The organism is Caballeronia sp. ATUFL_F2_KS9A (genome assembly GCF_023630765.1).
Taxonomy (GTDB): Bacteria; Pseudomonadota; Gammaproteobacteria; order Burkholderiales; family Burkholderiaceae; genus Caballeronia; species Caballeronia zhejiangensis.
In genome coordinates this window covers 1-51,402 of sequence record NZ_JALQEK010000015.1, presented here as the reverse complement: position 1 = coordinate 51,402, position 51,402 = coordinate 1, and the positions used below count along the sequence as shown (strand labels likewise).

General features: G+C 62.9%; 53 protein-coding genes. 20 read left to right on the top strand and 33 right to left on the bottom strand.

Features of this window, described 5'->3' with window-relative positions:
- From NCS67_RS11440 to NCS67_RS11430, 3 genes are all read left to right on the top strand, one after another.
- The coding region (locus tag NCS67_RS11440) for a hypothetical protein (RefSeq protein WP_250435246.1) at positions 1-230 on the top strand (230 nt) is incomplete at its 5' end.
- A complete protein-coding gene (locus tag NCS67_RS11435; RefSeq protein ID WP_250435243.1) occupies positions 218-1,852 on the top strand; it encodes an NAD(P)/FAD-dependent oxidoreductase in 1,635 nt (544 codons plus the stop codon). The genes NCS67_RS11440 and NCS67_RS11435, both read left to right, overlap by 13 nt.
- A gap of 29 nt (positions 1,853-1,881) precedes the next feature.
- On the top strand, positions 1,882-2,262 hold the full coding sequence (locus NCS67_RS11430) for a hypothetical protein (RefSeq protein ID WP_250435242.1): 381 nt from the start codon (positions 1,882-1,884) through the stop codon (positions 2,260-2,262).
- A 53-nt stretch (positions 2,263-2,315) separates the two neighbouring features.
- Here the strand turns inward: NCS67_RS11430 and NCS67_RS11425 are convergent, their stop codons facing one another.
- The 3 genes from NCS67_RS11425 to NCS67_RS11415 form a co-directional block, all read right to left on the bottom strand.
- A complete protein-coding gene (locus NCS67_RS11425; RefSeq protein WP_008344367.1) occupies positions 2,316-3,857 on the bottom strand; it encodes a UxaA family hydrolase in 1,542 nt (513 codons plus the stop codon).
- A 16-nt stretch (positions 3,858-3,873) separates the two neighbouring features.
- Positions 3,874-5,160 (bottom strand): MFS transporter, encoded by a 1,287-nt coding sequence (locus NCS67_RS11420; RefSeq protein WP_008344369.1) that lies wholly within the window; start codon positions 5,158-5,160, stop codon positions 3,874-3,876.
- 97 nt (positions 5,161-5,257) lie between these two features.
- Positions 5,258-6,382: a mannitol dehydrogenase family protein gene (locus NCS67_RS11415; protein ID WP_250435241.1), complete on the bottom strand. Its 1,125-nt coding sequence runs from the start codon at positions 6,380-6,382 to the stop codon at positions 5,258-5,260.
- 224 nt (positions 6,383-6,606) lie between these two features.
- Between NCS67_RS11415 and NCS67_RS11410 the strand changes: the two genes are divergently transcribed.
- Complete coding sequence (locus NCS67_RS11410; protein ID WP_175983099.1) at positions 6,607-7,305, top strand: FadR/GntR family transcriptional regulator; 699 nt, start codon at positions 6,607-6,609, stop codon at positions 7,303-7,305.
- A 48-nt stretch (positions 7,306-7,353) separates the two neighbouring features.
- Here the strand turns inward: NCS67_RS11410 and NCS67_RS11405 are convergent, their stop codons facing one another.
- On the bottom strand, positions 7,354-7,674 hold the full coding sequence (locus NCS67_RS11405; RefSeq protein ID WP_008344375.1) for a hypothetical protein: 321 nt from the start codon (positions 7,672-7,674) through the stop codon (positions 7,354-7,356).
- A gap of 376 nt (positions 7,675-8,050) precedes the next feature.
- On the opposite strand from NCS67_RS11405, the gene NCS67_RS11400 reads away from it, so the two are divergent.
- Positions 8,051-8,926 (top strand): class I SAM-dependent methyltransferase, encoded by an 876-nt coding sequence (locus NCS67_RS11400; protein WP_008344377.1) that lies wholly within the window; start codon positions 8,051-8,053, stop codon positions 8,924-8,926.
- Here NCS67_RS11400 and NCS67_RS11395 read toward each other — a convergent pair whose 3' ends face one another.
- A complete protein-coding gene (locus NCS67_RS11395) occupies positions 8,927-9,484 on the bottom strand; it encodes a DUF1415 domain-containing protein (protein ID WP_250435239.1) in 558 nt (185 codons plus the stop codon).
- Positions 9,481-10,128, bottom strand: coding sequence for a TetR/AcrR family transcriptional regulator (locus NCS67_RS11390; RefSeq protein WP_250435238.1), 648 nt, complete (start codon positions 10,126-10,128; stop codon positions 9,481-9,483). Before NCS67_RS11390 ends, NCS67_RS11395 begins: the two co-directional genes overlap by 4 nt.
- A 131-nt stretch (positions 10,129-10,259) precedes the next feature.
- Between NCS67_RS11390 and NCS67_RS11385 the strand changes: the two genes are divergently transcribed.
- Entirely contained in the window at positions 10,260-11,543 is a 1,284-nt protein-coding gene (locus tag NCS67_RS11385; protein WP_033536108.1) for an MFS transporter, read from the top strand.
- A gap of 104 nt (positions 11,544-11,647) precedes the next feature.
- Positions 11,648-12,244, top strand: a complete 597-nt coding sequence (locus NCS67_RS11380; protein WP_175983102.1) for a nitroreductase family protein — start codon at positions 11,648-11,650, stop codon at positions 12,242-12,244.
- Between the two features lie 6 nt (positions 12,245-12,250).
- On the opposite strand, the gene NCS67_RS11375 is transcribed toward NCS67_RS11380, so the two are convergent.
- Positions 12,251-13,738 (bottom strand): MFS transporter, encoded by a 1,488-nt coding sequence (locus tag NCS67_RS11375; protein ID WP_051078918.1) that lies wholly within the window; start codon positions 13,736-13,738, stop codon positions 12,251-12,253.
- A gap of 183 nt (positions 13,739-13,921) precedes the next feature.
- Here NCS67_RS11375 and NCS67_RS11370 point away from each other — a divergent pair, with 183 nt between their 5' ends.
- Positions 13,922-15,172, top strand: a complete 1,251-nt coding sequence (locus NCS67_RS11370; RefSeq protein WP_250435249.1) for an Hsp70 family protein — start codon at positions 13,922-13,924, stop codon at positions 15,170-15,172.
- A gap of 74 nt (positions 15,173-15,246) precedes the next feature.
- Here the strand turns inward: NCS67_RS11370 and NCS67_RS11365 are convergent, their stop codons facing one another.
- Positions 15,247-15,450, bottom strand: coding sequence for a cold-shock protein (locus NCS67_RS11365; protein WP_007000074.1), 204 nt, complete (start codon positions 15,448-15,450; stop codon positions 15,247-15,249).
- Positions 15,451-15,941: 491 nt separating this feature from the next.
- Here NCS67_RS11365 and NCS67_RS11360 point away from each other — a divergent pair, with 491 nt between their 5' ends.
- Positions 15,942-17,492: an APC family permease gene (locus tag NCS67_RS11360; RefSeq protein WP_075583595.1), complete on the top strand. Its 1,551-nt coding sequence runs from the start codon at positions 15,942-15,944 to the stop codon at positions 17,490-17,492.
- Positions 17,493-17,548: 56 nt separating this feature from the next.
- Here NCS67_RS11360 and NCS67_RS11355 read toward each other — a convergent pair whose 3' ends face one another.
- From NCS67_RS11355 to NCS67_RS11325, 7 genes are all read right to left on the bottom strand, one after another.
- A complete protein-coding gene (locus NCS67_RS11355; RefSeq protein ID WP_250435237.1) occupies positions 17,549-18,334 on the bottom strand; it encodes a DODA-type extradiol aromatic ring-opening family dioxygenase in 786 nt (261 codons plus the stop codon).
- Positions 18,335-18,428: 94 nt separating this feature from the next.
- Positions 18,429-19,031 carry a UbiX family flavin prenyltransferase gene (locus NCS67_RS11350; RefSeq protein WP_250435236.1) on the bottom strand — a complete coding sequence of 201 codons (603 nt, stop codon included), beginning with the start codon at positions 19,029-19,031 and terminating at the stop codon, positions 18,429-18,431.
- Between the two features lie 11 nt (positions 19,032-19,042).
- Entirely contained in the window at positions 19,043-19,354 is a 312-nt protein-coding gene (grxD, locus tag NCS67_RS11345) for a Grx4 family monothiol glutaredoxin (protein ID WP_008344391.1), read from the bottom strand.
- A 73-nt stretch (positions 19,355-19,427) separates the two neighbouring features.
- Complete coding sequence (prmC, locus tag NCS67_RS11340; protein WP_250435235.1) at positions 19,428-20,252, bottom strand: peptide chain release factor N(5)-glutamine methyltransferase; 825 nt, start codon at positions 20,250-20,252, stop codon at positions 19,428-19,430.
- Positions 20,249-21,331, bottom strand: coding sequence for a peptide chain release factor 1 (prfA, locus tag NCS67_RS11335; protein WP_034473922.1), 1,083 nt, complete (start codon positions 21,329-21,331; stop codon positions 20,249-20,251). The genes prmC and prfA overlap by 4 nt, the downstream gene beginning before the upstream one ends.
- 97 nt (positions 21,332-21,428) lie before the next feature.
- Positions 21,429-22,724 carry a glutamyl-tRNA reductase gene (gene hemA / locus NCS67_RS11330; protein ID WP_250435234.1) on the bottom strand — a complete coding sequence of 432 codons (1,296 nt, stop codon included), beginning with the start codon at positions 22,722-22,724 and terminating at the stop codon, positions 21,429-21,431.
- 188 nt (positions 22,725-22,912) lie between these two features.
- Entirely contained in the window at positions 22,913-23,692 is a 780-nt protein-coding gene (locus tag NCS67_RS11325) for a glycosyltransferase family 2 protein (protein WP_250435233.1), read from the bottom strand.
- Positions 23,693-24,100: 408 nt separating this feature from the next.
- Between NCS67_RS11325 and NCS67_RS11320 the strand changes: the two genes are divergently transcribed.
- The 3 genes from NCS67_RS11320 to NCS67_RS11310 all read left to right on the top strand — a co-directional run bounded on the left by NCS67_RS11320 (position 24,101) and on the right by NCS67_RS11310 (position 26,929).
- Positions 24,101-24,373: a hypothetical protein gene (locus NCS67_RS11320; RefSeq protein ID WP_034473925.1), complete on the top strand. Its 273-nt coding sequence runs from the start codon at positions 24,101-24,103 to the stop codon at positions 24,371-24,373.
- 126 nt (positions 24,374-24,499) lie between these two features.
- Positions 24,500-26,287, top strand: coding sequence for an aminopeptidase P family protein (locus NCS67_RS11315; RefSeq protein WP_502801853.1), 1,788 nt, complete (start codon positions 24,500-24,502; stop codon positions 26,285-26,287).
- Positions 26,288-26,305: 18 nt separating this feature from the next.
- Entirely contained in the window at positions 26,306-26,929 is a 624-nt protein-coding gene (locus tag NCS67_RS11310; RefSeq protein ID WP_250435229.1) for an HAD family hydrolase, read from the top strand.
- 23 nt (positions 26,930-26,952) lie between these two features.
- Here the strand turns inward: NCS67_RS11310 and NCS67_RS11305 are convergent, their stop codons facing one another.
- From NCS67_RS11305 to ychF, 4 genes are all read right to left on the bottom strand, one after another.
- Entirely contained in the window at positions 26,953-28,080 is a 1,128-nt protein-coding gene (locus NCS67_RS11305; RefSeq protein ID WP_034473928.1) for a DUF748 domain-containing protein, read from the bottom strand.
- Positions 28,081-28,211: 131 nt separating this feature from the next.
- Positions 28,212-29,879, bottom strand: coding sequence for an energy-dependent translational throttle protein EttA (gene ettA / locus NCS67_RS11300; RefSeq protein WP_008344405.1), 1,668 nt, complete (start codon positions 29,877-29,879; stop codon positions 28,212-28,214).
- Between the two features lie 138 nt (positions 29,880-30,017).
- Positions 30,018-30,326, bottom strand: a complete 309-nt coding sequence (locus tag NCS67_RS11295; RefSeq protein ID WP_008344406.1) for a DUF3761 domain-containing protein — start codon at positions 30,324-30,326, stop codon at positions 30,018-30,020.
- 139 nt (positions 30,327-30,465) lie between these two features.
- A complete protein-coding gene (gene ychF, locus NCS67_RS11290; protein ID WP_008344409.1) occupies positions 30,466-31,560 on the bottom strand; it encodes a redox-regulated ATPase YchF in 1,095 nt (364 codons plus the stop codon).
- 200 nt (positions 31,561-31,760) lie between these two features.
- Here ychF and NCS67_RS11285 point away from each other — a divergent pair, with 200 nt between their 5' ends.
- The 4 genes from NCS67_RS11285 to NCS67_RS11270 all read left to right on the top strand — a co-directional run bounded on the left by NCS67_RS11285 (position 31,761) and on the right by NCS67_RS11270 (position 36,425).
- The gene (locus tag NCS67_RS11285; protein ID WP_008344411.1) at positions 31,761-32,933 is read left to right on the top strand and encodes a UbiH/UbiF family hydroxylase; all 1,173 of its coding nucleotides are present in this window, start codon (positions 31,761-31,763) and stop codon (positions 32,931-32,933) included.
- Positions 32,934-32,983: 50 nt separating this feature from the next.
- Entirely contained in the window at positions 32,984-33,715 is a 732-nt protein-coding gene (locus NCS67_RS11280; protein WP_034473936.1) for a DsbC family protein, read from the top strand.
- A 171-nt stretch (positions 33,716-33,886) separates the two neighbouring features.
- A complete protein-coding gene (locus tag NCS67_RS11275) occupies positions 33,887-35,686 on the top strand; it encodes a M61 family metallopeptidase (protein WP_250435248.1) in 1,800 nt (599 codons plus the stop codon).
- Between the two features lie 142 nt (positions 35,687-35,828).
- Positions 35,829-36,425, top strand: a complete 597-nt coding sequence (locus tag NCS67_RS11270; RefSeq protein WP_008344416.1) for an FMN-dependent NADH-azoreductase — start codon at positions 35,829-35,831, stop codon at positions 36,423-36,425.
- A 48-nt stretch (positions 36,426-36,473) separates the two neighbouring features.
- Here NCS67_RS11270 and NCS67_RS11265 read toward each other — a convergent pair whose 3' ends face one another.
- Genes NCS67_RS11265 through trpE form a run of 6 tightly spaced genes read right to left on the bottom strand, consistent with a single transcriptional unit; the run spans position 36,474 to position 41,861 of the window.
- Positions 36,474-37,256 carry a uracil-DNA glycosylase gene (locus NCS67_RS11265; RefSeq protein WP_008344418.1) on the bottom strand — a complete coding sequence of 261 codons (783 nt, stop codon included), beginning with the start codon at positions 37,254-37,256 and terminating at the stop codon, positions 36,474-36,476.
- Complete coding sequence (locus tag NCS67_RS11260) at positions 37,253-37,900, bottom strand: CYTH domain-containing protein (RefSeq protein WP_008344419.1); 648 nt, start codon at positions 37,898-37,900, stop codon at positions 37,253-37,255. Before NCS67_RS11260 ends, NCS67_RS11265 begins: the two co-directional genes overlap by 4 nt.
- Before the next feature lie 20 nt (positions 37,901-37,920).
- Positions 37,921-38,706 (bottom strand): indole-3-glycerol phosphate synthase TrpC, encoded by a 786-nt coding sequence (gene trpC, locus NCS67_RS11255; RefSeq protein ID WP_008344421.1) that lies wholly within the window; start codon positions 38,704-38,706, stop codon positions 37,921-37,923.
- Positions 38,707-38,728: 22 nt separating this feature from the next.
- Positions 38,729-39,763, bottom strand: coding sequence for an anthranilate phosphoribosyltransferase (gene trpD, locus NCS67_RS11250; RefSeq protein ID WP_250435228.1), 1,035 nt, complete (start codon positions 39,761-39,763; stop codon positions 38,729-38,731).
- Between the two features lie 4 nt (positions 39,764-39,767).
- Positions 39,768-40,352 carry an aminodeoxychorismate/anthranilate synthase component II gene (locus NCS67_RS11245; RefSeq protein WP_034473938.1) on the bottom strand — a complete coding sequence of 195 codons (585 nt, stop codon included), beginning with the start codon at positions 40,350-40,352 and terminating at the stop codon, positions 39,768-39,770.
- Between the two features lie 12 nt (positions 40,353-40,364).
- Positions 40,365-41,861, bottom strand: coding sequence for an anthranilate synthase component I (trpE, locus tag NCS67_RS11240; protein WP_250435227.1), 1,497 nt, complete (start codon positions 41,859-41,861; stop codon positions 40,365-40,367).
- On the opposite strand from trpE, the gene NCS67_RS11235 reads away from it, so the two are divergent.
- The gene (locus tag NCS67_RS11235; RefSeq protein ID WP_160172923.1) at positions 41,860-42,024 is read left to right on the top strand and encodes a hypothetical protein; all 165 of its coding nucleotides are present in this window, start codon (positions 41,860-41,862) and stop codon (positions 42,022-42,024) included. The two genes, trpE and NCS67_RS11235, sit on opposite strands and share 2 nt — an antisense overlap.
- A 201-nt stretch (positions 42,025-42,225) precedes the next feature.
- Here the strand turns inward: NCS67_RS11235 and NCS67_RS11230 are convergent, their stop codons facing one another.
- Positions 42,226-42,966 carry a phosphoglycolate phosphatase gene (locus NCS67_RS11230; RefSeq protein WP_008344428.1) on the bottom strand — a complete coding sequence of 247 codons (741 nt, stop codon included), beginning with the start codon at positions 42,964-42,966 and terminating at the stop codon, positions 42,226-42,228.
- Complete coding sequence (rpe, locus tag NCS67_RS11225) at positions 42,963-43,658, bottom strand: ribulose-phosphate 3-epimerase (RefSeq protein WP_008344430.1); 696 nt, start codon at positions 43,656-43,658, stop codon at positions 42,963-42,965. The genes NCS67_RS11230 and rpe overlap by 4 nt, the downstream gene beginning before the upstream one ends.
- 220 nt (positions 43,659-43,878) lie before the next feature.
- Here rpe and apaG point away from each other — a divergent pair, with 220 nt between their 5' ends.
- The gene (gene apaG, locus NCS67_RS11220) at positions 43,879-44,253 is read left to right on the top strand and encodes a Co2+/Mg2+ efflux facilitator ApaG/CorD (protein WP_008344432.1); all 375 of its coding nucleotides are present in this window, start codon (positions 43,879-43,881) and stop codon (positions 44,251-44,253) included.
- A 25-nt stretch (positions 44,254-44,278) separates the two neighbouring features.
- Here apaG and NCS67_RS32095 read toward each other — a convergent pair whose 3' ends face one another.
- The gene (locus NCS67_RS32095; RefSeq protein ID WP_033536109.1) at positions 44,279-44,428 is read right to left on the bottom strand and encodes a hypothetical protein; all 150 of its coding nucleotides are present in this window, start codon (positions 44,426-44,428) and stop codon (positions 44,279-44,281) included.
- Between NCS67_RS32095 and mltA the strand changes: the two genes are divergently transcribed.
- The gene (gene mltA / locus NCS67_RS11215; RefSeq protein WP_034473941.1) at positions 44,427-45,590 is read left to right on the top strand and encodes an MltA domain-containing protein; all 1,164 of its coding nucleotides are present in this window, start codon (positions 44,427-44,429) and stop codon (positions 45,588-45,590) included. The two genes, NCS67_RS32095 and mltA, sit on opposite strands and share 2 nt — an antisense overlap.
- Positions 45,591-45,655: 65 nt before the next feature.
- Here mltA and paaK read toward each other — a convergent pair whose 3' ends face one another.
- From paaK to paaN, 4 genes are all read right to left on the bottom strand, one after another.
- Complete coding sequence (paaK, locus tag NCS67_RS11210) at positions 45,656-46,960, bottom strand: phenylacetate--CoA ligase PaaK (protein ID WP_250435226.1); 1,305 nt, start codon at positions 46,958-46,960, stop codon at positions 45,656-45,658.
- 69 nt (positions 46,961-47,029) lie between these two features.
- On the bottom strand, positions 47,030-47,416 hold the full coding sequence (paaI, locus tag NCS67_RS11205; protein WP_235366211.1) for a hydroxyphenylacetyl-CoA thioesterase PaaI: 387 nt from the start codon (positions 47,414-47,416) through the stop codon (positions 47,030-47,032).
- 64 nt (positions 47,417-47,480) lie between these two features.
- A complete protein-coding gene (paaG, locus tag NCS67_RS11200) occupies positions 47,481-48,272 on the bottom strand; it encodes a 2-(1,2-epoxy-1,2-dihydrophenyl)acetyl-CoA isomerase PaaG (protein WP_008344440.1) in 792 nt (263 codons plus the stop codon).
- A 157-nt stretch (positions 48,273-48,429) separates the two neighbouring features.
- A complete protein-coding gene (gene paaN / locus NCS67_RS11195) occupies positions 48,430-50,139 on the bottom strand; it encodes a phenylacetic acid degradation protein PaaN (RefSeq protein WP_250435225.1) in 1,710 nt (569 codons plus the stop codon).
- 141 nt (positions 50,140-50,280) lie between these two features.
- On the opposite strand from paaN, the gene NCS67_RS11190 reads away from it, so the two are divergent.
- On the top strand, positions 50,281-51,057 hold the full coding sequence (locus NCS67_RS11190) for an enoyl-CoA hydratase (protein WP_008344444.1): 777 nt from the start codon (positions 50,281-50,283) through the stop codon (positions 51,055-51,057).
- A 3-nt stretch (positions 51,058-51,060) separates the two neighbouring features.
- On the opposite strand, the gene NCS67_RS11185 is transcribed toward NCS67_RS11190, so the two are convergent.
- Positions 51,061-51,402, bottom strand: a 342-nt coding sequence (locus NCS67_RS11185; protein WP_250435224.1) for a hypothetical protein, incomplete at its 5' end; no start/stop codon positions are given.

The following is a 51,402-nucleotide window of genomic DNA, read 5'->3' as shown; positions in this document are numbered from 1 at the left end:
GGACCGTGAAACGACTCCACGCCGATGATAGTGCGGATACCCGTGTGAAAGTAGGTAATCGTCAGGCTCCTCATGCTCCAAACAAAAACCCCACCCCAAAAGGTGGGGTTTTTGCGTTTGAAGCGCGGTATCTGCGAATCCGCGAAGTGCGCGTTGCGCAAGCGCTAGAATCTCTCTACAGCTTTTCAAAAAGTACGGCAGCGCCGTCGATTTCCCCATGCTACGTCTAAGCGAACTCAAGCTCTCGCTCGATCATCCCGAATCGGCTATCGAAACTGCGGTTCTCGCGCGTCTCGCGGAAATCGGCGTTGGCGCGAACGAACTCGTGAGCTTTCACGTATTTCGCCGCGCACACGATGCCCGCAAGCGCGCCGATATCAAGCTCACCTACATCATCGATGTCGAGTTGCGAGACGAAGCGTCGGTGTTGAAGCGACTGGAAGCGCATCCGCATCCGCACTGCGGCGTGACGCCCGACATGGCGTATCGTTTCGTCGCAAAAGCGCCGGCGCAATCGACGATGCTGCGTCCCGTCGTCATCGGCATGGGACCGTGCGGGCTTTTCGCCGGCTTGATCCTCGCGCAGATGGGCTTTCGGCCGATCATTCTCGAACGCGGCAAAGCGGTGCGCGAGCGGACGAAAGACACGTGGGGCCTCTGGCGTCGCAACGAGCTCAATCCGGAATCGAACGTGCAGTTCGGCGAAGGCGGCGCAGGCACGTTCTCGGACGGCAAGCTCTACAGCCAGATCAAAGATCCCAAACATTACGGCCGCAAGGTGCTCGACGAGTTCGTCAAAGCTGGCGCGCCGGAAGACATTCTGTATTTGAGCCGGCCGCACATCGGTACCTTCCGGCTGGTGAGCATGGTCGAGAAGATGCGCGCGCAAATCCATCAGCTTGGCGGGGAAGTGCGATTTCAGCACCGCGTTGAAGACATCGACATCGATAACGGCAAGGTGCGAGGGCTCAAGCTTTCGACGGGCGAAACGCTGCGCTGCGATCACGTCGTGCTCGCCGTCGGTCACAGCGCACGCGATACGTTCGAGATGCTGCACGAACGCGGCGTCTACATGGAGGCCAAGCCGTTCTCGCTCGGCTTCCGGATCGAGCATCCGCAAGGCGTGATCGACAGAAGCCGCTTCGGCAAATTCGCCGGCCACGAAAAGCTCGGCGCCGCCGACTACAAAGTGGTCCATCACTGCAGCAATGGACGCGCGGTCTATAGCTTCTGCATGTGCCCGGGCGGCACGGTCGTCGCGGCGACGTCCGAGCCGGGCCGCGTCGTGACGAACGGCATGAGCCAGTATTCGCGCGCCGAGCGTAACGCGAACGCGGGCATCGTCGTCGGCATTACGCCGGATGACTACCCGGGCGGCCCGCTGGCCGGCATCGCGTTTCAGCGCAAGTGGGAAGAGCGCGCGTTCGAACTCGGCGGCGGCGACTACTCCGCGCCGGGGCAACTCGTCGGCGATTTCATCGCGGGGCGCGCATCCACTTCGCTCGGTTCCGTGGCGCCGTCCTACAAGCCGGGCGTAAAGCCGACCGATCTGAGCACCGCGCTGCCCGATTACGTGATCGAAGCGATTCGCGAAGCGTTGCCCGAGCTCGACAAGAAGATCAAGGGATTCGCGATGCACGACGCAGTGTTGACCGGTGTCGAGACGCGCACGTCGTCGCCGATCCGCGTGCGTCGCAAGGACGACTATCAGAGCGTCAATGTGGAGGGGCTTTATCCGGCGGGAGAGGGCGCGGGCTACGCTGGGGGCATCTATTCGGCTGCGATCGACGGCATCGAAGTGGCGGAAGCCGTCGCGTTGCAGATGATGGCGCAACACGCCGAGACGGTCTGATCGTCCGCGCTCCCAACGAGGTCGCGAACATGCCATCCGATGCGCTTCTCATCACCAATCGAGCGGTTGCTGTCGTCTTGCCGAAGCAGCCGTTCGTCGATTGGATCAACCGCGCCGATCCGGCACCAGACCCGCAGCGTCCCGTTCTTTTCGACGAGGCGCGCGACGACCCAAACACGTTCCTGATTCCATGCGGAGGCGACGATGTTATTGAGTCCGCCGAGAAATGGATCAACCGAAACTGGCAGACGATTTTCGACCAGATGCTCGACGACTGGCACACGGACGACGCATTGTGGCCGCAGAGGCGATCGCTCAAACTCTTTCGCGAATGGTGCGAAGTGCGGCTTCACGGCACAGTGTTCGACTGTTCCGACGAGCCAATCCAAATCGACCTCGGACCGGCCTGATCAAAGAAAAACGCGCCGGAACACGGCGCGTTTTTTTCACCAAAATAGAAGCCTCAAGTCACCACACCCACCTGCCAAGGCACGAACTCACTCTGCCCATACCCGTGGAGTTCGCTCTTCGACGCCACGCCTGACGCACAGTCGAGCATCATCTGGAAGATTTCGTCGCCGAGTTGTTCGATGGTCGCGGAGCCGTCGATCACGCCGCCGCAATTGATATCCATGTCCTCTTCCTGGCGTTCCCACAGCGCGGTGTTCGTCGCCAGTTTGAGCGACGGCGACGGCGCGCATCCATAAGCCGAACCGCGTCCCGTCGTGAAGCAGATCAGATTTGCGCCCGATGCAACCTGGCCCGTCGCCGACATCGGATCGTAGCCGGGCGAATCCATGAACACGAAGCCTTTCGCGTCGATGCGCTGAGCGTACTCGTACACTTCGACGAGATTCGTTGTCCCGCCTTTCGCGACCGCGCCGAGCGATTTCTCGAGGATCGTCGTCAATCCGCCGACCTTGTTGCCTGCCGACGGATTGTTGTCCATCGCCGCGCCATTGCGCGCGCAGTATTCTTCCCACCACTTGATACGCGTGAGCAGTTTCTCTCCGACCTCGCGGCTCACCGCGCGGCGCGTCAGCAGATGCTCCGCGCCATACACTTCCGGCGTTTCGGAAAGAATCGCCGTGCCGCCATGCGCGACGAGCTTGTCGACCGCCGCGCCCAACGCGGGATTCGCCGAAATGCCCGAATAGCCATCCGACCCGCCGCACTGCAAACCGACGATCAGGTGCGACGCCGGCAGCGGCTCGCGCTGCACGCGATTGGCATCGGCGAGCATTTCCTTCACCAGCGCGATGCCGCGTTCGATCGTCTTGCGCGTGCCGCCGCTATCCTGAATCGTGAAGCTCTTCAGATGCGAACCGTCCTTCAGCCCGCTCGATTCGAGCACACCGGAAATCTGATTGGTCTCGCATCCCAGACCCACGAACAGCACCGAATGAAAATTCGGATGCACCGCGTAACCCGCAAGCGTGCGCCGCAAGATGCCGAGCCCTTCGCCCTGCATGTCGATGCCGCATCCGAGACCGTGCGTCAGCGCGATCACGCCGTCGACGTTCGGGTAATCCGCGAGCGCTTCCGGATGCACGTCGCGCCGGAAATGATCGGCGATCGCGCGGGCGACCGTCGCCGAGCAGTTCACGCTCGTCAGCACGCCGACGAAATTGCGCGTGGCGACGCGGCCGTCCTCGCGGCGGATGCCCATGAAAGTCGCGGGCTTGTCGACGAACGGCGTCGGATGCAGATCGACGCCGAACTCGTGCTCGCGCGCGAAATCGGCCATCGACAGATTGTGCGTGTGGACGTGCTGCCCGCGCGCGATCGCTTCCTTCGCCACGCCGATGATCTGGTTGTAGCGCTTCACGGGCGCGCCCGCCGCGATATCGCGCGTCGCGATCTTGTGGCCCGGCGGAATCAGCCCGGCGACGACGAGATCCTCCGACGCGATCCGCGCGCCGGAGAGCAACTGACGCGTCGCGATCACGACGTCGTCGTTGGGATGCAGCCGGATGACCGCATGGTCGGTGGATGTGGTGGACATGGTTTTGTTCTCAGACTCAGACCGTGGAAGGTGCGCGACCGTCGTCGCGCCGGGCTTGCTCTTCTTCGGCGCGATTGAGCGGTTCGATCTTGCCGACAATGAAAAGATAGCTGAACGCGCCGAGGAAGCAGAAGCCGCCCGCGACGCACAGCGGAATCACGAACGAGCCCTTGGTGATCGCGAGCATCACGCCGGTGAACGTGGTGATGACGATGCCCGCCAGATTCGACGCGAAATTCTGGATGCCGCCGATCGACGCGACGTGATCCGGCGTCGGCGCGACGTCGCTCGGGAGCGACCAGATCGATGCAGCGGCGAACGCGAGACTCGCGTAAGCGATGCCGAAGAACGCGAGCATCAGATAAATGTTTTCGACGAACGCGCACAGCGTGATGACGGACGACATCAGCATGCCGCCGACCATGCAGGTCTTGCGTGCGGCGGTCAGGCTCCAGCCGCGCTTGAAGAGCGAATCGGAGATGAAGCCGCCGAGCCAGCCGCCGGGAATCGACATCAGCGCGGGAATCGTGCCGAGCGTGCCGAGCGATTTCAGCGAGAAGCCGTGCGCCTGCACGAGATAGCTCGGGAACCAGGTGATGAAGAAGTAGATCACGAAGTTCAGGCAGAAGAAGCCGAGCATCATGCCCCACAGCGTGCGGTACTTGAACAGCGACGCCCACGACACCTTGTTCTTCGGCGCAACCGGCACCGGCGCGACATCGGTCTCGCCGGTGAGATCGCCCTTCGACTTGTTACGGTAGATCAGGAACCAGCCGAGAATCCACACGAAGCCGATCACGCCGGTAATGACGAACGACGCTTCCCAGCCGAACGAGCTGATGATGAACGCGACGACCGGAATGGACAGTGCCGAACCCACGCGCGAGCCCGAATCGAAGATGCTGGTCGCGAATGCGCGCTGCGATTTTGTGAACCATTGCGACACGAGCTTCGCGCACGACGGATACGCGCCCGCTTCGCCGACGCCCAGCATCAGGCGGCAGCCGAACATGCCGACGACGCTCGTCGCAACCGCGGTCAACGCCGTGAACACCGACCACCAGCCCACCGCGAGCGGCAATGCGATGCGTGCGCCGACGCGATCGACGAACCAGCCGAACGGCATCTGCATGAGCGCGTAGCTCCAGAAGAAGCCGCTCAGGATGAAGCCCATTTCGGCCGGGCCGATATTGAGCGCTTTTTCGATTTGCGGCGCGGCGACCGCAAGGTTTGCACGATCGATGTAATTGATCGCGATTGCCAGAAAGGCCAGAAATATCACTACCCAACGCATTTTGCGCATCGTTTGTCTCCTCAATGGGGCGGCACTTCAATGTGTTCCAGCTCGATCCGCGATGCCGGCGCGGTGAGCCGTGATTGAAAATCGGTCGGGCCGGTCGTCAGGCGGTTTCGAGTGCGTCGCGAAGACGCGTTTGTTCGATGTCGAGCTTCAGTTCGCGCGCCAGATCGATGACGGGCTGAAAGCGTCGAACTTTCTTCTCGTCGTGATTGCGCGCGATGTCAGCGAGCCGATGGACGAGAAACGGGTTCTCGAAGCGGTCGCGCACGCTCGCGAGGTAGTCGGCCGCAACGTCGCCCTTGCCGAGCGCCGCGAATACGGGAAGCACTTCGTCGCGCCACGTCGCTTCGAGCGGCTCGCGATAGGCCGGATCGCGCATCGCGTCGAGTACGGTCATGTCCGGCGAGCGGTCGCGCGTGCGCCAGATCTGCGCGAGCATCGTGTGGCCGAGATTCAGCATCAGAAGCTTGAAACGTTCGTAGTGCGCGAGATCGTCGGTGACGACGATGTCCTCGTGCTCGCACGGCAATACCATGCCGTCCTGACGCTCGATCGCCCACAGCGCGTACGGCTCCGCGATCGCGCCGACAGGTTGTATCGGCTCCGACACGATGCGGTCCACGAGCGAATTCACCCACACGCAGTCGTTCGTCAGATAAGCGATGAACGCGTCGTCGACGTTCCAGCCGCGCGCCACGCCGATGACCAGATCGCGCAGCGTATCGCCGTTGCGCGAAACGAGTTCGCAGGGCAGAAGCGTGATCGGCGCGCCGCCGGCGCGATGCCGCGCGTGCAGCAGCACCGCGAGCTTTGCCGCGAAGCCGCGCGGCGTGCGCTGGCCGTCGAGCAGATCGGCGGTGTCTTCATCGAAAAGCGCGTACCCTGCGTCGGCGGTGTTCGAGACGATCACTTTCACGTCGCGCTTCACGCGCTCGATCAGCAAGGGCCAGTCTTCGTTCGCGTGCAGCGCTTCGGTGATGGCATCGCATTCGACCGTCATATCGATGGTTTCATCGCGCTGACGGCCACGGATGCGCACCGGATAACGCCCGGCCGAGCGCAAGGCCTCGACACGCGCGCGGCTGTCGGCGCTCGACGTCGTCTGGACGACGGTGATCTTGCCGAGCGCTTTCGCCGGATCGCGGCGCGCTGCAACGGTCACGAAAAAATCGACGTGTGCCTGCAAAAAGCGGCTGGTGCCGAATTGAAGAATCGGATTGCTCATCGTCGCGCGCGCTAGGGAGGAATTTGGTCTGGGAACGGTTCCAGATCGCCGTAAAAAAATTGGCCCACCTGGCCTTACCGGATTGCATACTAGTGTCTTGAAATAGAATTGGTCAAGCCACTTGTAAGCAGTCTGCGGACGGCAAACGCCCGCCCCACGGCGCGTCAACCCTTCCACTGATTACAATCCACGTTTTCCCCGAGACGAAAAGCAGGAGCCAGCTCGTGAGCGTCAAACCAGCCGAAACGCGTCGCCTCTATCTACAGATCGCCGACAAGCTGCGCGGGCTGATCGAACAGCAGGATTTCGCGCCGAACGGCCGCTTGCCGTCCGAGCGCGAACTGGCGCAGACGCTCGGCGTGTCGCGGCCATCGGTGCGCGAGGCGCTTGTCGCGCTGGAACTGGAAGGGCGCGTCGAAATTCGCATGGGCTCGGGCGTGTACATCGTCGCGGCGCCGTCGGCGAAGCCGGCGACGAGCGAAGCGGAACTGGGCGAAAGCCCGATCGAGATCATGAACGCGCGCGGCGTAATCGAGGGCGCGATCGCGGCGAGCGTCGCGCCGTTCGCGAAACCGAAAGAGATCAAGGCGTTGCGCGCCGTGTACGAGACGATGGCGCGCGAAGTCGCGAACGGCCAGGTGCCGATGGCGGCCGATCGCGCGTTTCACATCGCGATCGCGCAGATGACCGGCAACGACGTGCTCGTGCGAACGGTCGGCAGCCTGTATGACGAGCGGCATAGTCCGCTGTCATCGACACTGCGTGGGCACTTCGAAGGAGAGGAAACGTGGGCGGCCGCGCTTGGCGAGCATCGCGAGATTCTGGAAGCACTGGAAGCGCGCGACGCCATACAGGCGCAAGCCGCGATGCAGCGGCACATGCGTCAGTCCGCGGCGCGCCTCATGACCAAACGCAAAAGCTGACGCCGGCGCGCGCTCGGAACGCGCACCGGTTTCAGACGCGCGATCGCGTCAGCCCGGATAGGCTTCATCGACCTTCAGACCCGCCAGCTTGAAGATCACGCGCAACGTTTGCGGCGCAATCTCGCGGCGTGACGCGAGCGTCGTCAGGACGAAATCCATCACCTTGGCGTACTTCAGCATGGTCAGGCACGTTTCGATATCGGTGGAGCCGTCGCGCATCGATTCGGCGAGGCGCAACATCTCCACGGAAATCTCTCGTGCCATTTCGAGTTCGAGTTGCTGCTTTTCGCTCCACGCGGGCATCGCGGTCAGTGCCGCGAGCATCTCCTGAAATTGTTTCTCTGCTTTCTTGTCCGGGATCGCATCCATCGCCGTCCTCTCATGTTCATGGCGCCGGCGAGTCGCATTCGCCGCGCTGTGCGTTAGGTGTTACGTAACAAGGTGGGCGCGGGTGACGACGTTCGACGTGTCGAGGCACGGCTTGTTACTGGCTTGTTGCTCCTGCTTGCTGCATCGGTACGCAGCCGCGAGGCCACGCTGTGTCGTCTTTTCCAATGGCCTCATTGTCCGACGATGCACAATCCGTTCCATGCGTTTGCTGCCACGCATTGGCCGATCAGCCGTGGCTGGAACAAGAGCGTCTTCGCGCTTTTGGGTAAACTTCCCCTTTTGAGACGGCAGAACCAGCGGTTAGCGCACATTCGGCGCGAACTGCTCCGCTTTTTTTATTCAACACACCTTCAAGATGACCAGGAAGTCCTCCGCGTCGGCTCCGGGCACACCCGACCCATCCACCAAACACGAGATTCGTCCAGGCCAGTCGATCGAACTGCTGAAGGAACTCCATATCCTCACGCGCGACGGCAAGATGAATCAGGACAGCCGCCGCAAACTGAAGCAGGTCTATCACCTCTATCAGTTCATCGAACCGCTTCTCGCCGAAGTTCACGAGCGCCAAGGGGCCGTATCACTTGTCGATCACGGTGCAGGAAAATCCTATCTTGGGTTTATTCTCTACGATCTCTTCTTCAAGACTCTGCGCGATCGGTCACACATCTTTGGAATCGAGACGCGCGAAGAGCTCGTAAAAAAATCGGAAGAATTGGCTGGCCGACTCGGGTTTACGGGGATGTCATTTTTGAATCTGTCGGTGGCCGAATCAATTGATTCAGATCGTCTACCTGATTCGATCGATATCGTCACCGCGCTTCACGCGTGCAACACCGCCACCGACGACGCCATCCAGTTCGCTCTGCAAAAGAAAGCGAAATACATCGTCGTGGTGCCGTGCTGTCAGGCGGAAGTGGCTTCGGTGCTGCGCAAGAACAAGGGCCACTCGCTTTCGAAGAACGTGCTGACGGAAATGTGGCGGCATCCGCTGCACACGCGCGAATTCGGGAGCCAGATCACGAACGTGCTGCGCTGCCTGCAGCTCGAATCGCACGGTTATCAGGTGAGCGTAACGGAACTCGTCGGCTGGGAACATTCGATGAAGAACGAGCTCATCGTTGCGCAATTCAAGGACTTGCCGCGCGGCCGGCCTGCGCAAAGGCTGTCTGACGTGCTGGAAACGCTCGGGCTGGACGAGTTGCGCGAGCGCTTTTTCGCGCCCGCGCACTGATCAGGACTTCTCTTTCATCCACGCTGCGAAGCCGTCGTGCCCGAGACGGCGCAGCGTTTCGATATTGCGTTCGTAGATGTCGGCCGCATCGGGAAATGCAGCCACCGCGCGATCGATGCTCGCTTCGCGGATCAGATGGAACGTCGGGTACGGCGCGCGATTCGTGTAGTTGTCGATATCGTCGGGCCCGGTGCCTTCGAACCGATAGTCCGGATGAAAACTCGCGATCTGCAATTCGCCCGCGAGTCCCAATTGATCGACGAGGCGCTCGGCGAAGAAGAGCGCGTCGTTATAGTCGGCGAAATCGGCGAACGCGTGCGGCGTGATGAAAAGCGTCGTGTCGATTACTTCCGCGGCGGTGTCGCGCAAGAGGCGAAGTTCATCGGTCAGTTCCACGACGAGGTCGTCCACGCCGCGCGCCTCGCTCACCACATAGCGAATCTGCTCTTTGACATGCACGCTCTTCGCGAACGGGCACAGGTTGAGTCCGATCACCGCGCGGGTGAGCCAGTGTCGGGTCGCCGCGATCACTTCGTCGCGGTTGCTGCTGTCATTCATGAATCTTCCTGTTTGCGATGCCCGGCGCAGGCCGCCGCGATCAGCGTGCGCGCGATGCGCGGCGCGGCGAGCAGCGGGCCCGAACCGGGGCCGTAGGTCTGGCTCGTCGCGTAGATGCCGTCGACGAGCAACGCGAGCGATTCCGCCAGCTCGACGGGATTATCCGCTCCGGCGGCCGTCGAAATTTCGACGAGACGGGTCATCAGGTAACTTTTGTTGCGTTCGACCGATTGGCGCGCGGGATGCGCCGGATCGCCGAATTCGCACGCGATGTTCACGAACGGGCAGCCGCGGTAATCGGGCGACGACGCGCGCTTCACCAGTTCTTCGAGCGCCTGGACGAGCTGTTTCGCCGGCTCGCCGGGATGTTTCGCGACGCTCGCCTCGAAGCGCCGCCGGAATCTTTCATCCATGCGCTCCAGATACGCGACGACGAGTTCGTCTTTCGACGCGAATTGCCGATACAGGCTCATTTTATTGACGCCCGCCCGCTCGACGACGGCATCGACGCCGATCGCGCGGATGCCGTCGCGATAGAAAAGCTCCTGCGCCGCGTCGAGCAATTGCTCCTGCGCGGTCGCCGCGTCCGTGCGCGCGTTACGACGGGCGGCGGTTTTCGGCTGATCGGACGTTACTCGGGTCAAGATCGGATCCTCGATGATTTCTGCTGCATGCTTGACATGTTACCGATCGGTAACTAAGCTCGCAACTCTGATGTGACAGAACGGTAACGAAGGTTCTTGCTTGAGATAAAAATCAACCTGACGGAGCAGCGATGAATTGGGTAGCGAGACGGCTGAACGGCCGTATGCATTACGGCTGGGTCGCGGTGGGCGTCGTGTTCCTGGTGTTGCTCGCGGCGGCTGGCACGCGCGCAACGCCGAGCGTCATGATGTTGCCGCTCGAAAAGCAGTTCGGCTGGTCGCGCGGCACGATTTCGCTGGCGATCTCGATCAATCTCGCGCTCTACGGTCTCGCGGGCCCGTTCGCCGCGGCCGCGATGCAGCGTTTCGGCGTGCGCCCGACCGTGCTGGCCGCAATTGCGACGCTTGCCGCCGGCGTCGGCATTTCGTCGATGATGACCGAGCCGTGGCAAATGGTACTCGTCTGGGGCGTGATGGTCGGCAGCGCGACGGGCGTGGCCGCGCTCACGCTGTCCGCGACGATCGTGAATCGCTGGTTCACGACGCATCGCGGCCTCGCGATGGGCATTCTCACCGCGAGTTCCGCGACCGGCCAGCTCGTGTTCCTGCCGTTCCTCGCTTCGATCTCCGAGCATTACGGCTGGCGTCCGGTGGTGTTCGTCGTCGCGGCGGCGGCGGCGATCGTGTTGCCGCTCGTCGCGTGGCTGCTGCCCGAGCGCCCGGCCGATCTCTCGCTGCGTCCGGTCGGCGAGACCGCCGACTTGCCGCCCGGCGCGCTCCCGCCGCCGAAAAATCCGATCAAGGTCGCGTTCGGCACGCTCGCGATGGCTAGCAAGACGCGCGATTTCTGGCTGCTGTTCTTCAGCTTCTTCGTCTGCGGCGCGAGCACGAACGGTTACGTCGGCACGCATCTGATCGCGATGTGCTCCGACTACGGCATGACGCAAGTGCAGGGCGCGACGCTGCTCGCCGCGATGGGCATTTTCGATCTGTTCGGCACGACGCTCTCCGGCTGGCTTTCCGACCGCTTCAACTCGCGCGTGCTGCTGTTCTGGTACTACGGCCTTCGCGGACTGTCGCTGATCTATCTGCCGTATGCGTTCGGCATCGATTTCTTCGGCCTGCCGCTCTTCGCCGTGTTCTACGGGCTCGACTGGATCGCCACCGTGCCGCCGACCGTGCGCCTCGCCACCGATGTCTACGGCAAGGAATCGGCGCCGATCGTGTTCGGCTGGGTCGTCGCGGGCCATCAGCTCGGCGCGGCGTTCGCGGCGCTCGGCGGCGGCATGCTGCGTTCGAGCCTCGGCAGCTATACCGTCGCCACGATGATCTCCGGCGGCCTGTGCCTCGTCGCCGCCGTGACGGTGCTGCGCATCAATCGCGCGGGCCGGACGATGGGCGTCGCCGCGACCTGACGATCTGCACGCGCGCGCGAGCTTGTTTATCCTTGTCGCGTTGAACGGCGCGCATCTTTGCCGATGCGCGCCGTTTGTCTTTCATCACGCCAACGAGGATCAACATGAGCACGAAACCCGCTCCGACCGATGTCGACATCCACGAACTGATCGCCGGCCGCTGGAGCCCGCGCGCCTTTTCCAATGCGCCGATCGACCGCACGACGTTGCATCGCCTGCTCGAAGCGGCGCGTTGGGCGCCGTCGTCGAACAATTTGCAGCCGTGGCGTTTCATCGCGTTCGATCGTCATCGCGACGAAGCCGCGTTCAAGCGCGCGTTCGATACGCTCGCGCCGTCGAATCAGAAATGGAACGTGAACGTGCCGCTGCTCGTCTGCGTGACGGCGTCCACGCTCACGCCGAAAGGCGACGCGAACCGCACCGCGACTTATGACACCGGCGCGGCCGCGATGGCGCTGGTGCTCCAGGCGCACGCGCTCGGACTCGCGACGCATCAGATGGGCGGCTTCGACCGCGACGCCTTCCGTCAGGCGTTCTCGGTTCCCGCCGATGTCGAGATCATCGCGATGATCGCGATCGGGCATCACGGCGACGCGAGCGAGCTCGACGACGCGCTGCGCGAGCGCGAAGCGGCGCCGCGCGCACGCAAGACGCTGGCTGAAACGGCCTTCGAAGGCGCGTGGGACAAGGCGTTCAAGTAAGCGCGGTCAGTGCTCGTCCGCCGCCGACAGCGGACGAGCGACATCTTCGAGCGATTTGCGCTCCGCCGCGACGCCCCAGATTCCGGCGACGACCGCCGCCGCGATCATCAGCAGCGAGCCGATCAGATAGCCGACGAACACAGGGCCGCGCTCGTGCGTGTCGATCAACTGGCCGAAAAGCGTCGGCCCGATAATGCCGCCGAGCGCCGTGCCGAACGCGTAGAACACGGCGATGGCGAGCGCGCGAATTTCCAGCGGGAACGTCTCGCTCACGGTCAGATACGCGGAACTCGCCGCCGCCGACGCGAAGAAGAAAATCACCATCCACGCGATGGTTTGCGTCGTCACGGTGAGCATGCCGTGCATGAACATCCAGCCGCTCACCGTCAGCAGCACGCCCGAGATCGCATACGTCGACGCGATCATGCGACGCCGTCCGAGCACGTCGAAAAGTCTGCCGAGCAGCACCGGACCGAGAAAATTCCCGGCGGCGAACGGCAGCACGTACCAGCCGATGTGATCGCCCGGCACATGATAGAAATCGGTCAGCACGAGCGCGTAGGTGAAGAAAATCGCGTTGTAGAAGAACGCCTGCGCGGTCATCAGCACCAATCCGACGAGCGAGCGGCTGCGATGCGCCTTGAACAGCGTGTGGACGACTTCGCGGATCGGCGTGCCATCACGCGCGTGCAGACGCAGCGGCTTGACGGGCGTGTCGGGAATCTCGACGCCGTGCTGCCGAAAATGCGCCTCGATTTCCTCGACGACGTGCCTCGCCTCGTCCGCGCGATTGTGCGTGATGAGCCAGCGCGGGCTTTCCGGCACCCACATGCGCATGAAGAGAATCGTGAGCCCGAGCGCCGCGCCGATCAGAAAGCACGCCCGCCAGCCCCAATCGGGCGGAAGCAGCGCGGGATCGAGCAGCACGATCGAGCCCGCCGCGCCGATGCCCGCGCCGACCCAGAACGTGCCGTTGATCGCGAGATCGGTCCAGCCGCGCAGGCGGGCGGGCGTGAATTCCTGAATCGTCGAATTGATTGCCGTGTATTCCCCGCCGATGCCCGCGCCCGTCAGAAAACGGAACAGTACGAACGTGGCGAGATTCCACGAGAACGCGGTCGCGGCGGTCGCGGCCACGTACAGAAAGAGCGTGATGAAGAACAGCTTGCGCCGGCCGAGCCGGTCCGTGAGCCAGCCGAACCCGAGCGCGCCGAGCACCGCGCCCGCGATATACGCGCTGCCCGCGATACCGACATCGGCATTCGAAAACTGCAGCGCCGGGCTCGATTTCAGCGCGCTCGCGACCGCGCCGGCGAGCGTCACTTCGAGGCCGTCGAGCAGCCAGGTGATGCCGAGCGCAAGGACGATCAGCGTGTGAAAGCGTCCCCACGGCAGGCGATCGAGCCGCCCGGGCAGATCGGTTTCGATGATGGCCGGGCGATCGCTGGCTGTATCGCTCAAACGGGTCTCCCGTGGCGTGGCGGTTTCGTTCATGCGTCCGGAGCGTGCTCTCGAAATCAAACAAATTGCCGCGAGGCGAGCAAGTTATATTCCGCTTTTGTCGAATAAACTCAATGGTTTAAAAATATCTGAAATGCGGTTGATGCGCCCGCGCGAACGTGTTAAAAACGCCGTCCATGTTTGAATGCGGCGTCTTTCAGGACGCCGCCGATGCCCATGACTTATTGCGCGATCGATTTCGGCACATCGAATTCAGCGGTGGCTTTGCCCGACGGATTGTCGATCCGGCTGGCGCCCGTCGAAGGCGAAGCGACGACGCTGCCCACCGCGGTTTTCTTCAACACCGACGAGAATAACCAGTCCTACGGCCGCGCGGCGCTCGAAGCGTCCATCGACGGCTTCGACGGCCGCCTGATGCGCTCGATGAAGAGCATTCTCGGTTCGCCGCTCGCGGACAACAGCACCGACCTGGGCGACGGCTCGGCGATCAAATACACCGATGTCATCACACTCTTTCTGCAGCATTTGAAGCAGAAGGCGCAGGCGCTCGCCGCCGAACCGCTCACGCGCGCGGTGCTCGGCCGCCCCGTATTTTTCGTCGACGACGATCCGCGCGCCGACCATCTCGCGCAAAAGCAGCTCGAAGCGTGCGCGCACGCGGTCGGCTTGCGCGAGATCCATTTCCAATACGAGCCGATCGCGGCGGCCTTCGACTATGAGGCCGGGCTGACGCAGGAAGGCCTCGTCCTGGTCGCCGATATCGGCGGCGGCACGTCGGACTTTTCGCTCGTGCGCGTCGGTCCGGAGCGCGCGCGGCATCTCGAGCGCAAGGGCGATGTGCTCGCGCACCACGGCGTGCACGTCGCCGGCACGGATTTCGACCGGCGCGTGGAACTCGCGACGGTGCTGCGCGAACTCGGCTATCAATCGCTCGATCCGAAAGGGCGCGAAGTGCCGAGCCCCGTGTATTTCGATCTCGCGACCTGGCATCTGATCAACACGGTCTATACGCCGAAGCGCGTGAGCGAATTGCAACTGATGCGCCATCTCTACACCGACGTGCGGCATCACGATCGGCTGATGCGCGTCGTGTATCGCCGGCTCGGGCACGCGCTGACCGCGCACGCCGAGGAAGCGAAGATCGACGTCGCCGCGGGCGGCACGACCGAAATCGACATGGAAGAGGTGGAAGAAGCGCTGCGCGTCGGGTTCGACGAGACGCAGCTCATCGCGGCCGGCGCGGACGAAACGCGGCGGATCGTCGAGGCGGCGCACGAGACGCTCAAGCGGGCGGGCGTCGCGCCGGCGGACGTGGGCGCGGTTTATTTCACAGGTGGCACGACGGGTCTGCGATTCCTGTCGGACGCGCTTTCGGCGGCGTTTCCCGGCGCGAGACCGGTATTCGGCGATCGCCTCGCCAGCGTGGCGAAAGGACTCGGAATCTACGCGCAACGCATCTTCGCCTGATGCGGATCACGCAGCCGCGCAGAAAACAAAAAACCCCGCCGAAGCGGGGTTTTTCATACGAATTCTAGCGGGTCTTAGACCGGCTTGATGTTCGCGGCTTGCTTGCCCTTCGGGCCGGTCTTCACTTCGTAGGAAACCTTTTGGTTTTCCTGAAGCGTCTTGAAGCCTTCGATGCGGATTTCCGAGAAGTGCGCGAACAGATCTTCGCCGCCGCCATCCGGAGTGATGAAGCCAAAGCCCTTTGCGTCATTGAACCACTTGACGGTACCGGTTTCCATGTTACTTGTTCCAAAAAAATGATGAATAAGGCCGAAGCCCAGGGGTGCGGAAAATCAAGGAAGGGGCAATGGGACCAACCGGAGTACCGTGATGGCGAACTCGAAAGAACCAATTCACTCGCCACTTGAAATCCTGCAAGAAGCTTTATACGGCGAAACGATTTCGCGGTCAATTAATATCCGACAACTCTGAAGGGATTTTTTTGAGATGCGTAAGCAAATTTTACAGCGCTTGCGCATCCGGTCTCGACTGGCTCAAGGAATCCCCGCTTTGGGGCGAACTTCTCTCCAATATGCACTGCATTCGAAAGGTGCAACCGTTAAACTACGCGCCTTCTTGACGGTTGCACCGATATCGCCGGCTGCCAGACATGGTCGTTGCTAGATCGGGCAACGGCGGCTCCGCGAGCCGTTTCTTTCCGGCAGTGCGAGATTTTGGAGGAAAAGTGACAGAGAAGTCGATTAAGCGAAACATCGGTCCGTTGGCGCTGATGCTGACGGGCCTCGGATCCATCATCGGGTCGGGGTGGCTGTTCGGTGCGTGGAAGGCGTCGCAGATCGCCGGACCCGCCGCGATTTGCGCGTGGATCATCGGTGCGGTGGTCATCCTGGCGATTGCGCTGACCTACGCCGAACTGGGCGCAACCTTTCCCGAATCCGGCGGCATGGTGCGCTACGCGCGCTATTCGCACGGCGCGCTGGTCGGATTCATCAGCGCTTGGGCGAACTGGATCGCGATCGTGTCCGTCATTCCGATCGAAGCGGAAGCGTCCATCCAGTACATGAGCACCTGGCCGTACGAATGGGCGCACGAGCTGTTCGTCGGACATACGCTCACGACTACTGGCCTGCTGTTGTCGGCCGTGCTGGTCGTCATTTACTTCCTCCTGAATTACTGGGGCGTCAAGCTGTTCGCGCGCGCGAACTCGATCATCACGATCTTCAAGTTCCTGGTGCCGGGTTTGACGATCGGCGGTCTCGTCTTCTCGGGCTTCCATTCGGAGAACTTCGGCACGGCGTCGAATTTCGCGCCGTTCGGATGGTCCGCGGTTCTCACCGCCGTGGCGACGAGCGGGATCGTGTTCAGCTTCAACGGCTTTCAGAGCCCGGTGAACCTCGCGGGCGAGGCGCGCCATCCGGCGAAAAGCATCCCGTTCGCCGTGGTCGGTTCGATCCTGATCGCGCTCGTGATCTACGTGCTGCTTCAGATCGCGTACATCGGCGCGGTGAATCCGGCGGATGTGGCGAAGGGCTGGCAGCACTTCAACTTTGCATCGCCGTTCGCGGAACTGGCGATCGCGCTCAACCTGAATTGGCTCGCCATCCTCTTGTACGTCGATGCGTTCGTCAGTCCGAGCGGCACCGGCACGACCTATATGGCCACGACCACGCGCATGATCTACGCGATGGAGCGCAACAACACGATGCCGAAGATGTTCGGCAACGTGCATCCGTTTTACGGCGTGCCGCGTCAGGCGATGTGGTTCAACCTGTTCGTGTCGTTCGTGTTCCTGTTCTTCTTCCGCGGCTGGGGCACGCTCGCGGCGGTGATCTCGGTGGCGACGGTCATCTCGTATCTCACCGGCCCGGTCAGCCTGATGGCGTTGCGCCGCGCGGCGCCGGATCTGGATCGCCCGGTCAATATTCCGCTGATGGGCCTGGTCGCGCCGTTCGCATTCGTGTGCGCGTCGCTCGTGCTGTTCTGGGCGAAGTGGCCGCTGACCGGCGAGATCATTCTGCTGATGGTCGTCGCGTTGCCGGTGTACTTCTATTTTCAGAGCAAGGTCGGTTTCGCAGGCTGGGGCCGCGATCTGAAGGCTGCTTGGTGGCTCGTGGCCTATCTGCCGTCGATGGCGGTCATGTCGCTGATCGGCAGCAAGGACTTCGGCGGAAACGGATTGCTGCCGTACGGCTGGGACATGGCGGCGGTCGCCGTGCTCGCGCTGATCTTCTATTACTGGGGCGTGCACACGGGTTATCGCACGACCTATCTCGAAGAGCGCGAAAGCACCGACGACATTCTTCACGAAGTCGGCGCGTAAGCGTTTCGCCTTCGCCGAACAAAGCCCGCCTGAGCGATCAGGCGGGCTTTTTTCGATCAGTCGTCGGTGAAGACGTAGTTGGTCATCGCGAGCGCACGCTGGAATGTGCCGAGCGACTGGATGCCGAGCCGATAATCGTCCGCCGCCGCGCCGAGCGCGCTGAACACCGGCAGCAGATGCTCGTCGGTCGGATGCATCAGCGCGGCGTGCGGCGCGCGTGCGCGATAGTCGAGCAGGGCGTCGATGTCGCGTTCGGCCATGCGGCTCTCGAACCAGTCGGTGAATTCGGCCACGCGCGGATCGGCGTCTTCAGGGCGAGCGCTGAAATCGGCCATGCGCAGATTGTGCGTGATTTGCCCGGAACCGACGATCATCACGCCGTCATCGCGCAACTCGCGCAGCGCCCGGCCGATGCGGAAATGGTGCGCGGCATCGAGATGCGGCTGAATCGATAGCTGCGTGACCGGCACCTCGGCGTCGGGGAACATCAGCAGCATCGGCACCCATGCGCCGTGATCGAGCCCGTGATTCGTCGTCGCGGCAGGAATGCCTTGCGCGCCGAGCAGCGCGGCGGCGCGCTTCGCCAGATCGGGCGCGCCGGGCGCCGGATAGCGCAGTTCGTAGAGCGCGCGCGGGAAGCCGTAGAAGTCGTGGATGGTCTCCGGGCGCTCGGCGGTGCTAGCGACCGGCTGCGCCGTGCCCCAATGCGCGGACAGCATCAAAATGGCGCGGGGGCGGGGCAGCGTCTGACCGAGCGATGCGAATTCGGCGGACGGCATCGACGGGTCGATCGGCAGCGTCGGCGCGCCGTGGGAAATGAAAACGGTGGGGAGTCGGCTCATGGCGGCAAATTCCTAAGCGGTATGCCGTGAATGTAGTACCGCTAACTCCGTTTATAAACGGTCCGGCGGGCAACGAATTGTGTCGCCGGCGTTGTCAATCCGACGCTTCGCCGCGCAGCCCGCGCCACGCGGGTGCAACCGGTTGGGCAAAGCCGAACAGATCGATGACGCGCGCGACGGTGTGATCGACCATTTCGTCGATAGTGGCCGGCTTCTGATAGAACGCCGGCAACGGCGGAAAGATCACACCGCCCATTTCGGTGACGGCCGTCATATTCCGCAGATGCGCGAGGTTGAACGGCGTTTCGCGCACAAGCAGCACCAGACGGCGACGTTCTTTCAGCACGACATCGGCGGCGCGAGTGATGAGATTGTCCGAAAGACCGTGCGCGATGCTCGCGAGCGTTCGCATCGAACAGGGCGCGACGACCATGCCGTCGGTTGCGAACGAACCCGACGCAATGGTCGCGCCGACATCGCGCACGCTGTGGACGACATCGGCGAGCGCGTGGACCGCGGCTTTATCGAGTTCGAGTTCGTGCTGGATATTGAGCCAGCCGGCGCTGGAAACGAGCAGATGCGTCTCGACGCCGGACAGGCGGCGCAGCGTCTCGAGCAGACGCACGCCGTAGATGGCGCCCGTTGCGCCGGTGATCGCGACGATGAGCCGTCGTTTCGCGGCAGCGGGCGCGCTCACTTGCTAAAGACTTAAGCGGCGGCGAAAAGCTGTTGCAGTTCGCCCGATTGATACATCTCCATCATGATGTCCGAGCCGCCGATGAACTCGCCCTTCACGTAGAGCTGCGGAATGGTCGGCCAGTTGGAGAATTCCTTGATGCCCTGGCGGATGTCGTCGTCTTCGAGGACGTTCACGGTCTTGATCTGATCGACGCCGCATGCCTTGAGCACTTGAATTGCGCGGCCGGAGAAGCCGCACATCGGGAATTGCGCCGTGCCCTTCATGAAAAGGACGACCGCGTTCTGATCGACGATTTGCTTGATGCGTTCTTGCGTATCCATGGCGTTCCTGCGCTTGAGATTTCGGTGAGAGTTCTCGAAATGATAGCGGATTTCGATTACACGAGCCGGGCCGTCAGGCCGTGAACCGGCCGCCCGAGCAACGTTCGATGCCCGCGAGATCGCGCATCGAGTACACGTCGCTGAAACCGCGTGCGGTGAGCAGCGCGCGCACCGATTCCGCCTGGTCGTAGCCGTGCTCGATCCACAGCGCGCCGTCGTGCGCGAGAAGACGCGGCGCGTTATCGACGATCGTGCGGATCGCGGACAAACCGTCGGCGTCGTCGGTGAGCGCGCCGCGCGGCTCGAAGCGCAGGTCGCCTTGTTCGAGATGCGGATCGCCGCTCGCGATATACGGCGGATTGCTGACGATCGCCTCGAACCGCAACGACGGATCGATGTTCGCGGTCCAATCGCTTTCGACGAAGGTCACGTTACCGCTCTTCAGCAGGCGCGAAGCGTTGCCGCGCGCGACATCGAGCGCGGCGCGCGACCGGTCGACGGCCCACACGCGCGCATCGGGCCGCGCGTGGGCGATCGAAATCGCGATCGCGCCGGTTCCCGTGCCGAGATCGAGCACGCGCGGGTTCGACGCATCGGCGATGGCTTCGAGCGTGAGTTCCACGAGCAACTCGGTTTCCGGCCGCGGGATCAGCACGTCGGGCGTCACGTCGAATTCGAGGCCGAAGAATTCGCGCTTGCCGATCAACTGCGCGATCGGCTCGCCGTTCGAGCGCCGCGCCGCGAGCGCCTCGAAACGCGCGACCGCGTCTTGCGGCAGCGTCTCGCGATCGCGCGTGATGAGTTCCGTGCGCCGCCAGCCGAGTACGTGCATCAAGAGAATGCGCGCTTCGAGCGGCGGCAGCGCGCACGCGCGCAATAACGCGGCGGCGTCGCTCACTCCGTTTCCCCGAGCGCCGCGAGCTGCTCGGCCTGATGCTCGGACACGAGCGCGCCGATCAGTTCGTCGAGATCGCCGTCCATGATGTACTCGAGCTTGTAGAGCGTGAGGTTGATGCGGTGATCCGTCATGCGCCCTTGCGGGAAGTTGTACGTGCGAATGCGTTCCGAACGGTCGCCCGAGCCGATCAGACTCTTGCGCGTCGCCGCTTCCTTCGCGTGCTGCTCGTGATACTGCTTGTCCTTGATGCGCGCGGCCAGCACCTTCAGCGCGCGATCCTTGTTCTTGTGCTGCGAGCGGTCATCCTGACATTCGACGACGATGCCCGTCGGCAAGTGCGTGACGCGCACCGCCGAATCCGTCTTGTTGATGTGCTGCCCGCCCGCGCCTGACGCGCGGAACGTATCGATGCGCAAATCGGCCGGATTGATGACGACTTCGCTGATCTCATCGGCTTCCGGCATCACCGCGACCGTGCACGCGGACGTATGAATGCGGCCTTGCGTTTCCGTCGCCGGAACCCGCTGCACGCGATGCCCGCCCGATTCGAACTTGAGCCGCGAATACGCGCCCTGTCCGGCGAGCCGCACGATCACTTCCTTATAGCCGCCGAGATCCGAGACGCTTTCCGACATCGTCTCGGCCGTCCAGCGATTGCGTTCCGCATAACGCAGATACATGCGCAGCAGATCGCCCGCGAACAGCGCGGATTCGTCGCCGCCCGTGCCCGCGCGAATTTCGATGAAGATGTTGCGATCGTCGTTCGGATCTTTCGGCAGAAGCATCGTCTGCAGTTCGCCTTCGATCTTCGTCATGCGCTCGCGCGCCTCGCCGATTTCCTCTTCGGCGAAATCGCGCATCGACGGATCGGAAAGCAGTTCCTGCGCGGTCGCTTCGTCGGTCAAAGCCTGTCGCCACAGAGCGTATTGCTCGACGATCGGACTGATTTCCGCGTGCTCGCGCGTGAGTTTCCGGTACTGATCCATGTCGGAAGTCACGTCTTCGCGGCTCAGCAGTTCGTTGAGATCGACCAGCCGCTTTGCAAGCTGGTCGAGCTTGCCTTGCATGCTCGTTTTCATCGGACGGAGATGACGCGGTGAGCGTCAGGAAGAACTGCGATCGGAAAGCCGCCGCGTAAATCGCGGACAGCCTTTGAGAATAGCAAAGAGAAGGCCGCTAACGTTCCGACGAATCGGACGACGAGCCGTGACGGTAGAAGCCGCTCATCAGGTCGATGAGCTGGTTGCGCTCCTCGCTGCTTGCTCGGTTGAGCGCGTGCGTCGGACCGTGAATCAGCTTGTTCGTGAGCGATTGCGAGAGCGCTTCGAGCACGGCGGCGGGGTCGTCGCCGCGCGCGAGCATCTTGCGCGCGCGTTCGAGTTCGGCGCGGCGCAGCGCGTCCGCCTGCGTGTGCATGTGGCGGATGACCGGCACGATGCTGCGCGCATCGAGCCATTGCATGAAATTCGCGACGCGCGTCTCGATGATCGATTCGGCCTGCGCGACCGCCGCCTGACGCGACGCGTTGCCCTCGCGCACGATCGCACCGAGATCGTCGACGGTGTAGAGGAACACGTCCTGCAAATTGCCGACTTCCGGCTCGATATCGCGCGGCACGGCGAGATCGACCATGAAGATCGGGCGATGCCGGCGCGCGCGCACTGCACGCTCGACCGCGCCGAGACCGATGATCGGCAGCGTCGACGCCGTGCACGACACGATGATGTCGAACTCGTGCATGCGCGACGGCAATTCGGAAAGCGGAATCGCGCGGCCGTTGAAGCGGCCGGCGAGCTTCTCGCCGCGCTCCGCCGTGCGGTTGGCGACGACCAGCTCACGCGGATTCTGCGCCGCGAAATGGGTGGCGCAGAGCTCGATCATTTCGCCCGCGCCGATGAACAGCACGCGCTGGCTGGAGATATTCTCGAAGATGCGCTGCGCGAGGCGCACGGCGGCGGCGGCCATCGAGACGGATTGCGCGCCGATTTCGGTCGTCGTGCGAACTTCCTTCGCGACTGCGAACGTGCGCTGGAACAACTGATTGAGATACGTGCCGAGCGCGCCGGCTTCGGACGCGGTGCGCACCGCGTCCTTCATTTGTCCGACGATTTGCGTCTCTCCGAGCACCATCGAGTCCAGCCCCGATGCGACGCGGAACGCGTGACGCACCGCTTCCGACTGCGGCAGCGCATAGACATGCGGCGCGAGCTCGGGAACGGGGATGTTGTGGTACTTCGAGAGCCACTGGATCGCAGCTTCGCGGGCGGCGGAGTCGTCGGTGGCGCAGTAGAGTTCTGTGCGATTGCAGGTCGAGAGAATCGCCGCTTCGGGCGACGCCTTCGCGAGCGGGCCAAGCCAAATGTCCTTCAGCGCGCCCAGCGCGGGCTTCAGCTGTTCGAGCGGAAACGCCACGCGTTCGCGCAGAGCGACAGGCGCAGTGTGGTGGTTGATTCCGATCGTGAGGAGCTGCATTTTTTTGGGCTGATGCTTTGGGCCTAAGCCGATGGCCTTTCAGATAGCCCAATATTATAGCCTTTTGCGTATTTCTTCATTTATAGGTGGCATTTGGGGCGCGACCGCGCCCGAAGTGCCGAAAACGCCCGCGCAGCCGGGCGTCGAGCGGTTTGCCGGAACCAGCGTGTGGCAGAAAGCCGCGCCTGTCAGCGGAAATACTTCGCAAGCTCGAGCGCTCGCGCCTCCAGTTCCTCGATCGGCATTTCATCGGTTCGGCGCGCCATTTGCCGGTTTCGCGCGCTATGTTCTTCCTCGCAGATCGCGGCGCGTGACGCGGAGTCATGATTCAGATGAAACAGCGAGGAATCCGGTCCGGCAAGTGCATGCCAACGCAGACCGAGCCGCGCGCCGCGGATGAACAGGTCGTCGTCCTCGCCGCCCCAGCCCGTGAACTGCGGATCCACGCCGCCGATACGGATGAATTCCGGGCGTTTAAAAAGGTTGATTGCGCCCGGCGTGTTGGCGTAGAGCACATTGATATCGTCCGGTAAATCGCCTTCCATGAACGGAGCGAATTCGTCGAAGTTTCCCGATTCGATAAACGTTTGGCGTCGATCGCCTGAAACATTCAGCACGCGCGAGAATGGGCAAAGCACGTCGCTGGCATCGCCGTCCATTAATGCGTCGACGGCCGATTTCATCATGCGTGGATTGGCGATCATATCGGCATCGTGCATGCAGATAATCGGGCTTTTTGCCATTAACGCACCGAGATTGACGAGCCTCGCTTTCGGAAACGGGCCGGTATCGTGCACGAATACGTGCCGGATGCGCGAATCGCCGATCTCGGTCCAACTGAACGTGGGCGCGGCGTCCGCTTCGATCAGCCAGATGTGAAAGTCCGAATAGGTGCGGACAAGGTGGCGCAGAACGCCACGCAGGTTATCGCGCCTTTCCTGACCGGAGCCGCGATACGTGACGATCATTTCGAGACCACGCAGGGAAATTGGATTGGCTTCAGTCATAGGAAAATGCCGCCTTTGAAACCGTCAATTCGTCGCGTGAAAATCAGTAACGCGATTAACGAAGTGGCGATAAATGTGAAGTTCGCTTTATAAATGGCAAGAATATATATAAAGCGCAAAGATGAAAGGATTTTATCATTCGGCCGAGCGGCGGAGTTTCGGAAAACTCGCATAATCTTCTCAGAAAGAAGAAGCGCGCTTTTGGTTCCCTTCGATGCGATTTCGGTACGCGCATTCCGAGCCTTGCGCTCCCCATATCCGGCCCCTAAACTCAAGCGCTACGTCGCGCCGAGGATTGCCCTAAATCATGTACATCCACCGATCTGCTCCGCTTTGCAACGAATCGACACCGATGGAGCATCGCCGCTGATGGGCTGGATCGGACTGATTTTTCTCGGTGCGGTGATCGGCGCGGCGGGCTGGTGGCTGCATCCGCTACGCCGTGCGGGACGCGTCGCGCGCGGTCCGGCGGGCTACGTCTGGACGGCCATCGCCGCTGGCATACTGGCGACGGTTGTTGCGCGCATGCTCGGCAATATCGTCGATGTATATCACGACGGCGACACGCTCGAATGGCTCGCGTGCGCGGTCTTCGCGCTCTTCGTCGTGACGACGACTGTCGGACTGGCGGCGCGCCGCTGATCTCGATTTTGTGACGCGGGCGGGTGATCCTTGCCGCGCGTCGTGCTCTTCGCGCCCTACGCGGGCTTTCAAGCAGGTGACTTCATGAACGATCGCATTGCAGATTCAGCCATTCCGGAACCCGCCATGTTCGCGAGCCGCATCGAGTCGTTGCGCGGCCAGATGGCGCGCGAAAAGCTCGCCGCCGTGCTGATTCCATCGGCGGATCCGCATCTTTCCGAATATCTGCCGGAACGCTGGCAAGGGCGTCAGTGGCTTTCGGGCTTCACCGGCTCGGTCGGCACGCTCGTGGTGACGGCGGACTTCGCGGGCGTCTGGGTCGACAGCCGCTACTGGACGCAAGCCGAGACGCAACTCGCCGGCACCGGCATCGTGCTCATGAAGATGATGGGCGGGCAGCAGACCGCGCCGCACGTCGACTGGCTCGCTGAAAACGTCGCATCGGGCGCGACGGTCGCCGTCGACGGCACCGTGCTCGGCGTCGCGGCGGCGCGTGCACTGTCCGATGCGCTGAGTGCGCGCGGCATCGTATTACGCACCGATGTCGATCTGCTCGATGCCGTGTGGCCCGCGCGCCCCGGCTTGCCGGAGGCGGCCGTCTACGAGCATGCGGCGCCGAATGCGAGCGTCGCTCGCGCGGACAAGCTCGCGCAAGTGCGCGACGCGATGCGTGCCAAAGGCGCGCAATGGCACTTCGTTTCCACACTCGACGATCTCGCGTGGATCTTCAATCTGCGCGGCGGCGACGTGAGCTACAACCCGGTTTTCGTCGCGCACGCGCTGATCGGTCTCGACGATGCGACGATTTTCGTCGCGGACGGCAAGATTCCGGGCGCGCTCGTCGAATCGCTGTCGCGCGACAACGTGCGCGTCGCGCCGTACGCCGCCGCATCGGAATCGCTCGCGTCGCTGCCCGCGGGCGCGACGCTCCTGATCGACCCGCGCCGAATCACGCACGGCTTGCTGGAGAAAGTGCCGTCGGCGGTGAAAATCGTCGAGGCGGTGAATCCGTCGACGTTCGCGAAGTCGCGCAAGACCGCGGCGGAAGCGGAGCATATCCGCGCGACGATGGAGCAGGACGGCGCCGCGCTCGCCGAATTCTTCGCGTGGTTCGAGGAAGCGCTGGGACGCGAGCGCATCACGGAACTGACCATCGACGAGAAGCTGACTGCCGCGCGTGCACGCCGCCCGGGTTTCGTCACGCTGAGCTTCGGCACGATCGCGGGCTTCAACGCGAACGGCGCGAAGCCGCATTACCGCGCGACGGAAGCGTCGCATGCGGTCATCGAAGGCAACGGTCTGCTGCTGATCGATTCGGGCGGCCAATATCTGAGCGGCACCACGGACATCACGCGTGTCGTGCCGATCGGCGAGATCACGGCCGAGCACAAGCGCGATTTCACCGTCGTGCTGAAGGGTACGATGGCGCTTTCGCGCGCGCGTTTTCCGCGCGGCATCCGTTCGCCGATGCTCGATTCGATCGCGCGCGCGCCGATCTGGGAAGCGGGCGCGGACTACGGCCACGGCACGGGACACGGCGTCGGCTATTTCCTGAACGTGCACGAAGGCCCGCAAGTAATTTCGCACTACGCGCCCGCCGAACCGTGGACGGCGATGGAAGAGGGCATGATCACGTCGGTCGAGCCGGGCATTTATCGGCCGGGCAAGTGGGGCATCCGCATCGAGAATCTCGTGATGAACCAGGCGGCGGGCAAGACCGAATTCGGCGATTTCCTCGAATTTGAAACGCTGACGCTTTGTCCGATCGACGCGCGCTGCATCGATGTGTCGTTGCTGCGCGAAGACGAACGCGCGTGGCTCAACGCGTATCACGAAACCGTGCGGCGCCGCGTGTCGCCGCATGTGACGGGCAAGGCGCTGGCATGGCTCGAAGAGCGGACCAAGGCGATCTGACCCACGGAGCAGCGAGCAATGACCATCAAGGCAGTCGTATTCGATTTCGGCGGCGTGCTGATCGACTGGAATCGCGAATATCTCTACAAGCATCTGATTCCAGACGACACGGAGCGCCGCTGGTTCCTCGACAACGTCTGCAAGATGGAATGGGTCGTGCAACAGGACGGCGGGCAGACCATCGAGGACGGCACCGCCGAACTGATCGCCGTCTATCCCGAGCACGAAGCGCTGATCCGCGCGTTCTACGCACGCTGGCCGGAAATGGTGTCCGGCGTGCTGGAAGAGGGCGTGGCGCTCGTCGACCGGCTCGAAGCGGCGGGCGTGCCGCTCTTCGGCCTCACGAACTGGTCGGCGGAGACGTTTCCGTATGCGTGGGAACGCTTCGACGTCTTGCGGAAGTTTCGCGAGATCGTCGTGTCAGGGCGCGTGGGCCTCGTGAAGCCTGATCCGCAGATTTTCGGTTTGATGCGCGCGGAAATCGAACGGCATCTGCCGGGCGTTCAGCCGAACGAACTCGTGTTCATCGACGACAACCCGATGAACGCGCAAGCCGCGACGGCGCTCGGCTGGCACGGCGTTCACTACACCGGCGCGCTGGAAACCGAAACGAAGCTGCGCGCGCTGAATCTGCCGATCTGAAAGTAAAGCGAGAAGGCGACGCGCTATTGCCCGAGCAGGTTCTTCAGCGCGTTGCCGATTCCCCGAACCGTATCGCCCGCGCCGCGCGCGACGCCTTCAGCGCTGACGCCCAGCGCCTTCGCGAATCCCGCCGCGAGCTTCTTGGACAGACTCTCGCTCAGCGAAAATTTCGGATCGCGCAGATCGCCTTCGAGCGTGAAGTCGAGCTTGATCTGTTCCTTGCGGTCTTTGAGCGCGGCGATCGCGGCTTTCGTCGGAATCGAGAGAAAGGTGTCGAGCGCGTTGCCGGTATCGCTGATCTGCAGATGATTCAGCGTCAACGTGCCGGGCGCGTGAATGCGGTAATTCTTCACGGTTGCATCGATCGTCATGTCGATGGTGCCGCCTGTCACCGCCGCCTTTGCGCCGGCCTTCTTCAGCAGATACGGATCGAGCGTCGCGACATCGACGTTGCGCAGTGTCGCGCGCGTCTGCGAATCCTTGTTGGCGATGATCATCCAGCCGCCCCACGTGACGTTGCCCGTGTGCGACGGACCTTTGATGGAACCGGTCATCGAAAGCTCGGTGCGCTCGGTGAGCGCGGGCAGATGCAGATGATCGACAGTGGCGCGCGCATCGCCGATCAGCACGCGATACGGCGGGTTCGGCACGGAGCCGTCGAAGAACTCCATCGAGCCGCGCTCGAACGACACGCGATCGATGATTTTTTCTTCTTGCGCGTGCTCCTGACGTTCCTTGCTGTCGGGCCGGGCGTCGGCTTCGCGCGCGGTTTCCTTGAGGCCGGGCAGGATGCGTACGCGGCCATCGGCGGAGCGGACGATCGACAGATAGTAGTTGTCGACGCTCACGCTGCGCAGATGAATCGGCCTCGAGATGAGCGATTGCATGTCGACGTCGAGCACGATGCGCTCCGCGCGCATCGCGTCGCCGGCTGGCCAGTCTTTCGGGCCGCGCAGCCGCACGCGCGAGAGCGTGACGTGCCCGAAGCCGACGTCGATCTCTTCCACCGAACCGTTCGGGCCGAGCGTCTCGAGGATCCGCTCTTTCATCTGATGGACGACGAAAAACCAGCCGCCGATCACCACGACGACGAGCGCCACGACGATTCCGATTGCCCAAAGCGCTCCCCGCCGCGCGCTCGATCCCGCCATCTGCGTGTGTCTCCGTGTCGGCTTGCTGGAAAGCGTCGCTCGAAAAAGTAAGTGGCGACTGCGCCCTACACAGTCGCCACTTTTACGCCTGATGTCGGTGCGCGCGCCCGCATAGGCTATTTCGTCAGACGTTAGCGCGTGATCGGCTTGTAGCGCAGACGCTTGGGCTTCGCGGCTTCCTCGCCGAGACGCTTGCGCTTGTCGGCCTCGTATTCCTGATAGTTGCCGTCGAAGAATTCGACGTGCGAATCGCCCTCGAACGCGAGGATGTGCGTCGCGATGCGGTCGAGGAACCAGCGGTCGTGCGAAATCACCATCACGGAGCCGGCGAATTCGAGCAGCGCGTCTTCGAGCGCGCGCAGCGTTTCGACGTCGAGGTCGTTCGACGGTTCGTCGAGCAGCAGCACGTTGCCGCCCGCGATGAGCGTCTTCGCCAGATGCAGACGTCCGCGCTCGCCGCCGGACAGATTGCCGACGAGTTTCTGCTGATCGCTGCCCTTGAAGTTGAAGCGGCCGATATACGCGCGCGACGGCGTTTCGTATTTGCCGACCGTGAGGACGTCGGCGCCGCCGGAGATTTCCTCGAAGACGGTCTTGTCGGCGGCGAGCGCATCGCGGCTCTGATCGACGTACGCGAGCTTGACCGTCGGTCCCTTGACGATTTCGCCCGAATCCGGCTGCTCCTTGCCGGTCAGCATGCGGAAGAGCGTGGACTTACCGGCGCCGTTCGGCCCGATGATGCCGACGATCGCGCCCGCCGGAATCTTCATGTTCAGGTTGTCGATGAGCAGGCGGTCGCCATACGCCTTGCTGACGTTCTTGAACTCGATGACTTCATTGCCGAGGCGATCGCCGACCGGAATGAAGATTTCCTGCGTTTCGTTGCGCTTCTGGTATTCCTGGCTGTTGAGTTCCTCGAATCGCGCGATACGCGCCTTCGATTTCGCCTGACGTCCCTTCGGATTCTGTCGCACCCATTCGAGTTCTTTCTTGATCGCCTTCTGACGCGCGGATTCGCTCGCCTCTTCCTGCTTCAGGCGGTCTTCCTTCTGATCGAGCCAGCTCGAATAGTTGCCCTTCCACGGAATGCCGTGTCCGCGGTCGAGTTCGAGAATCCATTCGGCGGCGTTATCGAGGAAGTAGCGATCGTGCGTCACCGCGACGACGGTGCCCGGATAGCGCGTCAGAAACTGTTCGAGCCATTCGACGGATTCGGCGTCGAGGTGGTTGGTCGGTTCGTCGAGGAGCAGCATGTCGGGCTTTTGCAGCAGCAGCTTGCACAGCGCGACGCGACGCTTTTCGCCGCCCGACAGATGTTCGATTTTCGCGTCCCACGCGGGCAGGCGCAGCGCGTCGGCGGCGACTTCGAGTTGCTGCTCGGGGCTACCGCCATCGCTCGTCGAGAGGATGGCTTCGTACTTCGCCTGTTCGGCGGCGAGCGCGTCGAAATCGGCGTCGGGTTCGGCGTAGGCGGCGTAGATTTCGTCGAGCTTCTTTTGCGCCAGGAAGACATCGCCGAGACCTTCTTCGACGGCTTCACGCACGGTCTGCTGCGGATCGAGCTGCGGCTCCTGCGGCAGATAGCCGATGTTCAGATTGGGCATCGGCGTGGCTTCGCCTTCGATGTCCTTGTCGACGCCCGCCATGATGCGGATGAGCGTCGATTTGCCGGAACCGTTCAGGCCGAGCAGACCGATTTTGGCGCCGGGGAAGAACGAAAGGGAGATGTCTTTCAGGATCTGACGCTTCGGCGGGACGATCTTGCCGACGCGGTTCATGGTGAAGACGTATTGGGCCATGTTGTCCTAGCTGGATGGATGAATGCGGGGCGCCCGGTTCGGCGCGCGAGGATGTTCGGTGGCGCGGATTCGCGCGTTCCCGCCGTGGCGTTTCGCGCAGGCGGGATTAGGTGGCATTGTACTTCGCGGTGGAGGCGGTCATTGCCAGGCGGCTACGCCCCCGTGCCGCGAGCATGTGCCGCTGTGATGCTGGCTGAAGCTGTAGGAGCCGTCGCGGCATTGCGCGGTCGCGCCCGCGGGGACAGCGCCGGAGCGCGTGCGCGCGGGCGAGTGGACGACGTTGCCGTCGCGGTTGACGTAATGACCGTGGTTGTCGAGATCGGACTCGTCGGGCTGCGGTTGATACTGGTACGGGTTGCCGCGATAGGCGAAGGCGTCGGACGTTGCGAGCAAGCTCGCCGCGATCAGCGTGAAAGCTGTGAATGCGCGCAGTGCGTGTCTCTGCATCTCGTGGTTATGTCTCGTTGTTTTTGTCGATCGCAGCGTTGCTGCGTTGTCTCGTCCGCGCAAGAAAAAAGCGGAGTGTCCATGAAAAGACACTCCGCTTCGCGAGGCAAGCAGCTTTGACGTTTCTTTACGTCGCGCGTCAGACGTTAAACAAGAAATTCATGACATCCCCGTCGTGCACGACATACTCCTTCCCTTCGGCGCGCATCTTCCCGGCTTCCTTCGCCCCTTGCTCGCCCTTATATGCGATGTAGTCATCGAACGAGATGGTCTGCGCGCGAATGAACCCGCGCTCGAAATCCGTGTGAATGGCACCCGCCGCCTGGGGCGCCGTATCGCCGATATGAATCGTCCACGCGCGCACTTCCTTCACGCCCGCCGTGAAGTACGTCTGCAGGCCGAGCAGCTTGAAACCCGCGCGAATCACGCGATTCAAGCCCGGCTCGTCCATGCCCATGTCGGCGAGGAATTCGAGCTTGTCGGCATCGTCGAGATCGGCGATTTCCGCTTCGATCGCCGCGCACACCGCGACCACCGGCGCGTTTTCCGCTTCCGCATGCTTGCGCACCGCGTCGAGATGCGGGTTGTTCTCGAAGCCGTCGTCCTTCACGTTCGCGACGTACATCGTCGGCTTGGACGTGATCAGGCAGAACGGCTTGATGAGCAGCAGTTCTTCTTCCGTCAGCGAAAGGCCGCGCACCGGCTTCGCCTGATCGAGCTGCGCGCGCACTTTTTCCAGCACGGCGACGAGCTTGATCGCTTCCTTGTCGTTGCCCGACTTCGCCGCCTTCGAATAGCGCGCCTGCGCTTTTTCGACCGTCGCCAGATCGGCGAGCGCGAGTTCAGTATTGATGACTTCGATATCCGCGATCGGATCGATCTGGCCCGCGACGTGGATCACGTTCTCGTCCTCGAAGCAGCGCACGACGTGCGTGATCGCGTCGGTTTCGCGGATGTTCGCGAGGAACTGATTGCCGAGGCCTTCGCCTTTCGACGCACCGGCGACGAGCCCCGCGATATCGACGAATTCGACGACCGCCGGCAGGATGCGCTCGGGCTTCACGATTTCGGCGAGCGCGTTGAGGCGCGCGTCCGGCACTTCGACCACGCCGACGTTCGGCTCGATGGTGCAGAACGGATAGTTTTCGGCGGCAATGCCCGCCTTGGTCAACGCATTGAAAAGAGTGGACTTGCCGACATTAGGCAAGCCGACGATGCCGCATTGGAGGCTCATGGAATCCTTCGAACTGGTAAGACGGCGCGGGCCGCGCGGGTTTCGTCAAAAATGGTGCGCAATGAGCGGGCGAGAACCGCCCGCCACGCTACGGCCGCGTGCGGCGGCCAGGCAAACCGCTATTGTACCGCCGCACCGTCGCGGGCAAGCGCCGCCGCCGGCTCGCAAACCCGTTCGAACCCCACGGCTATAATGCCCGGATGACTCCGCATCCACTGAAATTTCACGCTATCGTCGTCGGCGGCGGGCTCGTCGGCAAGACGGCGGCGCTCGCGCTCGCGCAATCCGGGCTGCGCACCGCGCTCGTCGCGTCGCGCGCGGCTGGCCTGCCGCCGGGCGCGGCGTTCGATTCGCGCATCTACGCGCTGTCGTCGAGCTCGCAGGCGCTGCTGGAGCGTCTGCGCGTCTGGCAGGCGCTCGATCGTTCGCGGCTCGGTCCCGTCTTCGACATGCGCGTGTTCGGCGATGCCCACGCGGAATTGCACTTCTCGGCGTTTCAGGCGTCGGTGCCGCAGCTCGCGTGGATCGTGGAATCGTCGCTGATCGAGCAATCGCTCGATGCCGCGTTGCGCTTTTCGCCGAGCTTGTCGTGGTTCGAATCGCGCGCGCAGGGCATGACGGTCCAATCCGACGCCGCGCACATTGCACTCGCGAGCGGCGAAATGCTGGAGACGGATCTGATCGTCGGCGCGGACGGCGCGCATTCGTGGGTGCGCGCGCAAATGGGCGCGAAGATGAATCGGCGCGATTATCGGCAGACGGGCGTCGTCGCCAATTTCAAGGCCGAAAAGCCGCACGGCGAAACGGCGTACCAATGGTTCCGCGATACCGAAATCATCGCGCTCTTGCCGCTGCCGGGCGATCACGTTTCGCTCGTGTGGTCCGCGCGCACCGAACACGCCGACGAACTGCTCGCGCTCGATCCGGCGCAACTCGCCGCGCAAGTCGAAACGGCAACGCAAAACCAGCTCGGCACGCTCGATTGCGTGACGCCGGCGCAAGGCTTTCCGCTCGGGCTGCAAACCGTCGACAAACTCGTCGCGCCGCGTGTCGCGCTCGTCGGCGATGCCGCGCATCTGATTCATCCGCTCGCGGGGCAGGGCATGAACCTCGGCCTGCGCGACGTCGCCGCGCTCGCGGACGTCATCGCGAACAAGGAGTCGTTCCGCGATCTCGGCGATCCGATCCTCCTTCGCCGATACGAACGCGCGCGCCGTGAAGACATCCAGAAGCTCATGTTCGCGACCGACGGCCTGCAGCGGCTTTTCGCCGTGCCGGGCACGCTCGCGCGCGCGGTCCGCAACACCGGCATGGCGTTCGTCGGCGCGCAGCCGCTCATCAAGCGCTGGCTCGTCTCGGCGGCGCTCGGCTGAAACAATCTCACTTTCTCGGGCGCGATGCCGCACGACTCACAGGAAACCGCATGAAAACCACCCTCAGACTGGCCCTGGCGACGGCCGCGGCGCTCGCCGTGACGCTCGGCGTCGGCTGTTCGGCGCAGGCCGATCAGACCACCGACAAGCTCAAGTCGGCGCTCGAATCGCGCATGGGCGACGCGACCATCAAGAGCATCGAAAAGACGCCGATTCCCGGTCTCTACGAGGTGAATCTCGGCTCGCAGATCGTGTATAGCGACGCGAGCGGCAATTACGTGCTGATCGGCGATCTCGTCGATACACGGAACAGCAAGAACCTGACCGAGGCGCGGCTTGCCGAAACCAACAAGATCGACTTCGCGAAGCTGCCGTTCGAGAACGCGGTGAAGGTCGTGAAGGGCAACGGCAGCCGCAAGATCGCGGTGTTTTCCGATCCGAACTGCCCGTACTGCAAGCAACTCGAATCGACGCTGAAGTCGATCGACAACGTGACGGTCTACACCTTCCTGTATCCGGTGCTCTCGCCCGATTCGACGGCCAAGTCGAAGTCGATCTGGTGCGCGCAGGATCGCGGTGTGTCGTGGGAAAGCTGGATGCTCGATCACAAGGCGCCGACCGCGTCGGCATCGTGCGATACGACCGCCATCGACAAGAATCTAAAGCTCGGCCGCGCGATGAACGTCACCGGCACGCCGACCGTATTCCTCGCCGATGGCCGGCGTCTGCCAGGCGCCGTGCCCGCCGACCGGCTCGAAAAGGAACTGTCCGCCGTGCGCTGAGCGCGGTCCGAAACGAAGAAGGGAGGCGCGTCATGCGCCTCCTGTGTTTTTACGGCCTTGCTTTTCCGAAAGCGCAGCGTAAACAAGCAAGGCGCCGGGCGCGGTTCGTTCAAGATCGACGCGCCCAGAACAAGAACAAAGGACATCGAGATGACTACGCTTTTGCAAACGGTGCAGCCCGTCCGCTACCGCATCGTTCCGAAAAATCCCGCCGCGCATCTCTTCGAAGTGACGCTGACCGTAGCCGTTCCCGATCCGGCCGGCCAGCGCTTCATGCTGCCGGTCTGGATTCCGGGCAGCTACATGATCCGCGAGTTCGCACGCAACATCGTGACGCTGCAGGCGTTCAACGCGGCGGGCCGCAAGATCGCCATCGAAAAGATCGACAAGCACGCGTGGCAAGCCGCGCCGACCGACGGCCCGATCACGCTGCGCTACGAGGTCTACGCGTGGGACATGTCGGTGCGCGCCGCGCATCTCGACGACACCGTCGGCTTCTTCAACGGCACGAGCACGTTCCTCGCGGTGGAAGGGCAGTCGGGCGCGCCGTGCGTCGTCGATATCGAACCGCCGCAGGGCGGCGCGTATCGCAACTGGCGCGTCGCGACGGCGCTTTCAGAAGCGCGCGGCACGAAGCGCTACGGTTTCGGCGCCTATGAAGCGGCGAATTACGACGAACTCGTCGACCATCCGGTCACGCTCGGTGAATTCGCGCTCGGCAGTTTCAGCGCGCACGGCGTGAAGCACGACATCGTGATTTCGGGGCGCGTCGTCAATCTCGATATGAACCGGCTCGCCGCCGACCTGAAGCGCGTCTGCGAAGCGCAGATCTCGCTCTTCGAGCCGCGCACGAAGAAAGCGCCGATGGATCGCTACGTGTTCATGACCGTCGCCGTCAGCGATGGTTACGGCGGGCTGGAGCATCGCGCATCGACGGCGCTCATCTGCAATCGCACGGATCTGCCGGTGCAGGGCCGCCCGGAAACGACCGAGGGTTATCGCACGTATCTCGGCCTGTGCAGCCACGAGTATTTCCATACGTGGAACGTGAAGCGGATCAAGCCGGCGACGTTCGCGCCGTACGATCTGTCGCAGGAAAATTACACGACGCTCTTGTGGCTCTTCGAAGGCTTCACGTCGTACTACGACGATCTGATGCTCGTGCGCAGCGGCCTGATTTCCGCCGGCGATTATTTCAGTCTGCTCGGCAAGACGATCGGCGGCGTGCTGCGCGGCTCCGGGCGGTTCAAGCAATCGGTCGCGCAAAGCTCGTTCGACGCCTGGGTGAAGTACTACCGCGCCGACGAAAACGCGTCGAACGCGATCGTCAGCTATTACCAGAAAGGCTCGCTCGTCGCGCTGGCGTTCGATCTGTCGATTCGCGCGCAGACCGACAACCGCAAGTCGCTCGACGACGTGATGCGTCTGCTTTGGCAGCGCTACGGTCGCGAGTTTTACAACGGCAAGGGGCGCGGCATTGCGGAGGAAGACGTCGAGGCGCTTTTCGCCGAAGCGACCGGCGCTGACCTGCGCTCGCTGTTCCGCGACGGCGTGCGCGGCACGCGCGATCTGCCGCTCGACGCGCTTTTCGAGCCGTTCGGCATCGCGCTCGCCCCCGATCTGCCGGGCAACGGCGCGGCGGTCAAGCCGTCGCTCGGCGCGCGCGTGCGTGGCGGCGCGGATTGCACGCTGGCCGTCGTCCACGAAGGCAGCGCGGCGCAGAAGGCGGGATTGTCGGCGGGCGATGTGCTCGTCGCGATCGACGGACTGCGCGTCAACGGCTCGAATCTCGATGCGCTGCTGTCGCGTTATCTGCCGGGCGCGAAAGTGGAGGTGCACGCGTTCCGTCGCGACGAGCTGCGCCGCACCGAGGTCAAGCTGGACGGACCGGAAGTCGCGCGTTACGTGCTGACGGCCATCGACGGTCGGGGTCCGTCGAAACAATGGCGCGAGCGCTGGCTGAAAGGCTGATTGCCGGAATATGTGGCGGATTGTTCTATCGGTGCAACGATCCGTCACGATCTGACGGCTTTTTCCCGAAGGTCGAAATGAGAAGAATGCTTCCTAACGGGACGCCGAGTGCGCCCGAACCTCTCAGAGACAGGAAGCCATCATGACGACGATTCTCCAGATCAACTCCGCCGCCCGTTCGCAAGGCGCTCAATCGACGCTGCTCGCCGACGAACTGACCGCGAAACTGCAACAAAGCAATCCGGGCGCGAAGGTGGTCGTGCGCAATCTGCTGGGCGACGCGCTGCCGCATCTCGACGACGCCACGCTCGGCGCGTTCTTCACGCCCGCCGATCAGCGCACTGCGGAGCAAGCCGCGATCAACGCGAAGAGCGAAGCGCTGATCGCCGAGCTGCAAGCCGCGGATATCGTCGTAATCGCAGCGCCGCTGTACAACTTCGGCATCTCGTCGCAACTGAAGACGTATTTCGACTGGATCGCGCGTGCGGGCATCACGTTCAGCTACACCGCGAATGGTCCGGAAGGTCTCGTGAAGGGCAAGAAGGTGTACGTGGTGTCGGCGCGCGGCGGCAAGTACGCAGGCACGCCGAACGATTCGCAGACGCCGTTCCTCAAGACGTTCCTCGGCTTCCTCGGCATGACGGACGTGAACTTCATCTACGCCGAAGGCCTGAACATGGGACCGGAAGCGGCTGGCGCGGCACTCGCGTCGGCGCGTGAGGCGATCGCAGCGGTTTAAGCGCTTTCGTATCGAAGAAAAACCCCGCGTGGCGGGGTTTTTTGCGTTTCAGGCGAGCAATTCAGGCTCGGCGGGCAGACGCCAGTCGATCGGCGCGCGTCCGTGCTTCGTCAGATATTCGTTCGCGAGCGCGAAGTGCCCGCAGCCGAAGAATCCGCGATACGCCGACAACGGCGACGGATGCGCCGCCTCCAGCACGCAATGCGCCTTCTGTGTGTCGTCGATCAGCTTGCGCTTCGCCTGCGCGTGCGCGCCCCACAGCATGAACACGAGGCCATCGTGACGCTGCGCCATTTCGTGGATCAGCGTGTCGGTGCATTGTTCCCAGCCGCGTTTCGCGTGGCTTCCGGCTTTATCGCGCTCGACCGTCAGCGACGTGTTCAGCAGCAGCACGCCTTGTTTGGCCCACGAATCGAGGCAACCGTGCGCGGGCGCGGGAAATCCGAGACTCGCGTGAATCTCCTTGAAGATGTTGCGCAAGGACGGCGGCGGGCGCACGGGTGCGGGCACCGAAAACGCGAGGCCGTGCGCTTGCGGCGCGCCTTTGTCCTCGCCGTGATACGGGTCTTGTCCGAGGATGACGACCTTCACGTCGGCAGGACTCGTGAGGCGCAGCGCGCGAAAGACATCGGCGGGATAGACGGTCTTGCCGGCGGCGCGCTCGGCATCGACGAACGCGCACAACGCCGCGTAATGCTTGCTGTCGATGAACGGCTTCAGATGGCGGCGCCAGTCGGCGGGCAGCGCGTCGAACTGACTTTCGAGCGTCGTGGAATTCGACGACGCGTTCGCGGCTTCGTTATCCGCGAAAAGGGAAGGCTGCTGATTCATGCGTTGCGGTTCTTGCCTTCGGGCGGCTCGCGCAGCAAATAGCCGCGCTGCGCCTTGCTGAGGTCTTCGGGAACGATCTCGGGAAACGCGCCGCGCAATTCCGCCGCGAGCATCGAAAGCGCGCTTTCCTCGCCGGATTTCAGTTCCAGCTCCAGCTCGCTGATATCCGCGCGACGCGTCGTGCCGTCGACGTCCGCCGTGATTTCGCCGCGATCCAGCGCGACTTCGATATGCGAACCCTCGCGCTCGATGTCCCAGACGATGCGCCTGAAATTGGTCTTGAACAGCGCGATCAGGTCCGGCGCGGCGCGTTCCAGCGCTTCGCGCGCGGCGTCGTTGTCGCAGGCGGCAATGAGCGCATCGATTTCGAGCGCTTCGCCTTGCACCGGCAACTCCCACTCGTGCCGGTTGCTCAGGCCAGCCACCGATTTGCCGAGCGTCTTGAACGTCTGCAGCCATTGCTCCGGCGTGCGGCGCAGGCGCAGCGCGGATTTCGCCTTCGCGAGCGCGCAGTCCGGCGTGTCGAAGTAGACGTTGGCAAGCTCGATCGGCTTGCCCGCGCCGGTGCGTTCGTCGAAGAAGCGCGCCACGTCGTCGTGTTGCGACGGCGCGAGCGCGAGTTTCAATTCCCGTTCGATGCCCATGCGGTTCCCGTCGATGAGATTTAGAAGAACATGCGCGCGAGTTCGGCGCCCGGATCGTCGGCGCGCATGAACGCTTCGCCGACGAGGAACGTATGCACGCGCATCGCGCGCAGCCGGTCGACATCGACGCGCGACAGAACGCCGGATTCCGTTACCACGATGCGGTCATCGGGAATCTGCTCCAGCAAGCCGATGGTCGTTTCGATCGTCGTTTCGAACGTGCGCAGATTGCGATTGTTGATGCCGATGAGCGGCGTCTTCAGCGTGAGCGCGTCGCGCAGTTCGTCGGCGTCGTGGACTTCGACCAGCACCGCGAGCCCGAGCGAGTGCGCGTAGGCTTCGAGATCCTGCATCTGCGAGAGTTCGAGCGCGGCGGCGATCAGCAGAATGCAGTCCGCGCCCATCGCGCGGGCTTCGATGATCTGATACGGATCGATGATGAAGTCCTTGCGCAGCACCGGCAGACTGCACGCCGCGCGCGCTTCCTCCAGATACGCGACGCTACCCTTGAAGAACTGCACGTCGGTGAGCACGGAAAGGCATGCGGCGCCGCCTTTTTCGTACGAACGCGCGATGTCGGCGGGTACGAAATCCTCTCGCAGCACGCCTTTCGACGGGCTCGCCTTCTTCACTTCCGCGATCACCGCCGCCTGATTCGCCGCATGCTTCGCGCGCAATGCGCCGACGAAATCGCGCAGGTCGCGCGAACTGGCTTCGAGCTTCAGCTCTTCGAGCGGCGCGCTTTGTTCGGCAGCGCGGACTTCCTCGCGCTTGACCGCGATGATGCGATCCAGAATGTCACTCATGTCGGCTTCCGTTCGGGTTCCGTTATTTCTTTGCGAATTGCTGCGTGAACTTCACGAGCGTCTCGACCTTCTCGCGCGCCGCGCCGCTCTCGATCGCTTCGCGCGCGGCGGCCATGCCGGCTTCGATCGAATCGACGACATCCGCGGCATAAAGCGCGGTTCCCGCATTCAATGTGACGATCTCGCGCGCGACGCCCGCCTTGTTGTTCAGCGCGCCTAACAGCATTGCCTTCGATTCCTGCGCGTCCTGCACCTTCAGCGAACGATTCGACACCATCTGCAGGCCGAAATCCTCCGGATGAATCTCGTACTCGGTGACTTCGCCGTTTCTCAGCTCGCCGACTTTCGTCGCGGCGCCGAGCGACACCTCGTCCATGCCGTCTTTGCCGTACACGACAAGAACGTGTTTCGCGCCGAGACGCTGCATCACGCGCACCTGAATGCCGACGAGGTCTTCGTGAAACACGCCCTGAAGCTGATTCGGCGCCCCGGCCGGATTCGTCAGCGGCCCGAGAATATTGAAGATGGTCCGCACGCCGAGTTCGCGGCGCACGGGCGCGATGTTCTTCATCGCCGGATGATGATTCGGCGCGAACATGAAGCCCATGCCGGTTTCGGCAATGGAAGCGGCCACTTGTTCCGGTGTCAGATCGATGTTCACGCCGAGGGCTTCGAGCACGTCCGCGCTGCCGGATTTGCTCGACACGCCGCGGTTGCCGTGCTTCGCGACCTTCGCGCCCGACGCGGCCGCGACGAACATCGATGCCGTGGAGATATTGAACGTGTGCGAGCCGTCGCCGCCCGTGCCGACGATATCGACGAAATTCGAGTTGTCCGCCACTTCGACGTGATTCGCAAATTCGCGCATGACGGTCGCGGCAGCGGCGATTTCGCCGATGGTTTCCTTCTTCACGCGCAAGCCGGTGATGATCGCGGCGGCCATGACGGGCGACATCTCGCCGCGCATGATCTGGCGCATCAGATGCAGCATTTCGTCGTGAAAGATTTCCCGATGTTCGATCGTGCGCTGCAGCGCTTCCTGTGCGGTGATGGTCATGTCGTCAGGCTCGCTTTCCGGTCGAAGAGTTTTTCACGAAGTTTTCGAGCAGCGCGTGGCCGTGCTCGGAAAGAATCGATTCCGGATGGAACTGCACGCCTTCCACTTCCAGCTCACGGTGACGAACACCCATGATTTCACCGTCGGGCGTCCACGCGGACACTTCCAGACAGTCGGGCAAAGACTCGCGCTCAATAGCGAGCGAGTGATAGCGCGTCACGTTGAAGTGTTTGGGAAGATCGGCGAACACGCCTTTACAGTCGGTTTCGATCTGGCTCACTTTGCCGTGCATGATCGTCTGTGCGCGCACGACGCGTCCGCCGAACGCCTCGCCGATTGCCTGATGGCCGAGGCACACGCCGAGAATCGGCAGCTTGCCGGAAAACTCACGCAACACGTCGAGCGTGATGCCCGCGTGTTGCGGATTGCTCGGTCCCGGCGAAAGACAGATGCGCTCGGGGTTGAGCTTCGCGATTTCGTCGAGCGTGATTTCGTCGTTGCGATACGTGAGCACGTCCTCGCCGAGTTCGCCGAAGTACTGGACCAGGTTGTAGGTGAAGGAATCGTAGTTGTCGATCATCAGCAGCATGGTCTTGTCTCCTCAGAAGTCGCTGTCGAGGCCGTCTTGCACTTGCTCGGCGGCGCGCAGCACGGCGCGCGCCTTGTTCTCCGTTTCCTGCCATTCGGATTCGGGCACCGAATCGGCGACGACGCCCGCTGCCGCCTGAACATAGAGATTGCCCTTGTGGATGAGACCGGTGCGGATCGCGATGGCCAGATCCATTTCGCCGCTGAAGGACAGATACCCGACAGCGCCGCCGTACAAGCCGCGCTTGATCGGCTCGAGTTCGTCGATGAGTTCCATCGCGCGAACCTTCGGCGCGCCGGATAGCGTGCCGGCAGGGAAGGTGGCGCGCAGCACGTCGAAATTGCTCATGCCTTCCTTGAGCTTGCCTTCGACCGAGCTCACGATGTGCTGGACGTGCGAGTATTTTTCGATGACCAGTTTGTCCGTCACGGTGACCGACCCGGTCTGCGCGATGCGGCCGACGTCGTTGCGCGCGAGGTCGATCAGCATGACGTGCTCGGCGACTTCCTTCGGATCGTTAAGCAGTTCGGTGGCGAGTTCGGCGTCGCGTTCGGGCGTGTTGCCGCGCGGGCGCGTGCCTGCGAGCGGACGAATCGTCACAATGCGATCGTCGGCGCGCTTTTCCTGACGCACGAGAATTTCCGGCGATGCACCGACCACGTGCACTTCGCCGCCGAAGTTGTAGTAGTACATATACGGCGACGGATTCAGCGAACGCAGCGCGCGATACAGCGAAAGCGGATTGTCGCGGAACGGCTTGATGAGCCGCTGGCCGACTTGCACTTGCATCAGTTCGCCGGCCGCGATGTATTCCTTCGCGCGGCGCACGGCGTTCAGATAATCGTCCTTCTTGAATTCGCGGAACGTTTCCGTACGCACGCTCGCGGATGTCACCGGCGGTTGAACCGTCACGCGCAAACGCGCCTTCAGTTCGCGCAGCCGATGCTTCGCCTTGGCATACGCTTCCGGCTTGGTCGGATCGGCGTAGACGATGAGATAAAGCTTGCCCGCGAGGTTGTCGATGACCGCGACTTCTTCGGTCAGCAGCAACTGGATGTCGGGAAGATCGAGATCGTCGGGCGGCGCACTGTGCGCGAGCTTCTTCTCGATGTAGCGCACCGCGTCGTAACCGAAGTAGCCCGCGAGACCGCCGCAAAAGCGCGGCAAGCCGGGCCGCGTCGCGACCTTGAAGCGCTTTTGATATTGCTCGATGAACGTGAGCGGATCGCCTTCATCCGTTTCGATGACGTTGCCATCGGTCACGACTTGCGTCTTGCCGTTTCGCACGCTCACGGTCGTGCGGGCCGGCAGACCGATGAACGAGTAGCGCCCGAAACGCTCGCCGCCCACGACGGACTCCAGCAGGAACGAGTTCGCGCCGTTGCGCTCCGTCTGCGCGAGCTTGAGATAGAGCGAGAGCGGCGTTTCGAGGTCGGCGAGGGCTTCGGCGATGAGCGGAATGCGATTGAAGCCTTCGTTCGCCAGCGATTGGAATTCGAGTTCGGTCATGTTGCGATCCTTGAGCGATGCGCGCTTTCTGGGTGGCGCGGTATCGGGGAGTGCAGGGCGCTGCGGTCGGTCGAATCTCGTGATGATCGCATACGACGGCCCCGCCGCTTCGATTTGCGGAAGCGGACAGGACGACTCGCGGCACTACACGACGCGTGCGTGAGCGAGGTTCGATATACGACGATTCAACGGAAACGGCGCGGGTATGCGCAGCGAAACAAAAAACGGATGCTGAAGCGCGATCACGCATGACGGCTTCAGCGCACCTCGGGCGAGGTTAGCGCGACCAGCGACGCCAGGGCCACGCTCCCCGGTCGATGCTGCTCAGACTCCGTTTTCTGTTGAGAAACATGAATGGATGGACTTATTCAGTCAGTGTGGTGTCCGGCGGCGCCAAGGTGGCGGCAATCGCCGATGCTGCGGTGCGCAGCGAGGAAACTATACCATCGGATTTCACCGACTGTACAGGCTTCCCATGGTTGTAACCGTACGGAACGGTCAAGGTCGCGAGGCCGGCCGCGCGGCCCGCGAGCGCGTCGTTTTCCGAATCGCCGACCGCCACGGTCTCGCGCGGCAAGACGTCCAGTCGTTCGCATGCGGTGAGCATCGGGAGCGGATCGGGTTTCTTCGCGGGCAGCGAGTCGCCGCCGAGAATCACCTTGAAGAAATCCGCAATGCCGAAGTGCGCAAGCAACTCCACGGCGAAGCGATGCGGCTTGTTGGTCACGCATGCGAGCGCGACGCCGCTTTCACGCATCGCTTCGAGGCCTTCCCTCACTTCGGGGAATAGCGTCGAGTGCTTGCCGTTGACCTTCGCGTATTCGCTTTGATAGATCGCGAGCGCGTCGTCGAACTGCGCGACCGCCTGCGACGGCGACAGCCGCACGGCGAGCACGCTGCGGATCAGATTCTCCGAACCCTTGCCGACATAGCCCGTGACTTCATCGCGCGTGACCGGCTGTTCGATGGCGATGCGCGCAAGCATTGCATTCAGTGCCGCGACGAAGTCGTCGGCGGTGTCGACCATGGTGCCGTCGAGGTCGATGATCGCCGCGCGGATCGGACGATTCACAAAGGGCGATTGCGCCGCTGCGATCTCACTCATGCTTTCGCTCCAGATTCCACCTTCGCCAGTTCGGCGCGCATTGCGTCGATGACCGCCTTGTAGTCGGGCTTGCCGAAAATGGCCGATCCCGCGACGAACGAATCCGCGCCTGCCGCCGCGATTTCCGCGATGTTGTCGACCTTCACGCCGCCATCGACTTCCAGATGGATTTCGCGCCCCGTGCGATCCCGATACGCATCGATGCGCGCGCGTGCCTCGCGCACCTTGTTGAGCGCCTCGGGAATGAACGACTGCCCGCCGAAACCCGGATTCACCGACATGATGAGCACGAGATCGACCTTGTCCATTACGTGATCGAGGTAGATCAGCGGCGTGGCGGGATTGAAAACGAGGCCCGCCTTGCAGCCGTGATCGCGGATCAGCGACAGCGTGCGGTCGATGTGATCCGAACCTTCCGGATGAAAACTGATCACATTGGCGCCGGCCTTCGCGAAATCGGGCACGATGCGGTCGACCGGGCGCACCATCAGATGCACGTCGATGGGCACGTCCACGTGCGGGCGGATAGCCTCGCACACCATCGGACCGATCGTCAGGTTCGGCACGTAGTGGTTGTCCATGACGTCGAAGTGGATCCAGTCGGCGCCGGCGGCGACGACGTTGCGGACTTCCTCGCCGAGGCGGGAAAAGTCGGCGGACAGGATGCTGGGAGCGATGTGGAATTGCGCCATGGACGTATGCGGGTAGCGACCTAAAGCCGTGATTTTAACCCGCGTTTTCCGCGGAGTCCCTCGTCCGAATGGCCAACGGATGGCGCGCGGATGTGGCGGCGGGACGCCAATCGTGTTGCGGGCGCCGCGCGCATCAAGCAGAATGCCAGACCAATGGCCGCGCGCCGGCGCGCCCGTGTCTGGCGGCCAAGCGGCCGATCGAATTGGAATTGGAACAACGATGAGCCAGTACGAATTCAGCGTTTCCGTGGAGACGCGGTATTTGCCGGACCAATCAGACCCGGATAGCAGGCAGTACGCATTTGCCTACACGCTGACGATCCGCAATACCGGCCAGGTGGCGGCGCAGTTGATCTCGCGGCACTGGATCATCACCGACAGCAACGATCACGTTCAGGAAGTGAAGGGGCTGGGCGTCGTCGGGCATCAGCCGCTGTTGCCGCCGGGCGAGCAGTTCGAATACACGAGCTGGGCGGTAATCGCGACGCCGGTCGGCACGATGCGCGGCGAGTATTTCTGCGTGGCGGAAGACGGCGAGCGCTTCGAAGCGCCCGTAGCGGAATTTGCGTTGCATATGCCGCGCACGCTCCACTGAGCGAAACAGCGGCAGGCGGCGCGAATCAGCGCCGTTTCGCGGGATCGTTCGAGCGGTTCTGGTTCTTCTTCTTGCCCGATGCCGTCCATACGACGATGAAGATCAGCAAGGCGAGCGCCACGAGCGACTCGAGCGCAAAAATAAGCATTGGATATTCGTCGAACAGATCAGACATGGCGGTTCCCATCAAGAACGAGCATTGTATGCGCTTCGTGCGGCCGGCCGCACGAGCAGCGGCCTGGGCCGCATCGATTGCAACCGCTGTCCTGCTCGCCTCGTGCGGCGGCGGCAATTACGTGAAGCCGGGGCCTGCGACGGCGACCGGCACGCCGATCATCACCGGACAGCGCGCCGCTTCGCGCCTGACTGCGGTGAGCTGGCAGCAGGTGCCGGGCTGGCAGGACGATTCGCTGATCGGCGCGACCGCCGCGCTGCGCCAGAACTGCAACCGGCTCTCGCGACAGGCCAACTGGCAGAAGGCGTGCGCGGCGGCCGAGCGGCTCGACGACCTCGACATGTCGGCGGCGCGCAGCTTCTTCGAAGCCTATTTCACGCCATTTCAGCTCGCCAACACCGACGGCACGCTCGACGGTCTCGTGACCGGCTACTACGAGCCGCTTCTGCGCGGGTCGCGCACGCGTCACGGGATTTATCAGTATGCGTTGTACCGGTGGCCGTATCGATACAAGCCCGGTTCGGCGCTTCCCGCGCGCGCGCAGCTCGAACGTTCGGGCGCGTTGAACGGCAACGAACTCGTGTGGGTCGACGATCCGATCGAAGCGTTCTTTCTGCAGGTGCAGGGTTCGGGGCGCGTCGTCATGGAAGACGGCAGCGTGATGCGCGTCGGCTTCGGCGGCACCAACAACCAGCCGTATCGCTCGATCGGCAAGGAATTGCTCGATCGCGGAGAACTCACGCCCGCACAGGCGACGATGCAAGGCATCAAAGCATGGGCGAAGGCGAATCCGGCGCGCGTCGACGCACTGCTCGACGTGAACCCGCGCTTCGTCTTTTTCCGCGAGATGCCCGCTAACGAAACGATGTCCGCAAGTCTCGGCGACGGTCCCGTCGGCGCGCTCGGCGTGCCGTTGACGCCGGAGCGTTCGATTGCCGTCGATCCGTCGGCGATTCCGCTCGGCACGCCCGTTTTCCTGCAGACCACGCGTCCGCTCAGCAATCAGCCGATGAATCGCCTCGTTTTCGCGCAGGACACCGGTTCGGCGATCAAAGGCGGTGTGCGCGCGGACTATTTCTGGGGACTGGGGGACGATGCCGGCGATCTCGCCGGGCGCATGAAGCAGGGCGGCAGGATGTGGCTGTTGCTGCCCAATTCCTGATATCGCCGGTTTCCCGGCAGCTTCACAAAAAGCTCGCGGCCATCATGGCTCGCGAGCTTTTTGCTTCACGACGCGACGTTGCGCCGGTCGATCACGCGCCGCGCCTTGCCGACGGATCGTTCGATGCCGTTCACCGCGAGCACGTTCACCACGGCGCTCACACCGATCAGCGCCTTGATGTCGTAGGCGAGCGCGGACTTCGCGTTTTCGAGCGCGGTCACATCCGGCGCGGATTCGGGGCAAGGCTCGACGTTCAGCGTGAGTACGTCGAGCGGGCCTTCCTTGGTGAGCACGATCTGATAGTGCGGCGCGAGTACCGGGCGCTTGAGCAGCAACTCTTCGATCTGCGTCGGGAAAACATTGACGCCGCGCACGATCATCATGTCGTCGGAGCGGCCGGTGATCTTCTCCATGCGTCGCATCGTGCGAGCGGTGCCGGGCAGAAGGCGCGTCAGATCGCGCGTGCGATAGCGGATGATCGGCAGCGCTTCCTTCGTGAGCGACGTGAACACGAGTTCCCCGAATTCGCCGTCGGGCAGCACCTCGCCGGTTTCCGGATCGATGATCTCGGGATAGAAGTGATCTTCCCAGATCGTCGGGCCGTCCTTGGTTTCCGCGCATTCCGATGCCACGCCCGGCCCCATTACTTCCGAGAGTCCGTAGATGTCGACGGCGTCGATGCCCATGCGCGTTTCGATCGCGCGGCGCATGTCGTTCGTCCACGGCTCCGCGCCGAAAATGCCGATGCGCAGCGAGCAACTTGCCGGATCGATGCTCTGGCGCTCCAGTTCATCGGCGATCGACAGCATGTAGCTCGGGGTGACCATGATGATGTCCGGCCGAAAATCCTGGATCAGCTGCACCTGCTTCTCCGTCTGGCCGCCGCCGAACGGAATGACGGTGAGTCCCGCGCGCTCGGCGCCGTAGTGCGCGCCGAGTCCGCCGGTGAAGAGGCCGTAGCCGTAACTCACGTGCACCTTGTCGCCACGACGCGCGCCGGCCGCCCGAATGGATCGTGCGACGAGGTTCGCCCAGTTGTCCAGATCCTGCGCCGTGTAGCCGACGACAGTCGGCTTGCCCGTCGTACCCGATGACGCGTGGATGCGCGAGACCCGCTCCTGCGGAACCGCGAACATGCCAAACGGATAGTTGTCGCGCAGATCCTTCTTGGTCGTAAACGGAAAACGGCCAAGATCCGAGAGCGACGTGACGTCATCCGGATGAACGCCTGCTTCGTCAAACTTGCGCCGATAAACCGGCGAGTTCTCGTAAGCATGCTTGAGCGTCCATTTGAGACGCTCGAGCTGCAGCGCCGCGAGTTCGTCGCGGCTCGCCTTCTCGATCGGATCGAGCGGCAGCGATGTGGTCATTGCTGTCTCCTTGATGCTGACTACGCGGCGCGGCTTTTAGATGCCGCGTCCGTTATATGAACGAATCCGTCACACGGGAATTACGTTGCCTCTTATCTGAGCCGACTTGCCGCGGAACATCGCGACCGGCTCGCCTTCGCGATTCGTCACGCGGATATCGTAGATACCCGTGCGCCCGCTCAGCGTTTGCTCGATCGCTTCGGCAGTCAGGCGATCGCCGCCCTGCACGGGCCGCAAAAACTCGATCGAGCAGCCCGCCGCGACCGTGCTGATGTTGTACGAGTTGCAGGCGAACGCGAACGCGGAGTCCGCCAGCGTGAACATCAGGCCGCCGTGGCAAATCGCATGGCCGTTCAGAAAGTCGGGGCGCACGTCCATTTGCAGACGCGCATAGCCGGGCCGGACTTCGATCAGCTCGATGCCGAGCGCGCGCGAGCATGCGTCCGCTTCGTACATAGCTTTCGCCGTGGCTTCCGCGAGTTGTTGTGGCGTCACAGATATCTCCAGTTCGATTCGGTTCTCACAGACCTTCGAAGCGCGGTGCGCGCTTCTCCTTGAACGCGGCGACGCCTTCGATGTAATCCGGCGACGCACCGAGCTCGCGCTGAAGATCGCGTTCGAGATCGAGCTGCTGGTCGAAAGTCCTGTTCGCGCTCGCGCGGATCGCTTTCTTGATCGCGACGACCGCGCGCGCCGGCTGCTGCGCGAGTTGGGCGGCCAGTTGCGCGGCCGCTTGCTGCAGCTCGGCATCGTCGACGACGCGCCACACGATGCCCCACGCCTCCGCCTTCTCGGCGCTGAGTTTTTCGCCCGTCAGCGCGAGCCCGAGCGCACGCGCCTCACCGACGCGGCGCGACAGCAGCCATGTGCCGCCCGAATCGGGCACGAGGCCGATCTTCACGAATGCCTGAATGAAGCTGGCCGAGCGCGCCGCGACGACGAAGTCGCACGCCATCGCGAGATTCGCGCCGGCTCCAGCGGCCGTGCCGTTCACTGCCGCGATGACCGGCATCGGCAAAGCCTGAAGCCTGCGCACGAGCGGATTGAAGTGCTCGTCGATGAGATCGCCCAGATCCGACATCGAGCCAGGCGTGAAATCCAGATCCGCGAGATCCTGTCCCGCGCAGAAGCCGCGACCCGCGCCGGTGATGACGAGCGCGCGCGCATTGCCCGCTTCTATTTCAGTGAGCGCCTGGTTCAACTCGCGATGCATCTCGCGCGTGAAGCTGTTCAGTTTGTCGGGGCGATTGAGCGTCAACGTCGCGACGCGCGTCTCGACATCGACGTGAAAGAACACGGACTTCTCTGTCATTACATTTCCTCTCTCGACGAATCCGGCTGCGGCGGCGCGTGCTCGCCGCCATTCCTTGCATCCGATACTAGCCGCGCGACCGCGAGCTTTCCATTAGGCCGAATGGCATAAGCCGTTTGCACGGCGATCGGCCTTTGCATCGTTTCTGTCGATTGGCTTATGCCGTCTGGCCAGCTTCCGCCGACGCGGCCTTCGGTGCAACATGGACGCGGCTTTGCACTACTCGGAAGCGATTTGCGACGAAAGCTGCATCCGAAAGCGCTGCGTTGGCCGCGGGGTTCGCGCCCGTGCCGTGGAAGTCGGAGAACGCCGCGGTCTGATTGACGAAGACGCCGCCGGTGAGGTTGATCGAGAGCGCGACACCGCCTTCAATGGCTGCTTCGTGCGCGGCTTCGATCACCTTGTCGTCGGTGCTGTAGACCGAGAACGTCAAGGCGCCGTGCGTGCGCGCGATCGACCCGGCGAGTTCGAGCGATTGCGCGGTCGAGTCGGTCGCGATGACGAACGAAATCGGGCCGAACCATTCCTTGGTGAATTTCGCTTCGTCGGTGCGCGCGTCGAGCTTGAGCATGAGGGGTGTGTGAACGCGGGCTTCGGGAAACGCAGGGTGCGTGAGAGATTGGCTGTCGAGCAGCATGTCGCCGAGCTTGCGCGCTTCGGTGACGCGTTCCACGACGCCATCGTTCTGAATCGCTCCCGTGAGCTCGACGGCGCGGGCCGGATCGGATGCGAGTTTTTCGACGGCGCCCGCGAGCGCTTTCGCGACGTCATCGAAGCTCAGTTGGCCTTCGGCGGTGCGGATGCCATTGCGCGGCACGTAGATGTTCTGCGGCGCGGTGCACATCTGACCGGAATAGAGGGCGAGTGAGAAGGCGATGTTGCGCGCGGCGGACTTCATGTCGTCCACGGAATCGATGACGATCTGATTCACGCCCGCCTTCTCGGTGTAGACCTGCGCCTGATGCGCGTTGCGCTCGAGCCAGGTGCCGTTTTGCGTGCTTCCCGTGAAATCGATGAGCTTGATTTCGGGACGCACGGCGAGTTCCTGGACCAACGCGCCGTCGTTGGGTTCGGTGGCCAAGAGCGTGACGACGTTCGGATCGAAGCCGGCCTCACGAAGCACTTCACGCGCGATTCGCACGGTGATCGCGAGCGGCAGGATCGCGCCAGGGTGCGGCTTGACGATGACGGCGTTGCCGGTTGCGAGATCGGCGAACATGCCGGGATAGCCGTTCCAGGTCGGAAACGTGCAGCAGCCGAGCACAAGGCCCGTGCCGCGCGGGACGATGGAGAAGCGCTTTTGCATCGCGAGCGGCGGATTTTTGCCTTGCGGCTTTTCCCAGTGCGCTTCGGCGGGGATGCGACGTAGCTGGTCCCACGCATAGACGACGGCTTCGAGCGCCCGGTCTTGCGCGTGCGGGCCACCGGCCTGGAATGCCATCATGAATGCCTGGCCGGTCGTGTGCATCACGCCGTACGCGATCTCGAAGCTGGCGCGGTTCAGGCGCGACAGGATTTCGAGGCTCACGCCCACCCAAGCCTGCGGGCCGGCGGCGCGCCAGGCGGACTGCGCCTTGGCCGCGGCTTGAGTCAGCGCGTCGGGATCGGCCTTCGGATAGCGGACGTCCAGCGCGATGCCGAACGGCGAACGCTCCTTCCCGACCGTTTCGCCCGTCGAAGGCTGATCGAGTTCGAAAGTCTTGCCGAGATGAGCTTTGAATGCTGCCTCTCCATCGGCGCTGGCCGTTTCCCCGTACACTTTGGGGCTCGGCATTTCGGCGAACGGGCTCCAGTAGCCGCGCGTTTCGATGGCTGCGAGCGCTTTGTCGAGCGTCGCTTCGTGCTTCGTGAATAGCGGATGTGTCATGGTCGCGAGAAGAGAAGAACGAGGGAAAGGTGCCAAGCCGAATAATTAACCGACCGGTTGGTTGGTGATGGTAGCATTATCGAGATGCAGTGACGAATGACTTTTCATTAGGGCTTACCTGAGGATCGCAAGGAGGAGCGAATGGCTTACGAGAATCTGCTGGTCGAGACGCGTGGTCGGGTCGGACTGATTACGCTGAATCGTCCGAAAGCGCTGAACGCGCTGAATGACGCGCTGATGGACGAACTGGGAGTCGCGCTCAAGGCATTCGACGCCGATGGAGACATCGGCGCAATCGTGCTGACCGGCAGCGAAAAGGCGTTCGCGGCGGGCGCGGACATCGGCATGATGGCCGGCTACTCCTATATGGATGTCTACAAGGGCGACTACATCACGCGTAACTGGGAAACGATCCGCACGATTCGCAAGCCGATCATTGCCGCGGTCGCGGGTTTTGCGCTCGGCGGAGGTTGCGAACTCGCGATGATGTGCGACATCGTCATCGCCGCCGACACGGCCAAGTTCGGTCAGCCCGAGATCAAGCTCGGCGTGATTCCGGGAGCGGGCGGCACGCAGCGCTTGCCGCGCGCTGTATCGAAAGCCAAGGCGATGGATATGTGCCTGACTGCGCGCATGATGGACGCGAGCGAGGCCGAACGGGCGGGGCTGGTGTCGCGCATCGTCGGGGCGGATCGCCTTCTGGACGAGGCCGTCGAAGCGGCGACGATCATCGCCGGCTTCTCGCTGCCCGCCGTGATGATGGCCAAGGAGGCTGTTAATCGCGCTTACGAGACAACGCTCGCAGAAGGTGTTCATTTCGAGAGGCGTCTGTTCCATTCTCTGTTCGCGACGGAGGATCAGAAGGAAGGCATGGCGGCGTTTGTTGAAAAGCGTAAGCCGGTTTTCAAGCATCGGTGACGTTCATGTGAGAAAGCGCTTGCGCTCCTCGATTCCGCTCACTAGAATTCCGTTCCTTCGCGATTCGATGAACGCGAAGGAAGCGGGAGAGGGCGGTATCGGCGGTGTGCTCGGGGGTAGGTTGTAGAAGGCTCCGGGCGCGGATCGGCAAGAAAAAGAAACTTCGAATTCTTGTTGACACGAACCGAAACGTTCTTCATAATCTCGTTTCTCTGCTGCTGATGCAGCGACGCAAGATGGAAGTTGAAGTAAGGCTTGTCTTGCGATGTGCTCTTTAAAAACTAACAGCCGATAAGTGTGGGCGCTTGATGGCGAGTGCGGCTGGTTCTTCGGAATCGGCAATAG

Excerpts from the sequence above, each read along its gene's own strand:
- ettA (WP_008344405.1), bottom strand. The coding sequence starts at position 29,879 with ATGGCCCAATACGTCTTCACCATGAACCGCGTCGGCAAGATCGTCCCG.
- NCS67_RS11305 (WP_034473928.1), bottom strand. The coding sequence starts at position 28,080 with ATGGCGGGATCGAGCGCGCGGCGGGGAGCGCTTTGGGCAATCGGAATC.
- paaN (WP_250435225.1), bottom strand. The coding sequence starts at position 50,139 with ATGACACATCCGCTATTCACGAAGCACGAAGCGACGCTCGACAAAGCG.
- NCS67_RS11310 (WP_250435229.1), top strand. The coding sequence starts at position 26,306 with ATGACCATCAAGGCAGTCGTATTCGATTTCGGCGGCGTGCTGATCGAC.
- NCS67_RS11320 (WP_034473925.1), top strand. The coding sequence starts at position 24,101 with ATGGGCTGGATCGGACTGATTTTTCTCGGTGCGGTGATCGGCGCGGCG.
- trpC (WP_008344421.1), bottom strand. The coding sequence starts at position 38,706 with ATGAGTGACATTCTGGATCGCATCATCGCGGTCAAGCGCGAGGAAGTC.
- NCS67_RS11235 (WP_160172923.1), top strand. The coding sequence starts at position 41,860 with ATGTTGCGATCCTTGAGCGATGCGCGCTTTCTGGGTGGCGCGGTATCG.
- NCS67_RS11430 (WP_250435242.1), top strand. The coding sequence starts at position 1,882 with ATGCCATCCGATGCGCTTCTCATCACCAATCGAGCGGTTGCTGTCGTC.
- NCS67_RS11325 (WP_250435233.1), bottom strand. The coding sequence starts at position 23,692 with ATGATCGTCACGTATCGCGGCTCCGGTCAGGAAAGGCGCGATAACCTG.
- NCS67_RS11365 (WP_007000074.1), bottom strand. The coding sequence starts at position 15,450 with ATGGAAACCGGTACCGTCAAGTGGTTCAATGACGCAAAGGGCTTTGGC.
- NCS67_RS11230 (WP_008344428.1), bottom strand. The coding sequence starts at position 42,966 with ATGAGTGAGATCGCAGCGGCGCAATCGCCCTTTGTGAATCGTCCGATC.
- NCS67_RS11280 (WP_034473936.1), top strand. The coding sequence starts at position 32,984 with ATGAAAACCACCCTCAGACTGGCCCTGGCGACGGCCGCGGCGCTCGCC.
- NCS67_RS11435 (WP_250435243.1), top strand. The coding sequence starts at position 218 with ATGCTACGTCTAAGCGAACTCAAGCTCTCGCTCGATCATCCCGAATCG.
- NCS67_RS11315 (WP_502801853.1), top strand. The coding sequence starts at position 24,500 with ATGTTCGCGAGCCGCATCGAGTCGTTGCGCGGCCAGATGGCGCGCGAA.
- hemA (WP_250435234.1), bottom strand. The coding sequence starts at position 22,724 with ATGCAGCTCCTCACGATCGGAATCAACCACCACACTGCGCCTGTCGCT.
- NCS67_RS11285 (WP_008344411.1), top strand. The coding sequence starts at position 31,761 with ATGACTCCGCATCCACTGAAATTTCACGCTATCGTCGTCGGCGGCGGG.
- NCS67_RS11380 (WP_175983102.1), top strand. The coding sequence starts at position 11,648 with ATGAGCACGAAACCCGCTCCGACCGATGTCGACATCCACGAACTGATC.
- NCS67_RS11395 (WP_250435239.1), bottom strand. The coding sequence starts at position 9,484 with ATGAATGACAGCAGCAACCGCGACGAAGTGATCGCGGCGACCCGACAC.
- apaG (WP_008344432.1), top strand. The coding sequence starts at position 43,879 with ATGAGCCAGTACGAATTCAGCGTTTCCGTGGAGACGCGGTATTTGCCG.
- NCS67_RS11370 (WP_250435249.1), top strand. The coding sequence starts at position 13,922 with ATGACTTATTGCGCGATCGATTTCGGCACATCGAATTCAGCGGTGGCT.
- paaG (WP_008344440.1), bottom strand. The coding sequence starts at position 48,272 with ATGACAGAGAAGTCCGTGTTCTTTCACGTCGATGTCGAGACGCGCGTC.
- NCS67_RS11385 (WP_033536108.1), top strand. The coding sequence starts at position 10,260 with ATGAATTGGGTAGCGAGACGGCTGAACGGCCGTATGCATTACGGCTGG.
- NCS67_RS11405 (WP_008344375.1), bottom strand. The coding sequence starts at position 7,674 with ATGGATGCGATCCCGGACAAGAAAGCAGAGAAACAATTTCAGGAGATG.
- mltA (WP_034473941.1), top strand. The coding sequence starts at position 44,427 with ATGGCGGTTCCCATCAAGAACGAGCATTGTATGCGCTTCGTGCGGCCG.
- NCS67_RS11245 (WP_034473938.1), bottom strand. The coding sequence starts at position 40,352 with ATGCTGCTGATGATCGACAACTACGATTCCTTCACCTACAACCTGGTC.
- NCS67_RS32095 (WP_033536109.1), bottom strand. The coding sequence starts at position 44,428 with ATGTCTGATCTGTTCGACGAATATCCAATGCTTATTTTTGCGCTCGAG.
- ychF (WP_008344409.1), bottom strand. The coding sequence starts at position 31,560 with ATGAGCCTCCAATGCGGCATCGTCGGCTTGCCTAATGTCGGCAAGTCC.
- NCS67_RS11355 (WP_250435237.1), bottom strand. The coding sequence starts at position 18,334 with ATGAGCCGACTCCCCACCGTTTTCATTTCCCACGGCGCGCCGACGCTG.
- grxD (WP_008344391.1), bottom strand. The coding sequence starts at position 19,354 with ATGGATACGCAAGAACGCATCAAGCAAATCGTCGATCAGAACGCGGTC.
- paaK (WP_250435226.1), bottom strand. The coding sequence starts at position 46,960 with ATGACCACATCGCTGCCGCTCGATCCGATCGAGAAGGCGAGCCGCGAC.
- NCS67_RS11425 (WP_008344367.1), bottom strand. The coding sequence starts at position 3,857 with ATGTCCACCACATCCACCGACCATGCGGTCATCCGGCTGCATCCCAAC.
- NCS67_RS11420 (WP_008344369.1), bottom strand. The coding sequence starts at position 5,160 with ATGCGCAAAATGCGTTGGGTAGTGATATTTCTGGCCTTTCTGGCAATC.
- prfA (WP_034473922.1), bottom strand. The coding sequence starts at position 21,331 with ATGAAAACGAGCATGCAAGGCAAGCTCGACCAGCTTGCAAAGCGGCTG.
- paaI (WP_235366211.1), bottom strand. The coding sequence starts at position 47,416 with ATGTACGAAGCGGACGCATGCTCGCGCGCGCTCGGCATCGAGCTGATC.
- NCS67_RS11260 (WP_008344419.1), bottom strand. The coding sequence starts at position 37,900 with ATGGGCATCGAACGGGAATTGAAACTCGCGCTCGCGCCGTCGCAACAC.
- NCS67_RS11415 (WP_250435241.1), bottom strand. The coding sequence starts at position 6,382 with ATGAGCAATCCGATTCTTCAATTCGGCACCAGCCGCTTTTTGCAGGCA.
- NCS67_RS11270 (WP_008344416.1), top strand. The coding sequence starts at position 35,829 with ATGACGACGATTCTCCAGATCAACTCCGCCGCCCGTTCGCAAGGCGCT.
- NCS67_RS11360 (WP_075583595.1), top strand. The coding sequence starts at position 15,942 with ATGCTGACGGGCCTCGGATCCATCATCGGGTCGGGGTGGCTGTTCGGT.
- NCS67_RS11295 (WP_008344406.1), bottom strand. The coding sequence starts at position 30,326 with ATGCAGAGACACGCACTGCGCGCATTCACAGCTTTCACGCTGATCGCG.
- rpe (WP_008344430.1), bottom strand. The coding sequence starts at position 43,658 with ATGGCGCAATTCCACATCGCTCCCAGCATCCTGTCCGCCGACTTTTCC.
- NCS67_RS11375 (WP_051078918.1), bottom strand. The coding sequence starts at position 13,738 with ATGAACGAAACCGCCACGCCACGGGAGACCCGTTTGAGCGATACAGCC.
- NCS67_RS11400 (WP_008344377.1), top strand. The coding sequence starts at position 8,051 with ATGACCAGGAAGTCCTCCGCGTCGGCTCCGGGCACACCCGACCCATCC.
- trpD (WP_250435228.1), bottom strand. The coding sequence starts at position 39,763 with ATGACCATCACCGCACAGGAAGCGCTGCAGCGCACGATCGAACATCGG.
- trpE (WP_250435227.1), bottom strand. The coding sequence starts at position 41,861 with ATGACCGAACTCGAATTCCAATCGCTGGCGAACGAAGGCTTCAATCGC.
- NCS67_RS11265 (WP_008344418.1), bottom strand. The coding sequence starts at position 37,256 with ATGAATCAGCAGCCTTCCCTTTTCGCGGATAACGAAGCCGCGAACGCG.
- NCS67_RS11190 (WP_008344444.1), top strand. The coding sequence starts at position 50,281 with ATGGCTTACGAGAATCTGCTGGTCGAGACGCGTGGTCGGGTCGGACTG.